At 58.8% G+C, this 45,100-nt stretch carries 51 protein-coding genes, 1 tRNA gene and 1 pseudogene; 28 read left to right on the plus strand and 25 right to left on the minus strand.

The genetic code is table 11. The annotated features are described in order from the left end of the window. Both AC2FNB_RS09720 and AC2FNB_RS09725 read left to right on the plus strand, forming a co-directional pair. Positions 1-188: pseudogene (locus tag AC2FNB_RS09720) on the plus strand (glycoside hydrolase); the annotation flags it as partial. A gap of 214 nt (positions 189-402) precedes the next feature. Then, positions 403-1,485, plus strand: a complete 1,083-nt coding sequence (locus tag AC2FNB_RS09725; RefSeq protein ID WP_496745967.1) for a Hint domain-containing protein — start codon at positions 403-405, stop codon at positions 1,483-1,485. Between the two features lie 99 nt (positions 1,486-1,584). On the opposite strand, the gene trmD is transcribed toward AC2FNB_RS09725, so the two are convergent. The 10 genes from trmD to AC2FNB_RS09775 all read right to left on the minus strand — a co-directional run bounded on the left by trmD (position 1,585) and on the right by AC2FNB_RS09775 (position 8,383). After that, positions 1,585-2,394, minus strand: a complete 810-nt coding sequence (trmD, locus tag AC2FNB_RS09730) for a tRNA (guanosine(37)-N1)-methyltransferase TrmD (protein ID WP_496745969.1) — start codon at positions 2,392-2,394, stop codon at positions 1,585-1,587. Positions 2,395-2,397: 3 nt separating this feature from the next. Continuing rightward, positions 2,398-2,901 carry a ribosome maturation factor RimM gene (gene rimM, locus AC2FNB_RS09735; protein WP_496745970.1) on the minus strand — a complete coding sequence of 168 codons (504 nt, stop codon included), beginning with the start codon at positions 2,899-2,901 and terminating at the stop codon, positions 2,398-2,400. Positions 2,902-3,047: 146 nt separating this feature from the next. Beyond that, positions 3,048-3,683, minus strand: a complete 636-nt coding sequence (bluB, locus tag AC2FNB_RS09740; protein WP_496745972.1) for a 5,6-dimethylbenzimidazole synthase — start codon at positions 3,681-3,683, stop codon at positions 3,048-3,050. An 11-nt stretch (positions 3,684-3,694) separates the two neighbouring features. Further along, positions 3,695-4,057: a 30S ribosomal protein S16 gene (gene rpsP, locus AC2FNB_RS09745; protein WP_480750681.1), complete on the minus strand. Its 363-nt coding sequence runs from the start codon at positions 4,055-4,057 to the stop codon at positions 3,695-3,697. 39 nt (positions 4,058-4,096) lie between these two features. Then, on the minus strand, positions 4,097-4,405 hold the full coding sequence (locus AC2FNB_RS09750) for a chorismate mutase (RefSeq protein ID WP_496745974.1): 309 nt from the start codon (positions 4,403-4,405) through the stop codon (positions 4,097-4,099). Beyond that, the gene (locus AC2FNB_RS09755) at positions 4,398-5,000 is read right to left on the minus strand and encodes a GNAT family N-acetyltransferase (protein WP_496745976.1); all 603 of its coding nucleotides are present in this window, start codon (positions 4,998-5,000) and stop codon (positions 4,398-4,400) included. The genes AC2FNB_RS09750 and AC2FNB_RS09755 overlap by 8 nt, the downstream gene beginning before the upstream one ends. Next, entirely contained in the window at positions 4,997-5,545 is a 549-nt protein-coding gene (locus AC2FNB_RS09760; protein WP_496745978.1) for a GNAT family N-acetyltransferase, read from the minus strand. The genes AC2FNB_RS09755 and AC2FNB_RS09760 overlap by 4 nt, the downstream gene beginning before the upstream one ends. Further along, entirely contained in the window at positions 5,542-6,150 is a 609-nt protein-coding gene (locus tag AC2FNB_RS09765) for a GNAT family N-acetyltransferase (RefSeq protein ID WP_496745980.1), read from the minus strand. The genes AC2FNB_RS09760 and AC2FNB_RS09765 overlap by 4 nt, the downstream gene beginning before the upstream one ends. Then, positions 6,150-7,658 carry a signal recognition particle protein gene (ffh, locus tag AC2FNB_RS09770; RefSeq protein WP_496745982.1) on the minus strand — a complete coding sequence of 503 codons (1,509 nt, stop codon included), beginning with the start codon at positions 7,656-7,658 and terminating at the stop codon, positions 6,150-6,152. The genes AC2FNB_RS09765 and ffh overlap by 1 nt, the downstream gene beginning before the upstream one ends. Positions 7,659-7,864: 206 nt before the next feature. Beyond that, positions 7,865-8,383, minus strand: a complete 519-nt coding sequence (locus AC2FNB_RS09775) for a hypothetical protein (protein WP_496745984.1) — start codon at positions 8,381-8,383, stop codon at positions 7,865-7,867. A gap of 95 nt (positions 8,384-8,478) precedes the next feature. Here AC2FNB_RS09775 and AC2FNB_RS09780 point away from each other — a divergent pair, with 95 nt between their 5' ends. Next, positions 8,479-9,009, plus strand: coding sequence for a prolyl-tRNA synthetase associated domain-containing protein (locus tag AC2FNB_RS09780; RefSeq protein ID WP_496745986.1), 531 nt, complete (start codon positions 8,479-8,481; stop codon positions 9,007-9,009). Between the two features lie 64 nt (positions 9,010-9,073). Here the strand turns inward: AC2FNB_RS09780 and AC2FNB_RS09785 are convergent, their stop codons facing one another. Then, positions 9,074-9,817 (minus strand): aspartate/glutamate racemase family protein, encoded by a 744-nt coding sequence (locus AC2FNB_RS09785; protein WP_496745988.1) that lies wholly within the window; start codon positions 9,815-9,817, stop codon positions 9,074-9,076. A 73-nt stretch (positions 9,818-9,890) separates the two neighbouring features. Beyond that, on the minus strand, positions 9,891-10,472 hold the full coding sequence (locus AC2FNB_RS09790; RefSeq protein ID WP_480750672.1) for an FMN-dependent NADH-azoreductase: 582 nt from the start codon (positions 10,470-10,472) through the stop codon (positions 9,891-9,893). 122 nt (positions 10,473-10,594) lie between these two features. On the opposite strand from AC2FNB_RS09790, the gene AC2FNB_RS09795 reads away from it, so the two are divergent. Both AC2FNB_RS09795 and AC2FNB_RS09800 read left to right on the plus strand, forming a co-directional pair. Beyond that, positions 10,595-11,473: a LysR family transcriptional regulator gene (locus AC2FNB_RS09795; RefSeq protein ID WP_496745990.1), complete on the plus strand. Its 879-nt coding sequence runs from the start codon at positions 10,595-10,597 to the stop codon at positions 11,471-11,473. Next, on the plus strand, positions 11,470-12,384 hold the full coding sequence (locus AC2FNB_RS09800; protein WP_496745992.1) for a DMT family transporter: 915 nt from the start codon (positions 11,470-11,472) through the stop codon (positions 12,382-12,384). The genes AC2FNB_RS09795 and AC2FNB_RS09800 overlap by 4 nt, the downstream gene beginning before the upstream one ends. A 345-nt stretch (positions 12,385-12,729) precedes the next feature. On the opposite strand, the gene AC2FNB_RS09805 is transcribed toward AC2FNB_RS09800, so the two are convergent. Next, positions 12,730-13,071: an ArsR/SmtB family transcription factor gene (locus AC2FNB_RS09805; protein WP_480750669.1), complete on the minus strand. Its 342-nt coding sequence runs from the start codon at positions 13,069-13,071 to the stop codon at positions 12,730-12,732. A gap of 231 nt (positions 13,072-13,302) precedes the next feature. Between AC2FNB_RS09805 and AC2FNB_RS09810 the strand changes: the two genes are divergently transcribed. From AC2FNB_RS09810 to AC2FNB_RS09840, 7 genes are all read left to right on the plus strand, one after another. Then, the gene (locus AC2FNB_RS09810) at positions 13,303-13,638 is read left to right on the plus strand and encodes an AtpZ/AtpI family protein (RefSeq protein ID WP_496745994.1); all 336 of its coding nucleotides are present in this window, start codon (positions 13,303-13,305) and stop codon (positions 13,636-13,638) included. A 2-nt stretch (positions 13,639-13,640) separates the two neighbouring features. Beyond that, on the plus strand, positions 13,641-14,429 hold the full coding sequence (locus AC2FNB_RS09815) for a F0F1 ATP synthase subunit A (RefSeq protein ID WP_480750667.1): 789 nt from the start codon (positions 13,641-13,643) through the stop codon (positions 14,427-14,429). 70 nt (positions 14,430-14,499) lie between these two features. Then, positions 14,500-14,724 carry a F0F1 ATP synthase subunit C gene (locus AC2FNB_RS09820; protein WP_005981269.1) on the plus strand — a complete coding sequence of 75 codons (225 nt, stop codon included), beginning with the start codon at positions 14,500-14,502 and terminating at the stop codon, positions 14,722-14,724. 86 nt (positions 14,725-14,810) lie between these two features. Continuing rightward, complete coding sequence (locus tag AC2FNB_RS09825; protein ID WP_480750666.1) at positions 14,811-15,362, plus strand: F0F1 ATP synthase subunit B'; 552 nt, start codon at positions 14,811-14,813, stop codon at positions 15,360-15,362. A gap of 5 nt (positions 15,363-15,367) precedes the next feature. Further along, complete coding sequence (locus AC2FNB_RS09830) at positions 15,368-15,928, plus strand: F0F1 ATP synthase subunit B (protein ID WP_496745996.1); 561 nt, start codon at positions 15,368-15,370, stop codon at positions 15,926-15,928. A 70-nt stretch (positions 15,929-15,998) separates the two neighbouring features. After that, positions 15,999-16,847, plus strand: a complete 849-nt coding sequence (locus tag AC2FNB_RS09835; protein ID WP_496745997.1) for a hypothetical protein — start codon at positions 15,999-16,001, stop codon at positions 16,845-16,847. Between the two features lie 2 nt (positions 16,848-16,849). Beyond that, a complete protein-coding gene (locus AC2FNB_RS09840; RefSeq protein ID WP_496745999.1) occupies positions 16,850-17,611 on the plus strand; it encodes a class I SAM-dependent methyltransferase in 762 nt (253 codons plus the stop codon). Between the two features lie 24 nt (positions 17,612-17,635). Here the strand turns inward: AC2FNB_RS09840 and AC2FNB_RS09845 are convergent, their stop codons facing one another. Next, positions 17,636-18,406: a FadR/GntR family transcriptional regulator gene (locus AC2FNB_RS09845; RefSeq protein WP_480750662.1), complete on the minus strand. Its 771-nt coding sequence runs from the start codon at positions 18,404-18,406 to the stop codon at positions 17,636-17,638. Positions 18,407-18,565: 159 nt separating this feature from the next. Here AC2FNB_RS09845 and AC2FNB_RS09850 point away from each other — a divergent pair, with 159 nt between their 5' ends. The 5 genes from AC2FNB_RS09850 (at position 18,566) to AC2FNB_RS09870 (ending at position 24,643) form a co-directional block, all read left to right on the plus strand. After that, positions 18,566-19,774, plus strand: coding sequence for an aminotransferase-like domain-containing protein (locus AC2FNB_RS09850; RefSeq protein ID WP_496746001.1), 1,209 nt, complete (start codon positions 18,566-18,568; stop codon positions 19,772-19,774). Between the two features lie 44 nt (positions 19,775-19,818). After that, positions 19,819-20,205: a hypothetical protein gene (locus AC2FNB_RS09855; protein ID WP_496746003.1), complete on the plus strand. Its 387-nt coding sequence runs from the start codon at positions 19,819-19,821 to the stop codon at positions 20,203-20,205. A gap of 139 nt (positions 20,206-20,344) precedes the next feature. After that, positions 20,345-23,800 (plus strand): chromosome segregation SMC family protein, encoded by a 3,456-nt coding sequence (locus AC2FNB_RS09860; RefSeq protein WP_496746005.1) that lies wholly within the window; start codon positions 20,345-20,347, stop codon positions 23,798-23,800. Between the two features lie 9 nt (positions 23,801-23,809). Beyond that, on the plus strand, positions 23,810-24,223 hold the full coding sequence (locus AC2FNB_RS09865; RefSeq protein ID WP_496746007.1) for a hypothetical protein: 414 nt from the start codon (positions 23,810-23,812) through the stop codon (positions 24,221-24,223). A 60-nt stretch (positions 24,224-24,283) separates the two neighbouring features. Beyond that, the gene (locus AC2FNB_RS09870; RefSeq protein ID WP_480750657.1) at positions 24,284-24,643 is read left to right on the plus strand and encodes a hypothetical protein; all 360 of its coding nucleotides are present in this window, start codon (positions 24,284-24,286) and stop codon (positions 24,641-24,643) included. 13 nt (positions 24,644-24,656) lie between these two features. On the opposite strand, the gene AC2FNB_RS09875 is transcribed toward AC2FNB_RS09870, so the two are convergent. The 3 genes from AC2FNB_RS09875 to AC2FNB_RS09885 are packed head-to-tail and all read right to left on the minus strand — an operon-like array spanning position 24,657 to position 27,777. Further along, a complete protein-coding gene (locus AC2FNB_RS09875; RefSeq protein ID WP_496746009.1) occupies positions 24,657-25,709 on the minus strand; it encodes an ABC transporter substrate-binding protein in 1,053 nt (350 codons plus the stop codon). Beyond that, positions 25,709-27,082: a sensor histidine kinase gene (locus AC2FNB_RS09880; RefSeq protein WP_496746011.1), complete on the minus strand. Its 1,374-nt coding sequence runs from the start codon at positions 27,080-27,082 to the stop codon at positions 25,709-25,711. The genes AC2FNB_RS09875 and AC2FNB_RS09880 overlap by 1 nt, the downstream gene beginning before the upstream one ends. Then, a complete protein-coding gene (locus AC2FNB_RS09885) occupies positions 27,079-27,777 on the minus strand; it encodes a response regulator (protein WP_480750654.1) in 699 nt (232 codons plus the stop codon). The genes AC2FNB_RS09880 and AC2FNB_RS09885 overlap by 4 nt, the downstream gene beginning before the upstream one ends. Before the next feature lie 113 nt (positions 27,778-27,890). On the opposite strand from AC2FNB_RS09885, the gene AC2FNB_RS09890 reads away from it, so the two are divergent. The 4 genes from AC2FNB_RS09890 to AC2FNB_RS09905 all read left to right on the plus strand — a co-directional run bounded on the left by AC2FNB_RS09890 (position 27,891) and on the right by AC2FNB_RS09905 (position 31,514). Then, positions 27,891-28,856 (plus strand): Bug family tripartite tricarboxylate transporter substrate binding protein, encoded by a 966-nt coding sequence (locus tag AC2FNB_RS09890; RefSeq protein WP_480750653.1) that lies wholly within the window; start codon positions 27,891-27,893, stop codon positions 28,854-28,856. 63 nt (positions 28,857-28,919) lie between these two features. Beyond that, positions 28,920-29,351, plus strand: coding sequence for a tripartite tricarboxylate transporter TctB family protein (locus AC2FNB_RS09895; RefSeq protein ID WP_480750652.1), 432 nt, complete (start codon positions 28,920-28,922; stop codon positions 29,349-29,351). Between the two features lie 15 nt (positions 29,352-29,366). After that, positions 29,367-30,905 (plus strand): tripartite tricarboxylate transporter permease, encoded by a 1,539-nt coding sequence (locus tag AC2FNB_RS09900; RefSeq protein ID WP_480750651.1) that lies wholly within the window; start codon positions 29,367-29,369, stop codon positions 30,903-30,905. Positions 30,906-31,127: 222 nt separating this feature from the next. Further along, the gene (locus AC2FNB_RS09905) at positions 31,128-31,514 is read left to right on the plus strand and encodes a metallopeptidase family protein (RefSeq protein WP_480750650.1); all 387 of its coding nucleotides are present in this window, start codon (positions 31,128-31,130) and stop codon (positions 31,512-31,514) included. Positions 31,515-31,652: 138 nt separating this feature from the next. Here the strand turns inward: AC2FNB_RS09905 and AC2FNB_RS09910 are convergent. Further along, positions 31,653-31,729: transfer RNA gene (locus tag AC2FNB_RS09910), tRNA-Pro, on the minus strand. A gap of 127 nt (positions 31,730-31,856) precedes the next feature. Between AC2FNB_RS09910 and AC2FNB_RS09915 the strand changes: the two genes are divergently transcribed. Beyond that, positions 31,857-33,449: a Na/Pi cotransporter family protein gene (locus AC2FNB_RS09915; RefSeq protein WP_496746014.1), complete on the plus strand. Its 1,593-nt coding sequence runs from the start codon at positions 31,857-31,859 to the stop codon at positions 33,447-33,449. Positions 33,450-33,452: 3 nt separating this feature from the next. Here AC2FNB_RS09915 and leuB read toward each other — a convergent pair whose 3' ends face one another. Then, positions 33,453-34,556, minus strand: coding sequence for a 3-isopropylmalate dehydrogenase (gene leuB / locus AC2FNB_RS09920; RefSeq protein ID WP_480750638.1), 1,104 nt, complete (start codon positions 34,554-34,556; stop codon positions 33,453-33,455). Between the two features lie 91 nt (positions 34,557-34,647). Here leuB and AC2FNB_RS09925 point away from each other — a divergent pair, with 91 nt between their 5' ends. Then, on the plus strand, positions 34,648-35,181 hold the full coding sequence (locus AC2FNB_RS09925) for a redoxin domain-containing protein (protein WP_496746017.1): 534 nt from the start codon (positions 34,648-34,650) through the stop codon (positions 35,179-35,181). Here the strand turns inward: AC2FNB_RS09925 and AC2FNB_RS09930 are convergent. Beyond that, positions 35,178-36,074, minus strand: a complete 897-nt coding sequence (locus AC2FNB_RS09930; RefSeq protein WP_496746019.1) for a LysR family transcriptional regulator — start codon at positions 36,072-36,074, stop codon at positions 35,178-35,180. The two genes, AC2FNB_RS09925 and AC2FNB_RS09930, sit on opposite strands and share 4 nt — an antisense overlap. Positions 36,075-36,161: 87 nt before the next feature. On the opposite strand from AC2FNB_RS09930, the gene AC2FNB_RS09935 reads away from it, so the two are divergent. Continuing rightward, a complete protein-coding gene (locus AC2FNB_RS09935; RefSeq protein WP_496746021.1) occupies positions 36,162-37,070 on the plus strand; it encodes a Rossmann-fold NAD(P)-binding domain-containing protein in 909 nt (302 codons plus the stop codon). Here AC2FNB_RS09935 and AC2FNB_RS09940 read toward each other — a convergent pair. From AC2FNB_RS09940 to leuC, 5 genes are all read right to left on the minus strand, one after another. Next, positions 37,020-38,087 (minus strand): endonuclease/exonuclease/phosphatase family protein, encoded by a 1,068-nt coding sequence (locus AC2FNB_RS09940; RefSeq protein WP_496746023.1) that lies wholly within the window; start codon positions 38,085-38,087, stop codon positions 37,020-37,022. The two genes, AC2FNB_RS09935 and AC2FNB_RS09940, sit on opposite strands and share 51 nt — an antisense overlap. Then, positions 38,084-38,917, minus strand: a complete 834-nt coding sequence (locus AC2FNB_RS09945; protein WP_480750633.1) for a hypothetical protein — start codon at positions 38,915-38,917, stop codon at positions 38,084-38,086. Before AC2FNB_RS09945 ends, AC2FNB_RS09940 begins: the two co-directional genes overlap by 4 nt. Before the next feature lie 313 nt (positions 38,918-39,230). After that, positions 39,231-39,836, minus strand: coding sequence for a 3-isopropylmalate dehydratase small subunit (gene leuD / locus AC2FNB_RS09950; RefSeq protein WP_496746025.1), 606 nt, complete (start codon positions 39,834-39,836; stop codon positions 39,231-39,233). A 41-nt stretch (positions 39,837-39,877) separates the two neighbouring features. After that, positions 39,878-40,420, minus strand: coding sequence for an HdeD family acid-resistance protein (locus AC2FNB_RS09955; RefSeq protein WP_496746027.1), 543 nt, complete (start codon positions 40,418-40,420; stop codon positions 39,878-39,880). A 38-nt stretch (positions 40,421-40,458) separates the two neighbouring features. After that, a complete protein-coding gene (leuC, locus tag AC2FNB_RS09960; protein WP_496746029.1) occupies positions 40,459-41,862 on the minus strand; it encodes a 3-isopropylmalate dehydratase large subunit in 1,404 nt (467 codons plus the stop codon). Positions 41,863-42,123: 261 nt separating this feature from the next. Here leuC and AC2FNB_RS09965 point away from each other — a divergent pair, with 261 nt between their 5' ends. The 4 genes from AC2FNB_RS09965 (at position 42,124) to AC2FNB_RS09980 (ending at position 45,001) form a co-directional block, all read left to right on the plus strand. Beyond that, the gene (locus AC2FNB_RS09965; protein ID WP_480750629.1) at positions 42,124-43,476 is read left to right on the plus strand and encodes a mechanosensitive ion channel family protein; all 1,353 of its coding nucleotides are present in this window, start codon (positions 42,124-42,126) and stop codon (positions 43,474-43,476) included. Positions 43,477-43,630: 154 nt separating this feature from the next. After that, the gene (rsfS, locus tag AC2FNB_RS09970) at positions 43,631-43,993 is read left to right on the plus strand and encodes a ribosome silencing factor (RefSeq protein WP_480750628.1); all 363 of its coding nucleotides are present in this window, start codon (positions 43,631-43,633) and stop codon (positions 43,991-43,993) included. Between the two features lie 44 nt (positions 43,994-44,037). Beyond that, the gene (gene rlmH / locus AC2FNB_RS09975) at positions 44,038-44,508 is read left to right on the plus strand and encodes a 23S rRNA (pseudouridine(1915)-N(3))-methyltransferase RlmH (RefSeq protein WP_496746031.1); all 471 of its coding nucleotides are present in this window, start codon (positions 44,038-44,040) and stop codon (positions 44,506-44,508) included. Between the two features lie 7 nt (positions 44,509-44,515). Next, positions 44,516-45,001, plus strand: coding sequence for a flavodoxin family protein (locus tag AC2FNB_RS09980; protein WP_496746033.1), 486 nt, complete (start codon positions 44,516-44,518; stop codon positions 44,999-45,001). Positions 45,002-45,100: the final 99 nt, after the last annotated feature.

Below are 45,100 nucleotides of genomic sequence, written 5' to 3' on the forward strand. Positions count from 1 at the left end.
ATGGAACGGATTTCTGGCTACGTTCCGTGGCTGGGCATCCGCGTCAGGTGTATCCCGGGGCATTCTGGAGGTTTTGGCAATATACCGGAACGGGTCTGGTTCCAGGTGTGAACGGAAAGGTCGATATCAACGTCTTTCGTAGCGGGCCCGAAGTCTGGTTGCGATGGAAGGCGGGAGAGATCGGATAGGGATTCGGGCAAGGCAATTGCATGTTCTGTTGTGCGCAATGCAAGCCGCAAATATGCCGGGGTAAGTCACTTTTTCACGACGGTGTCGAAGTTTCACGCTGACAGCCCTCGTAGAAGCTTGACATAGCTCCGTTTTCACAATGTTAACAAATACGCGTCGTCTTTTTGACACCGGTCGGGCAAAAGTTGACGCCAAGTAAAAGGGAAGGGCAACATGGCAGAAATCTACTGGGCGCGGACCGACAGCAACACGGCCAATAACGCTAACTTGAACCTAACGGGTGCTCCGGCCGTTCAGATCGAGTTTCTCGACCAAACGCTCGGCGGAGCTGATGGGGATTTCGTACTTGAGGGCGATGCCGTGACGCCTGACCCCGATACTGTGGTGTCGATTGGGGGGCAGGTTTACAGTTTCTCGCTGGACATGGTCGCAACGCTTCCCACATTGAACAATCAGGGGGCTGGTCAGGTTCCAGACCAGTTCGAGGGCGATCCGGTCTACACTATCGTCGTTTATGACTATCCGACTGCTGGCGAAACAACCCGTCTGACATTCCTGCCGGAAAGCGACGCGACGCAGGCCGAAATGGATGCTTTTGGCAATGGTGCCATCGAAGTTCAGAACACTGACCTAAATCCGCCTCCGACACCTCTGTGTTTTGCTGAAGGAACGAAGATTCTGACGCCTCGGGGAGAGGTATCGGTTGAGGAAATGCAGGTTGGGGATACTGTTCTGGTCGCAGACGGCGCCCCGATGGCCATCCGTTGGATTGGTGCAAGCCGTTATGAACTGTCGAACGCAGACCAAAACGTGGCCCCGATCAAGATCGAAACCGGCGCATTCGGAGCGGATCTTCCTTCGCGGCCGCTGATCCTGTCACCGCAACACAAGATTGCCGTTTCCGGAGCGGGGCTAGAGATGCATTTCGGTGTGGACGAAGCCCTTGCGCCTGCGTGTGGCTTTGTCGGCCATCCGGGCGTAACGGTTCTGGAAGGGCAAGAAAGCGTGACCTACTACCATATCCTGCTGGAAAAACACGCGCTGGTCTATGCTCACGGGGTCGCGTCGGAGAGCTTCTATCCGGGTGAAATGTCGATGACCCTGGTAAGCGCTATCCAAAAACTGCGCCTTTCACGCGTGTTGACCCGGATGGGCGTGCGTGGCGGGGAAGGATTCGGACCAACCGCGCGCGCATCGCTTACTAGGCGCGAAATCGAGCAGCTTGTCGCGACAGGATCAGTTCGTGTGTTGGGGTATGAAGAATACGACGCGCCAAGTGAAGCGTTGAGTGCATAGCAAACCGCAAAAATTTGCATCCGTGGTACTGACGAATAGCTCGGATATCAAAATCAAATGAGGGCAACACGAGGATGTTTGCCCTCATTTAGAACCGGATCAGTTTTTTGCTGGATTTTTCTCCCGTTGGTATGTCTCCCAAAGGTCCGGCCTGCGGGTCCGGGTAATTTCTTTCGACTGATCGTGTCGCCACTCGGCCACTTTACCATGGTGACCTGACATTAGCACGTCGGGGATGGGCCGATTCTTCCATTCGGCGGGGCGGGTGTATTGCGGGTGTTCCAACATGCCCGAAGAAAAGCTCTCTTCCTCCGCCGAAGCCTGATTGCCCAAAACGCCGGGGATCAGGCGAACAGTGGCGTCGATGAGAGCCTGCGCAGCGATTTCGCCACCGGTCATCACGAAATCCCCGAGACTGACTTCCTGAACGCCATAGTGTTCTAGAACGCGCTCGTCGACGCCTTCGAATCGACCGCACAGAAGGGTCACGCCTTCGCATCGTGCAAGGTTCTTCATCAATGGCTGGTCCATCCGTCGTCCGCGTGGGCTGAGATAGATCAGGGGCCAATTACCCCGAACGCCGTCCATCGCATGTTCGATTGCGGCACCCAGAACATCGGCGCGCAACACCATGCCCGCCCCGCCACCCGCTGGTGTATCGTCGACATTTCGATGCTTACCGATGCCGAACTGGCGCAGGTCGATAGTTTCGAGTTGCCACAGCCCTTCCTGCAGCGCCTTACCAGTCAGGCTTTCGCCGAGCACGCCGGGAAAGGCCGACGGGAACAGCGTGATGATCTTGGCCTTCCAGACACCGTGCAGATCGGGTGTCGGCTCGATAAGCTCACGGGGTTTCAGAGACGGGCGAATGGCCTTTCGGCCATGCGAACGGGCGGGAGCGTCGGTCATGTTTCAAAACAACCCCTCTGGCGGGTCGGCAATGATGCGGCCAGAAGTCAGATCCACAGTTGGAACCGCAGCCATTGTGAACGGTAAAAGTACGGTGTTTTTTAACTCCGGCCCCTGAATTTCTAGTAGGTCGGACGCACCGTGGTTCTGGACTGATTTGACCTTGCCCAGTACCGCCCCGCCTGTGTCGACCACTTCAAGCCCGATCAGATCCGCATGATAGAATTCGTCATCCGGCAACGAAGGCAATTGATCGCGGCGCGCGAACAGGCGCAAGCCCTTAAGTGCGTCGGCTTGTTCCTTGGTTTCGACCCCACCCAGACGGGCAGCGAAACCACTCTTGATCGGGCGAGTAATAATGAGGTGGTAACGCTCCGAGCCGCCTTCATCGGTCAGAGGGGAGTAGGTTTCGATATCCTCGGGATTGGCGCAGAAGCTCTTCAGGCGCACTTCGCCCCGCACCCCAAAAGAGCCCGCAACCGTGCCGACGCAAATCAGGTCGCTCATCTTTGCCCTCCTTCACATAGTCTGGACACAACACGCCCCCCGGCATCAAGGCATCTTTCCGCATGAGCATTGCGTTCGTACAATACTCCGACAACAAAGGCGATTGCCATGAACAGAACTAGTCGGATGGGCCTGAACATATGCTTCTACCGTGTTCGGACTGTCAGTTGCTGGTCACGTGCTTCCCAGCCTGCGGTTTCCAGTTCTGGCGTGTCGGATTCTTCGTGCGGCCAGCCCAAACAAAAATATCCGATAAGTCGCCAATTTTCCGGCACGTCCAGATCGCGGTTCAGCCGATCAGGGTCAAGGATCGAAACCCAACCCAGTCCCAGCCCTTCGGCCCGCAAGCTGAGCCAGAACAGGGTGATCGCCGCAACGACGGAATAGTGCCGCATCTCGGGCATCGTGGCCGCGCCCAGTCCCTGTCCCTTGTCAGTCGCATCATCACAGAATACCGCCAATTGAATTGGGGCGTCTTTCATGCCCGACAGTTTCAGCCGACTGTATGTCCGGGCACGTTCGCCGGAATAGCCAGACAGCGCTTCGGCGTTAGCGGTTTCGAAATTCTCAAGTGCAGCTCTGCGAGCCGCTTGGGTTTCGACGCGGATCACGCGCCAGGGTTCGCTCAATCCTACCGATGGGGCTAGCCGAAATGCGTCGAGGCAGTGCGCCAGCACTGCCTCGTCCACAGGATCGGTGCGGAACCGGCGCACGTCGCGCCGGAGCCGCAACAACAGGTCGAACTGCGTGCGGAAATCTGCGCTGAAGACCTGATCCTGCACGCGCGCCCTGCTTATTCTTCGGCCGGTGCGGCGGCTTCAGCGGCCTTCGCTGCTTTCTCTTCGGCACGCTCCTGAGCTTTCTTGCCCGGAGTGCCTTTTTTCGGATTGCTGCGTTCGGCCTTGTCTTTGGCGCCAGCGGCTTCGAGCATGCGCGCGATACGGTCGGTAGGCTGCGCGCCCTGATCCAGCCAGTATTGGACCCGCTCCATATCCATCTTCACGCGTTCTTCGCTGTCTTTCGGCAGCAGCGGGTTATAGGTGCCCAGCTTTTCGATGAAGCGGCCGTCGCGCGGCATGCGGCTGTCAGCCGCCACGATGCGATAGAAGGGGCGCTTTTTCGAGCCGCCACGGGCCAGACGAATTTTCATTGCCATTGTGTGTCTCCTTTGATGGCGTTGACGGGACGCATCCCGTTATTCCTGGTGTTTCTTGTGGTGTCTGATGACTTCCTGAATGATGAAATTCAAGAAAGCCTTGGCGAAATCGGGGTCCAGGTCGGCCGTTTTCGCCAGATCTTCTAGTCGTGCGATCTGTGCCTCTTCGCGGGCTGGATCGGACGGGGGAAGGTCGTGTTCTGCCTTGAGCTTGCCAACGGCCTGCGTGTGCTTGAACCGCTCGCCCAGCGTATAGACAAGTATCGCATCCAGGCGATCGATGCTTTCGCGGTGCTCTTTCAGCAGTTCTGCGGCGCGTGCTACGGGATCGGATATGGGTTCAGTCAAGGGCCCATCCTTTCGGTTTGAACAGTGGGTCGGCATAGTGTCCGATCTCCATCTCGATACCATGCGCCAGCTGCGAGCTGCGCAGCTTTTCCGGCGACGGATGGCGATAGACTGCGTCGCTGCCGTCGATCGTCGCTGCCTCGTGATCCTTTTGGGCCCCGAGCCGTTCCGCAAGACGGATCGAGTCGAGGTTTTTCGGATCGATATAGCTTACGGCGGTTTCCCAGCCGAGTATGTCATAGAAGTAGCGCCGCGCCGCGTGGGTGGCTTCAAGCGCATAGCCCTGACCCGCCGCATCCGGCCAGATCACCCAGGCGATCTCGGCCTCGGGCCAGCCCGCCGGTTTCCATCCGCCGGCCATGCCATAGGTCTTGTCGGTTTTTTTGTCGTGGATCATCCACATTCCATAGCCGCGAATCTGCCAATGGCCGATCTCGGCAGCATAGAGCATCCACGATTCATAAGGGTTCAGCGGTCCACCCATGAAGCGGGCGCGATAGCTGGTGAACGTGGCCTTGAAATTCGGGTAATCCTCGGGCTCGGGTCCGCGCAGAATCAGTCGTTTGGTTTCGAGGGTCGGGATGGAGTTGGTCACGCGTAGGCCTCCACGCCGCCATTCACCAGATCAGCCGGGGCGGGATGTCGCCAGATTTCCGTAGTGCCGAATTTTGGGTGTTCATAGTGGCAATCGAACTCTGCACCCAACCGTTTGGCGACAGCTTTGCTGGCCAAGTTTGCCGGATCGATCAGCGAAATTGCGGTTTCCCAGCCTAATACGTCATAAGCATAGCTGCGCGCGACCAGCGCGGCCTCGGTCGCATAGCCTTTGCCAGTGGCATGGCTCATCAGTGTCCAGCCGATTTCGGGCTCTGGCCAGCCTTCGGGAAACCAAAGACCGATCCGGCCTACGTAAGCGCCGGTGTCTTTTTCTTCGGCACCCCAGAAACCAAAACCGCGAATTGCCCAGTGGCCCAGCAACATGGCAATCGATCGCCAGGTTTCATCCTTGCGCAGTGGCCCGCCGACGAACCTTGCCGCGTCAGAGGCGAAAAACTCGGCTTCCGCTTCTAGATCGTCAACAGACGGCGCGCGCAGGATCAGGCGCTCGGTTGTCAGAGTGGGAATTTGAAGGTCGATCATGCGTATGCCTCCGTCCCGCCGTTGGAGTCACTCGGAGAATGGCGATACACATGAATGGGTTCGTCGAAGGCAGTTTCAGCTTGCGTGTCGCGCAATGCCCCGACACGGCGGGCCACTGCCGCAGAGCGGACATTGTCCGGGTCAACATAGCTGACCAAAGAGGGCAGATCGTGGATTTCCAGCGCAAAGCTGCGCGCGGCGGCAACGGCTTCTGACGCGACGCCCCGACCTTCGGCGGTGGCGGTCAGCATATAGCCCAGTTCATGCTCATGATCGCCAAACTCCATGGCGACCGAAACAAAACCCATGACGATTCTGGTGGTCTTGTCCTCTATCGTCCAAACGCCCGCGCCGCGCAGCATCCAACCTGCAACGTATTGTGTGAAATCCTGCCACGCGCCCTTGCGGTCAAACGGGCCGTCCATATAGCGCGCGCGGTTTGACACCAGAATTTCGGCATAATCCTCGAAATCCCGCAACTCGGGCGCGCGCAGGATCAGACGCGCGGTCTCGATGCGCGGCACCAAAGCACCCAACTGCGCAGCCAGCGCGGCTGCGGGGCCGGTGGCCGGAGCCTCCCAGGGATATGCCGATGGGGCGTTCATTACTTCTTCTTGCCAAACCCGCTCAGGCCCTGAGGAAGACCCATGCCGCCGCCCAGACCGGGCAGACCGCCGGGCATTTTGCCGCCCATCGCCTTGGCCGCCTGTTCCAGAGCCTTGGGGTCCATGCCGGCTGCCATGTCTTCGGGCGAGGGGCCGCCTTTGCCGAACATCCCTTTCATGGCCTGTTTCAGCATGCCGCCCTTACCCATCTTGCCCATCTTTTTCATCATGTCCGACATCTGCCGGTGCATCTTGAGCAGCTTGTTGAGGTCGCTGACCTCCATCCCCGAACCGGCTGCAATCCGTTTCTTGCGGCTGGCTTGCAGCAGTTGCGGGTTGGCGCGTTCGCGTTTGGTCATGGACTGGATCAAGGCGATCTGCTGGCGCAGGATCTTGTCGTCCAGACCCGCCTGATCCATTTGCTTGGCCATTTTTCCCATGCCCGGCATCATGCCCATCATGCCCTGCATGCCGCCCATCTGGATCATCTGTTCCAGCTGCATCTTCAGGTCGTTCATGTTGAACTGGCCTTTGACCATGCGCTTCATCATGCGCTCGGTCTGTTCCATCTCCATCGTTTCCTGGGCTTTTTCGACCAGGGCAACGATGTCGCCCATACCCAGAATACGTCCGGCGATCCGGTCCGGCTCGAAGGTCTCCAGCGCGTCCATTTTTTCGCCCAGACCGACGAAGCGAATGGGCTTGCCAGTCACCGCGCGCATCGACAGCGCCGCACCACCGCGTCCGTCCCCATCCATCCGGGTCAGGACCACGCCCGAGATGCCGACCTTGGCGTCGAATTCTTCGGCTACTTCAACGGCGACCTGACCGGTCAGGCCGTCAACCACCAGTAGGGTCTCGCGCGGGTCAACCACATTGCGGACCTGCTCGACCTCGTCCATCAGCACTTCGTCGATATGCAGACGACCGGCGGTATCCAACATATAGACGTCATAGCCGCCCAATGTGGCCTGCTGCTTGGCGCGCTTGGCGATGTCGACGGGTTTCTGGCCCGGTACAATCGGCAGCGTATCAACGCCGACCTGCGCGCCCAGAACCGCCAGCTGGTCCATCGCCGCCGGGCGATAAACGTCAAGCGAGGCCATCAGGACCTTCTTGCCCTCTTTCTCTTTCAGGCGCTTGGCCAGTTTACCGGTAGTGGTGGTCTTACCCGAACCCTGCAAACCGACCATCAGGATCGGGGCAGGCGGGTTGTCGATCTTCAGCTTGCCGGGGTCTTCCTCGCCACGCAGGGTATCGACCAGCGCGTCATGCACGATCTTGACGACCTGCTGACCGGGGGTGATCGACTTGGTCACCGCCTGACCGGTCGCCTGGTCCTGCACTTTCTTGACGAATTCACGCGCCACCGGCAGCGAGACGTCGGCCTCAAGCAGGGCAACGCGGACCTCGCGCAGGGCGGTCTTGACGTCTTCTTCGGACAGGGCACCCTGTTTGGTCAGCCGATCAAAGACGCCGGAAAGGCGTTCGGATAGATTTTCAAACATGCCTTCGGCCTCCTTAGCCGGTTTAGATGTGGCACTCTCTAGCTAGGTAGCGCCGGTTAAATACACAATTGCCCCCTCCCACCGAACTAAACGTGGGGGTAATGCCAAATGGCATTGCCCCCACGGGCGAAACTCGCTGGTGGGGGGCGATCCCTGAGTGACTCAAGGGACCGGAAGGTTTCACACTTCCGGATGTTTGCGCGGGCTTAAGCCGATTTACCGTCTGAGTCAACCTCCCGGGCGGGAAGCCAGTCATTGACGGCCGTGACAAGCCGGTGCGAGCCTTGTCCACTGGAAAACGTCTCGACAATTGGGTGCCTGCCCTTGCTCATACCGCCACGTAGAACCAGAACGGGGCGATAAACCGTCGTTGTTCCATTGTCGCGTTTGGCGGTGGTGCTTTCGATCTCTGCATGAGACAGGTTCGACAATATGTGCTCGACCGCTTCGTAACCAAAAACCGACTGGCGGCGGATGGTGATGCGGTTGCGGTGCCGGTCCAGTATCACCTGCACTCGCCGAACAAAGACGCAAAAGGCGGCAAACCCCAATCCACCCCCCATGACGGCAAACGCCAAGCCAAACCAGACGTTCTCGCCACCGGTGCTCATCAACAGAATACCGGGGCCGACGAAGGCCAGAATAAAGAAGATCAGCATGATGCCAATGAACCAGGGCGTGTCGGCAAGGATCAGTTGTTCGGGGGTATTCCGCGTGATTTTCATGACCAGAGGTTAACACCGGTTTGACCGCGTGGATCAAGCGGTTGCATCGCGCGACCTGTTGCGTCATGAGCATTTCGCGATTTCAGGAGGGTTTCATGGACGCATCATCAGCATTTCAGGACAGTCTTCCGCGCAGTTCCGATGCTTTGCTGGAACAGCTTGCGGTATGGGGACTCGGCTACAAGTTGCACAAGCATATTCCCCTGCGCACTGTTGACGAGTCGAAGGCCGTTGAAGATCAGTTCATGGTTCCGGACGAAAATCCCCTTCGGATCAAGAACCTTTATCTGCGCGACAAGAAGAAACGCAACTATTTGGTGACGCTGGAGCAAAACCGCGAAATCGACCTGAAGGCACTCGGAGCTGAGCTGGGCGTCGGTAACCTGTCCTTTGGCTCTGCTGATCGCCTGATGCAGAATTTGGGCATTCGGCCCGGAGCGGTCAGTCCGCTGGCGATGATCAACGGCGTTGAAAACGGGGTCAGCTTTTTCATGGACGCGGCTGCGAAAGAGGCTGAAGTTATTTATATGCATCCTCTGGTCAATGACCGTACGCTTGCCATGCCCCGAGATGATGTCATGGCGTTCTTTGAGCGGATCGGGTGTACCGTGAACTGGTTGACCTGACAGAACGTGCCTTGAGGAGCGCGCCTGCGACGGGAGTATCAATTAAAAGATGAAGGCTGGTCGCTCAATCGTCGGCCAGCGCCTCTTGGAGCGCTGATGCGACATGGGCGGCAGAGGGGTTGATGAACAAGTGCCCATCGGCTTGGAAGCTCGGGTCATCCAAGTTATCGGGAAAGGCCAGCGGCAATTCCGTGCAGGCCAACAGGATTGCAGTGCCCGGTTCGGCGTGGCGGTCGCAATATGCCAAAAGCCTGTCGCGGGCCGTCTTAGACGCGCCGCCATAGAAATCGCTGTCAATCATCGCCTGCATTTCGGCGATATCAGCATCGGACAGGGGCGCATTAGCCGAGATGTTTTCCCGCGAGAGCCTGTCCGCGTAACCTCTGGCCTGCATCGTGACGGAGGTTCCAAGAACCAGCGCGGTCTCGACCTTTGTGGCTGCAGTCGCTTTGGCAGTGGCGTCGAAGATGCTGAGGATCGGCATATCGACGCCCCGTCGAATGGCATGCAGCCGAGCGTGTGGTGTGTTTGAGGCAATGATAGCGAAATCACAACTCGCGTTTTGCAAAACCAGCATGGCGTTGCGAAAAACGGCATCGAAACCGGCCCAGCTTTCTTCATCGCCGGGCTGACCGCGCAGCGCACGGGTGTGGGCCTGAGTTACGGATTCGATGGTCATTGGCGGTACGGGAAGCGGCGAGCCATGCCCGAGTTTGGCAAAATGCCGACCTGCTCCTTCGGAAATGGCCCGGTAGTAGTCCACCGTCGAAGCCCAACCGACGCCGCCGAGAATGCCGATCTTTTTCATGAACCCGTCCAATCCGATTGATGAAACCAGAGTTCAGATTGGACGGTAAAGCCGACCTTGGCCAGCGGAGATATCAGGCCGCCAGTTTTGCAACCGCTTCCTGGGCGGATTTCAAAGCTATTTCTGGAGCAATCGCCATCTTGTCGGCGGCGATGATGTCGATGTCATTTATTCCGATGAACCCCAGAACGTGGCGGATATAACCGGTGGCGAAGTCGATTTCCGAGTCGACAGCGGTGCCACCGGAAGCGATGGCAAGAATGGCCCGCTTTCCGTCCAGAAGCCCGCGAGGGCCGGAGTCGCTGTAGGCAAAGGTAAGACCGGCGCGGGCGATCAGGTCTACCCATGCCTTGAAGGCGGCGGGGACCGAAAAATTGTAGATCGGCAAACCTATGACAATAGTGTCAGCGGCCTGCAATTCACTGACTAATTCATCCGAAAGGGACAGCAAGTCTTGCTGAGTTGCGCTGCGATCGTCTTTCGATGTGAAGTTGGCGTCGATCCAGTCTTCGGTCAGAAGCGGCAAAGGTGTCGCCAGATCGCGACGGATGATACGCTGGGCACCGAGGTGCTTGACGATACGGTTTGAAAGATCGCGTGTGGTTGAGCCGGTGCGGCGGGCCGAAGCGTCGATGTGGAGAATTGTGCGGGTCATTTCGTGATATCCAGTGGTTGGCGAATTCATGTGATACGCCTCATATGTTTGTTGCATCAGCGAACAAAACTCAGATATATTAACAGCTATTGTTGGAATTCGCACATTGGAAAGCACGTATCATGGACAATTGGGACGAAGTGCGCACCGCGTATCAGGTGGCTCGCATGGGAACCGTCAGCGGTGCGGCCGATGTGCTGGGTGTTCATCATGCCACGGTTATTCGCCACATAGACGCGATCGAGGCGCGATTGGGTGTCAAACTTTTTCAGCGGCACGCGCGTGGCTACACGCCGACCGAGGCCGGAGAAGACCTGTTACGGGTGGCGCAGGCAACCGAGGATCAGTTCAATCAACTGGCCGGCCGGATGAAGGGGCGCGGCGATGATGTTTCGGGTGAGTTGGTGGTCACGTCTTTGGCGTCGCTGGCGCCGTTGATCGTGCCGGTTCTTTCAGAGTTTAGGACTATGCATTCCGGCCTGATCGTGCGCTATCTTACCGGCGACAGGTTGTTTCGTTTGGAATATGGTGAGGCTCATGTTGCGATCCGTGCAGGGGCGGCCCCGGATCAGCCGGACAATGTCGTGCAACCCTTCATCCCGCAGGATGTCGGCCTTTATGCCAGCCAATCCTATTTGGGTCGCAATGGATTGCCAAGGGGTGTATCTGAATTTGCAGACCATTCTTTTGTCGGATACGACGATGAAAACAGTCGCGCGCCCTTTGCCATTTGGCTGCGCCAGAACGCGCCGAATGAGGCGATTGGTTTTCGGTGCACGAACAACTATTCGGCTCGTGAGGCAGTGCTGGCCGGGGCAGGCATCGGTTTCATGGCGCGATGGGATGCGGCCCGATATCCTGAGTTGGTCGAGGTCATGGAGCCTCTGCCCGAATGGTCAGGCAAACTTTGGTTGGTCACGCATGTCGATCTGCACCGGACGACAAAGGTTCAGGCGTTCCTGAAGTTTATCAAACAACGGGCCAAGGACTGGAAAACATGAGCCCCGAGACCCGCGGCCATCTGGCCATGCTGGCGTTTTCGGCGCTGGTCGCGGGCAGCTTTTCGTTGGGATCGATGATTGCAAACGAGATTTCGCCTGCCGCTCTGAATGCTGCGCGTTTTGTCATTGCCGCTGTCGTTATCGGAGTGGCGGCCGCAATGACGACCGGCCTTCCGATTGGTGCAGCCAAGGCCCCTTGGCGATATTTCGTTCTGGGCGGGTTGTTTGCGGCGTATTTCGTGCTGATGTTCGAGGGGCTGAAAACCGCGCCTCCTGTCAGTGCTGCGGCCGTGTTTACCCTGACTCCGATCCTGTCGGCACTCGCGGGCTGGATATTGTTGCGGCAGATTACCACAAGCTATATGGCAACGGCGCTCTTGATCGGTGCCATCGGCGCGCTTTGGGTCATCTTTCGTGCGGATTGGCTTGCATTCAAAGCTTTTGAGATCGGGCAGGGCGAAGTCATCTATTTCTGGGGCTGCGTGGCCCATGCGATCTATACCCCAATGGTGCGCAAGTTGAACCGGGGAGAGCCGCCGGTGGTGTTTACATTTGGTATGCTGCTGGCGGGATGCTGCCTTCTCACAGCATATGGTTGGTCGGATCTGCTTGCTACGGATTGGCTGGCTCTGCCTGCCATCGTGTGGATTGGCCTTTTCTATGTCGCCATCTGTGCCAGTGCGGTCACTTTCGTGCTGTTGCAATATGCGACGCTTCACCTGCCGTCGGCCAAGGTGATGGCTTATACATATCTAACGCCAAGCTGGGTGATCCTATGGGAAATTGCTTTGGGCAAAGGCGTTCCGGGGCCGCTAGTGCTGGTCGGAATCGCGCTGACCGTATTGGCTTTGCTGCTCTTGTTAAAAGGACGCACGTCGGTTCAGGCAGGCTCGATCAGTATTCCGGATTGAGGCTTGAATTTGTTGGAGGATATGGCAGCGTTGCGGTCATCATGCGAACAGGTAATCGGGGAAGGGCAAACATGAAGGCATATGGCATGACGCTGATATTGGGCGTCGTTGTGGCGTGTGGATCGACGAGCAAGCAGGAACAGTTGGCGCTGCAGGAAAGTTGTGAGGCGCTGGTCGCAGCAGAAAGCGTTACACGGCCAAGCGGTGTCGAGACTGTTTCGATTGACGCGGATTCAGCGGGAACCTCACTGACTGTGAGTGTTGCGGGATCCACGACGCTTTGGCGGTGTCGGGCGGACGCGTCCGGCGCCATAGTCTCGGTTGAGGCAATTCAAGGCGTATAGCCTAGCCCTGTTCGCCGGGCTGTTTGTCCAGTTCAGTTCTCAGAAAACGTTCAAATGCATCCAGATTCACTGGTTCGAATTGCCCGAACCCTTGCATCCAGACCGAAGCATCGCGCATTGCGTCCGGTTCCAGTTTGCACCATTTCACCCGCCCGCGTTTTTCCTGTGAGATCAGGCCGGCGCGGGTGAGGATCATCAGATGCTTCGAGATCGCGGCGAGCGACATTTCGAATGGCTCGGCCACGTCCGTCACGGCCATGTCGTCCTCTAGCAGCATCGCCAGAATGGCGCGCCGGGTGGGGTCGGCAAGGGCCGAGAATATGGTGTCGAGATCATCGTTCATGCTCTGGCAGAACCACATGCGTGTATTATCGTCAACCATTTGGTTGAATATGTGGAATCCAGGTATTTGGCGCTAACAGAGCGGCGGGCGTCAAAGGTCGACAGGTGCGATTTTTAAAAAAATCATTTAATAATAGTTTGTTATGACGATTCATCTGCCGCAATCAACAGCGTTGACTCTGCCCCGTCGCGCCCTTAGCACCATGTCCAAGACTGTGCGAAGGAAACGCCTGTGACCGAAGATGACCAAAAGCAGCGTATGGCGCAGCTTGAGGCCAAGATCGACGCGGCAAAAAAGGCCAAACAGCCCAAGCCTCGCGCGGACGCTGACATATCCGGCGGCGAACTTGCCTGGAGGATGGTCATCGAAATGGTATCCGGTCTCGGGATCGGATTTGGCATCGGATACGGGTTGGATAACCTGTTCGGGACAATCCCGATTTTTCTGGTGCTCTTCACATTGCTGGGCCTTGCCGCCGGGGTGAAAGTCATGCTCCGCAGCGCGCAAGAGGTTCAGGCGAAACAGAAAGCGGCCGATGCTGAGGCCGGCAAGGACGAGAGGGACTGAACGTGGCGACCGAGACCACCACAGCACACGGAGCCGAAGGCGCGGAACACGCCGCAGAAGGCAGCAGCCTGGTTTTCCACCCGATGGACCAGTTTATCGTCAAGCCGCTGTTTGGCGGCGACGCGATTGCCTGGTACACGCCGACCAACGTGACGTTGTGGATGTTCTTTGCGGTTTTGGCGATCATCGGCCTGCTGGTGCTGAGCACTTCCAAGCGCGGTATCGTCCCGACGCGGATGCAGTCGATTGCCGAACTGGCCTATGGCTTCATCTACAAGATGCTTGAGGATATTTGCGGCAAGGAAGGCGTCAAGTACTTCCCTTATGTCATGACACTGTTCATGTTTATCGTCACCGCGAACTTCCTGGGGCTGATCCCGACCTCTTTCACGACGACATCACATTTCGCTGTCACCATTCCGTTGGCACTATCGGTGTTCCTGACCGTGACTGTCCTGGGTTTCGTCAAGAACGGCGCAGGCTTTCTGAGCTTGTTCTGGGTGTCCAGCGCGCCATTGGCGCTGCGTCCGATCCTGGCGGTTATCGAGCTGATTTCGTACTTCGTGCGCCCTGTCAGTCACTCCATTCGTCTTGCCGGTAACGTCATGGCAGGCCACGCAGTGATCAAGGTGTTCGCAGGTTTTGCCGCTGTCGCTGTGATCTCGCCGGTCTCGATTTTGGCGATCACCGCAATGTACGGTCTCGAAATTCTGGTGGCCTTCATCCAGGCCTACGTATTCACCATTCTGACCTGTGTGTATCTCAAGGACGCTCTGCATCCGCATCATTGATCAGGGACTACCCTGAACACAGGAACGATAACCCAACATCGAAACTTCCAAATCGTAAGGAGAACTCATCATGGAAGGCGATCTCGCACACATCGGCGCAGGCCTGGCAGCAATCGGTTCCGGCGCAGCCGCAATCGGGGTGGGCAACGTTGCAGGCAACTTCCTGGCCGGCGCCCTGCGCAACCCTTCGGCAGCTGCTTCGCAGACTGCAACCCTGTTCATCGGTATCGCATTCGCAGAAGCGCTGGGGATCTTCGCATTCCTGGTCTCGCTGCTGCTGATGTTCGCCGTCTAATCTGCGGAACCTGATCCTTACGCGCAGGTGGGCCCAGGCCATAGCGGCCCACCTGTTGTAAAGACAACGTTCCGACGGAGGACAACATGGCGACTGAACCCATTGCCGAAGAAATTGTAGGCGCATGCGTGGATTCCCATGGCTCGGCCATCGGGATGCCGCAGCTCTGCTTTGACTGGTTCCCGAACCAGATCTTCTGGCTCGTCGTTACGCTGGTCGTCGTCTTTCTGGTCCTGTCGCGCGTGGCTCTGCCCCGTATTGCGGCAATTCTGGCCGAGCGGACGGGAACCATCACCAACGATCTCGCCGCAGCCGAAGACCTGAAGGCCAAGGCGGTCGAGGCTGAAGATGCCTATAACAAAGCGCTGGCCGATGCCCGGACTGAGGCACAGCGTATCGCTGCCGAGGCCCGTGCGGAAATCCAGGCCGATCTGGATGACGCCATCGCCAAGGCAGATGCGGAAATCGCAGCCAAGGCGGCTGAATCGGAAAAGGCGATCGCCGAAATCCGTGCCGGTGCGCTGGAGAGCATTCAGGTGGTTGCCAAGGATACGGCGGCCGAGCTTGTTGCCGCTCTGGGTGGTCAGGCCGATGCCGGCGCTATCGCTGGTGCCGTCGATACACGAGTGAAAGGATAAGAGTCATGCGCAACATTCTTGCCCTTATCCTGACTACAGGCGCAGCCAGCCCGGCCTTTGCTGCCACTGGCCCGTTCTTCTCACTGGGCAATACCGACTTCGTGGTGCTCATCGCGTTCCTTGTGTTCATTGCGGTCCTGTTCTACTTCAAGGTGCCTTCGATGATCGGTGGCGCATTGGATAACCGTGCCGCGGGCATCCAAGCGGAACTGGACGAAGCACGCGCACTGCGTGAAGAAGCCCAGACGTTGCTGGCCTCGTACGAGCGCAAGCAGCGTGAAGTGCAGGAAAAGGCCGACGCCATCGTCGCCGCAGCCAAGCAAGATGCTGTTCTGGCCGCTGAGCAGGCCAAGGTCGATCTTGAGAAGTCCATCGCCCGCCGTCTGGCTGCTGCGCGTGATCAGATCGCTTCCGCCGAGGCCTCGGCCATCAAGGAAGTGCGTGACCAGGCCGTTTCGGTAGCCGTGGCCGCAGCTGCCGAGGTTCTGGCCAAACAGATGACCGCCGCGCAGGCCAACAAGCTGATCGACGCGTCCATCGCGGACGTCGAGGCGAAGCTGCATTGATTGGAAACGGCCTTCGGGCCGTTTCTTTATTGCCAAATCTACCCGCATTGCTAGAGTTTGGCTGTCATAGATGTTGTCGCAATCTTTAAATATTATTGGCGTGGTACGAGACGGTGGTGATGCGCTGGTCAAAACGCTTGCCCGGATCGACGATTTGTGCGGACGACTGGATCAAAGCCGGATAGTAATCGCGACGAATGACAATTCCGATGGAACGGGAAAGGTTCTTGCAAGCTTTGCTAACCGCTTGCCGCAAGCCGAAATCCTCACACTTGATGGCTTGTCGAATGAAATACCGAACCGGGTGGAACGGATTACGTTTGCTCGAAATGCGGTTTTGGAGCGGTTGTTTTCTGTGCAACCTCTCTACGATGCGACGCTGATTCTCGACCTTGATGGACCCAACACGCACCTAAGCGCGGATTCTGTTCTGAGGGCGTTGGAGCGTGGAACGCCAAATTGGGATGGCGTGTTCGGGAACGCTTTACCGGCATATTATGATCTTTATGCTTTGCGATGCGCTGGTTGGTGTGAGGAAGACGTCTGGCAACGTATTCATTCTTCGAGAAAACCGTTGTTTCATCGCCGCCGGTGGCGGCAACAACTACTGAAGGATGTAATTTTCGGTCGCCAGTATCACATACCCATAGAGGCCCCGATGATCCCGGTTCAAAGTGCGTTCGCCGGATTGGGCCTCTATCGCACTAAGAGGCTTGAGGGGTTGAAATACGATTGTCGAGATGGTGACGGCCGTTTAGTTTGCGAACATGTCATGCTGCATCAGCTCATGTTGTCTCGCGGAGCGCGGCTTTATATCGATCCGGGATTGACGACAGTTGCACCCTCTGAACATCTGGGAGAGGGAAGCGGGGCGCCTCTTCCAGCCCATCTACCCATCGAAATGAATGGACAAGACTGAGCATGCCCAAATCTCCGCTGACAGGTCAGGAAGGATCATTTCTGTTCAATCAGAAGGTCATTGGGCGTCACGAGGCGAACTATTTTTTGGATAACAGCTGCGGTTACATCTGGGTCGAAGGCCCGCATTGGCTGGATGAGGCTTATAGCGATGCGATTGCCCTGACCGACACGGGGATTCTGGCACGCAATCTTGCAAACATCCGTATCGTGTCCACCGCCATGAGAGCCAATGGGCTGGATGAAGCCAGAGGAATTGATATTGGAGCCGGCTATGGGCTTCTTGTCCGCGGACTAAGGGACAACGGGTTGAATTTCCACTGGTTGGACCCGTATGCCGACAACTTGCTTGCACGCGGTTTTGAAGCCGATGGAGGGAAGTATCAAGTGGCGGCGGCGTTCGAAGTGCTCGAGCATTTGCCAAACCCGCTGGATTACCTTCGGGATGCGCGCAAGCAGTTTGGTTTCGATACGTTGTTTTTTTCGGCAACTTGTTTTGATCCGACCGCCATTCCTGAGACTGATTGGTGGTACTGGGCTTTTGAAACGGGCCAGCACATCAGTTTCTTTTCTGAACAGTGTCTGGATTTCATCGCCGACGAACTGGGGATGAAAAAAATTCGGATCAAAGGTGATGTCTACGCTTTCACGACATTACCTAGCCTCAAATGGCCGAATGGTTGGAAGCGGCGGAAGTTGGACCGCCAGTTCCGGAAGTCCAGTCTGGGAGAGCAGGACTACAACGAAATGAAAAAACGCGTTTAAAAGTAAGGGATTGTGTCCAGAGGGTTATGAAACCCCGGTCTCATGCTGTAAGCGCTGCCGCGCAATGGCTTCGTTCTGTTCGGCCTTCTGTTGGTCAGCAAGGCACTGCTCCACAAAACTGAGGTGCCGCTCGATTGCGCTACGTGCACCGTCTGGATCTCGCGCCTGCAGGGCGGCGTTTATGGCCCTGTGCTGGCCCAGGATTGCTTCTCGCGTTGTGCGCTGATGGAACATGATTTTTCGATTATAGAATACGCCCTGGCGCAGCAGATCGAACATTGACCGCATCATGTGCAGCATCACGACGTTGTGGCTGGCCTCGATGATGGCCATGTGAAACTGTGCGTCCAACTGAGCTTCATCGTCGCCCGCGCGGTGTTTGTGAGCGGCTTCCATCTTGTCCAGAATTGTCTGGATCACCTTCAGGTCGCTGTCCGATCCCAGCCGCGCGGCGCGCTCAGCGGCCAAGCCTTCCATATCCTTGCGAAAGGACAGATAGTCGAACACCGCCTCGTCGTGGGTGCCAAAAAGCCGGATGAGGGCAGGGGAAAACGCCGACCCCAGAACCTCGGCAACATAGATGCCCGAACCTGCTTTGGCGGCCAGCAGTCCCTGCTCCTGCAACTCGGCAATTGCATCGCGCAGCGACGGTCGCGACACACCAAGTCGCTCGGCAAGTTCGCGTTCCGAGGGCAGCCTCTCACCCGGGCGCAGAATCCCGCGGAGGATCAGCAATTCGATCTGACGGACGACAGCTGTAGACAGTTTTTCTGACTGGATTTTCTGGAAAGGCATGCAGAACTCGTTCGAATTGGTAAGAACACATGACCACGGGGCGTCAGATTTCGCAAGATCGGTCCTTTGCTGATCACGAGGATTGAAACATTAGGTCAGAGTTATTGACTTTATTTTCGGCCTTCCTAGGCTCTGCAATCGCATTGTCGGAGAAAAGCCATGTCATTGGACCAGATATTTGCAACCCGTGCGTCTCGCATGAAGGCGTCGGAAATCCGCGAGTTGCTCAAACTGCTGGACCAGCCGGGCATCATCTCTTTTGCTGGCGGTATTCCTGACCCGGCGCTTTTCCCTGCGGACGCCTTTGCCGAGGCGTTTGCCACGACCCTTGATCCTGCGCATCAGGCGCAGGCGCTACAATACTCAGTAAGCGAAGGATACCACCCGTTGAGGCGCTGGATCTCAGAAGAGATGGCCCGAATCGGGATCGTTTGCGACATCGACAACATCCTGATCACGTCAGGTTCGCAGCAGGCGCTCGACTATCTGGGTAAGCTGTTCCTGTCGCCGGGGGACACAGCGCTGGTTGGCTGGCCCACATATCTTGGGGCATTGGCCGCATTCAATGCCTACGAACCGCGTTTTGACCAATTGTCGATAAATGGCAATCGTCCCGCGTTGGATTATCAAGATGCCGCGCGTCAGGCGGGTGGGCAGGTCAAGGTCGCCTATCTCTCACCGGATTTTGCCAACCCGACCGGTGAAACCGTCGATCTTCGCGGACGCAAGGCGTTACTGGATTTGGCCGAAGAACTGGATTGCGCCGTGATCGAGGATGCAGCCTACCAGTCGCTGCGCTATGATGGCGAAGACGTACCACCGATGCTCGCCTTGGAAATTGAGCGGAAAGGGTCGATTGAAGACTGCCGCACTATCTATTGTGGCAGTTTTTCGAAAACCCTTGCTCCGGGTTTGCGCGTGGGCTGGGCAGTTGCGGCCAAGCCGGTCATATCGCAGATGGTATTTCTGAAACAGGCGGCCGATCTGCATTCTTCGACTATCAACCAGATGGCAATCGCCCACGTCGCGGAAAACTGCTTTGAAACGCACATTCCCAAGCTGCGTGCCGTCTATCAACGGCGGAGGGATGCAATGCTGGACGCTTTGGTGCGGCACATGCCAGACGGCGTGAAATGGACCCGTCCAGAGGGCGGCATGTTCATCTGGGTTACGTTACCGGCAGAGATGAATGGAGCAGATTTGTTGGCACGTTCGCTGGACACCGTCAAGGTCGCCTTTGTTCCCGGCCAGGCGTTTTTTGCCGACGGGTCCGGGGCCAACACCCTGCGGCTGAGTTTCTCCTGTTCGGACGAACCAACGATTCAGGAAGGCATCCGTCGGTTGAGTCAGGTCCTGTTGTCGGCATAGCTCGTTGGAAACATTCCGTTAACCAATAACTGCGACTGGTAGGCATGCTGCGTTGTCTGCCCTTCGTCCTCCTCGCCTCCTGCGCGACAGCCACCCCTCATTTCAAGGGCGTTTCGCCAACGCGTGTCGATATCGACGGCAGTTTATTCGACGTGCGGGTAAGGGGCAATCTGGCTGAGGCTGTTCGGGTCAACGGTCAATACGCACCCCGACTGGGGCCGATCCGCCAGCGCGCAGGGATGGCGATGGCCCAGGTTTCCGGATGCGAAGTTCTGGACGTTCTGGGCGATTCCGCCGTGACCACCGGAATTCTCGGATGCGACAGAGCTACAGGAGAGAAGCTGTTGCAGATTGCCAGGTCCACGCCCAACTACGATTGTATCGAAGTCGCCGGTCCCTATTACACAGATTTTGAGTGCTACCCTTACTAAGGTCCCTGAACTGGGGGAATCGGCAAGATATTGTGGATAACTGGCGCGATTGCGCCATATACAGCGTATCGGCGTTGACACAGGCCCCTTCCATTGCGCAGACTCGGACACCTACGGGAATCAAGGGACAGGTCCACCGTTGCGTTTCAACAAGCTCAGACTGACCGGCTTCAAAAGCTTCGTCGATCCGACCGATCTGATCATAGCGGACGGTTTGACAGGCGTGGTCGGCCCAAACGGCTGCGGCAAGTCCAACCTGCTTGAGGCACTGCGCTGGGTAATGGGTGAAAACCGTCCCAAGGCGATGCGCGGCGGCGGGATGGAGGACGTGATCTTTGCAGGTGCCGCCACCCGGCCCGCCCGCAATTTCGCCGAGGTGGCGCTGACAATCGACAATTCGGAACGTCTGGCCCCGTCGGGCTTCAATGACAGCGACCAGTTGGAAATTATCCGTCGCATCACCCGAGATGTCGGCAGTGCCTACAAAACCAACGGCAAGGACGTTCGGGCGCGTGACGTTCAGATGCTCTTTGCTGACGCCTCGACAGGTGCGCATTCGCCGGCGCTGGTCCGTCAGGGCCAGATTGCCGAACTGATCAACGCCAAGCCCAAGGCGCGACGTCGCATTCTGGAAGAGGCGGCGGGGATCTCGGGTCTCTATCAGCGCCGGCACGAGGCCGAGCTGAAGCTGAAAGGCACCGAAACCAACCTCACCCGCGTCGATGATGTGTTGGAACAACTGGGTGCGCAGTTGGCGCAATTGGCACGCCAGGCCCGACAGGCTGCGCGCTATCGCGAAATCGGAGAACAGCTGCGCCAGGCCGAAGGCATGCTGCTGTATCGCCGTTGGAAGGAAGCAGAGCTTGCCCGCCAAATGGCTGAGGACAAGCTGCGCGAACGTATTACCGAGGCGTCGAGGGCCGAGGCCGGGGCGCGGCAGGCCGAAGCGGCACGTGCAAAAGCCGACGAGGTTCTGCCACCACTGCGCGAGGAAGAGGCAATCGCTGCCGCCATCCTGCAGCGCCAGCAGGTTCAGCGCGATGCGCTTGCCGATCAGGAGACCCGCGCCCGTCAGACCATCGAAACCCTGACGGCCCGCATTCTGCAACTGGCCCGCGATATCGAGCGCGAGACCGGCTTGAATCGTGACGCGGGCGAAACCATAGAGCGGCTGGAATGGGAATCACGCGAACTCGCAAAAGCCGCCGAAGGTCATGGTGACAAGCTTGCCGAGGCTGCCGAAACCGCGCGCGAAGCGGCGGCGGTACTGCAGGAACGCGAAGATCACCTGTCTCAGGAAACCGAGGATATGGCCCGCCTCGTCGCCCGCCACCAATCGGCGCAGCGCCTAGTCGAAGACAGTCGCAAGACTTTGGCGCGTTCGGAGACCGAAGAAGAGAAGGCTCGTGCCGCGATGGACGACGCCCACGAAGCGCTAAGCCGCGCGGAGGAGGCGTACGGGGCGGCTCAGGAGGCCGAAGAAGAAGCCCGCGAAGCCGCCGAAGTGGCCGAAGAGGCGCTCGCTGCTGCCGATGAACTGCGCAGCGATACGCAAGCGCGCGAGGCAGATGCGCGCGCCAAGCGGTCAGAGGCCGAAGGTGAACTTGGCGCGATCCGCGCTGAAACCAGCGCATTGGCCAAGCTTGTGGCACGCGACACTGCCGAGGGCGGGCAGGTGATGGACCTTCTTCGTGTCGATCCTGGCTTTGAAAAAGCTTTGGGTGCGGCTTTGGCTGACGATTTGCGTGCTCCGGTGGTCGAAAGAGACGGCCCGTCCGGTTGGGTCAAGGTGCCCGGCTATGATGAAGACCAACATTTGCCGGATGGAGCGGAACCGTTGGCTTTGCATGTCTCGGGTCCCGACCGTCTGAGCCGACGTATTGCTCAGATCGGCATCGTCGAAACAGAACAGGGCGCGCGGCTGCAGCCCCTGCTGAAACCCGGGCAGCGACTGGTGTCGCAATCGGGGGATCTGTGGCGTTGGGACGGATTCCGTACCTGGGCCGAAGATGCGCCAAGTGCTGCCGCGATGCGCTTGGAACAGTTGAACCGTCTCGAAGCGCTGAAACAGGAACTGGCCCGCACCGAAGCACAGGCCGATGGTGCCCGAGCCGCCCATGACAGCCTGTCGCGCAAACTGGCCGAAGTGACCGAGGCAGACCGCCGCGCTCGCGAGGCGCGCCGCGCTGCCGATCAGCGTGTGGCCGAAACCGCCCGCTCGCTCAGCCGTGCTGAGGCGGATCGAAATCTTGCACAGGGCAAGCTGGAAACCCTGTCCTTGTCAGTGGACCGCCACAAGGAAGACGCCATGGCCGCCCGCGTGCAACTGCGCGAGGCCGAGGGCGCCTTGGCGAGTTTGGGCGATGTCAACAGCGCCCGCGCCCATGTCGAGGACATCAAGCAGACAGTCGAAGCCGCGCGGATCACGATGTTGACCCACCGTTCGACCCATGACGAATTGCGCCGCGAGGGCGAGGCGCGCACGCGCCGCTCTCAGGAAGTGGCGAAGGATCTGAGTGGCTGGCGGCATCGGCTTGAAACTGCAGGCAAGCGGATTGGGGAACTGACCGAGCGAAAGGCAGCCTCAGAAGAGGAGTTGTCCGAAGCCATGGCGCTGCCGGGAGAAATTGCAGAGGCCCGCGAAAATCTGAACGAACAGATCGAAGCCGCCGAGGCGCGACGGGCCGAAGCAGCTGATCGGTTGGCTGAGGCCGAAAACCAACAGCGCGCCGCCATTCTGGCTGAGCGTGAGGCGGAACGATTGGCCTCCGAAGTGCGCGAGGCACGGGCCGCCGCCGAAGCGCGTTGCGAGGCGGCGCGCGAAACAGTTCAGACCGCGGCGGAGCGGATCGCCGAGGATCAGCAACTGACCCCCAACCAGCTATTGAACCAGTTGGATGTCGATCCCGACCGGATGCCGTCGGCAGATGCGCTGGAGGCCGAGGTGAACCGCCACAAGCGTCAGCGTGATGCGATGGGCGCGGTAAACCTGCGAGCCGAGGAGGACGCTCGTGAGGTTCAGGAAGAATACGATACTCTGAATTCCGAGAAATCCGATCTGGAAGAGGCGGTAAAGGCCCTGCGCAGTGGCATCTCAAGCCTGAACCGTGAGGGGCGCGAGCGGTTGTTGACGGCGTTCGAGCAGGTGAACACCAACTTTGCTATGCTGTTCAAGCATCTGTTTAACGGCGGCGAGGCCAATCTGGTCATGGTCGAAAGCGACGATCCATTGGATGCCGGCCTGGAAATCATGTGTCAGCCGCCGGGCAAAAAACTTTCGACTCTCAGCCTTCTGTCGGGGGGCGAGCAGACGCTGACCGCAATGGCCCTGATCTTTGCCGTGTTCCTGGCCAACCCAGCCCCGATCTGCGTGCTTGACGAGGTGGACGCACCGTTGGACGATGCCAACGTGACCCGGTTCTGCGACCTTCTGGACGAAATGTGCCGCCAGACCGACACTCGTTTCTTGATCATTACCCACCACGCGGTGACGATGGCACGGATGGACAGGCTGTTTGGCGTGACTATGCAGGAACAGGGCGTCAGCCAGTTGGTCTCGGTCGACCTCAAGAAAGCCGAGGCGATGGTCGCCTAGACAATCAAAGTGGCAAAACGTCAAGATTTCTGCTATCATCTTAGTATGTTAGTTGTGCTTATGTTTTGTGTTCTGGCGATCATCTCCACGCCGTCGCAGGCGCAAGACATCCAATCTGCGCAGTTCTGGTCTATGGGCGGCGAAACTGCCTACCCGACCACTCCTCGTTTGTCTAAATCCCTGCTGCTTGACACTTCGACCAGACACGCACCAGTTCACCACGCGCATTCGCTGAGGGAACGGTTTGGCGATGGGATTTCAATTGGAATGGTTCAGTTCAAATGGCACGGCGCATTTTGCGTCAGCCTTCGAAAGGTGTTCAGCCGTTGTGATTTTCTGATCGAAAAAGATCAGCTGATGCTCTATTCGCGAGAAGGGACCGGCCAAATGCGCCTGCGGGTTCAGTTCAGCGTGCGGCCTTAAGTCGGTCTGCTCACCGCATCGTTACTCCCTGTCCAAGGCAATGTGCGCCAAAATCGCCCAATGAAAACTGTCGCCGTATTTTTCTTGTTGTCCGCGACCCCGGTCGCTGCAGCCGATTGGCATACCCGTCCTGGGGACGTCCCTCTCAGCCACGAAGAACTGAAAAATCTCCCTGGCCAAACGTTGACGTTCTATGATGATGGTCAATCCAAATACTCTGCCGGAGGTGCCTATTCCTATACTTATTCGCTGGCAAACGGCGGTGGGACTGCGTTTGGAACATATCGGATTGCAGAAGATGGCAGCGTCTGCACAGAGTTCCAAAATGGGTTCAACAGGTGTGATCTCTATGTTCGCAACGGTGGTCGTCTGATCCTGATAAACGAGAAAGGCGAGCGCTATCCGGTGCGATCCAAATAACATGCTCGGTCGATCAACGGGACAGTGCCTGTTGCCATCGTGACAGGAATTGGGCTGATTTCATCCGGTCCATAGCAACAAGGAGTGGTGGTCCAAGCTGTATCAATCGCGTTCTGGCGGTCGTTTCCTCTAACTCATCCGCGGAAAACGGCGCCATGGAGGGGGTCACCAGATGAGATTTTGTCATCATCAGTTGCCCTTCTGTGGACAGTATGTAATCCAAAAACGCTGTGGCGTGTGGGCTGGGCTGGCTTCCTGGCAGGATAGCAGCCCGTGACAGGATCAGCGTGTAGTCTTCCGGTGCGACGATGCCGAGTGTGGGGTCAGCGGTCGCAGCCTCGGCTGCGTATGACCCCAGAACGTTGTAGGCGACCAGATAATCACCGTTGCTCACGCCTGAAATGATCTCGGCCGAACAGCAGGTTGCGACGGCGCCGGATCTTGCAAAGGCTTCCAGCAACCCGCCAAAACTCGTCGCCTCTTGCGAATCCATGTAGGCAAATAGATATCCAAGCCCGGAGGATTCAATGTCATAAGTGGCGACTCGCCCGGCATAGGGCGATCCGTCCGGCCTCAGCAGATCTAGCAGATCGAAACGGGTGCGCGGGACCTCGTCCGGTGGCACCAGATCCCGATTATAGACCATTACCGCCGGTTCACGTGAAATGCCCCAGACCTGGTCACGCCAGCGCAGCGATTCTGGCAGGGAACGGGTTTCCGGAGACATCCAGGTTGCTGCGCAGTTGTCGTTGACCAGCTTCACAACCTGATGAACGCCGGAGCTGATCACAATATCGGCTCCCGCCGCTCCAATAGTGCAATCGCGTGCCGTCTGGGTGTAAAGTTCGTTTGATCCCCATTGTTCATATCGGATCGACAGATCCGGTCGTGTGGCAAGAAAATCGGTGATGGTTGGCGCAAAAATCGAAATGTCGGTTGTCGTGCGAAGGGTAAGGCTGATTACGGCATCAGGTGGGCCAAACATGCGAACGTCTTCTTGCGCGCCTGCCGGACTTGCCATGAAGCCGAAGCAAAGCAGGATCGTAAAGATGATACAGCGGATCATCAGGCCACCTTTCCGGGCAACACGATTGAGGCACGGAATCCTTGCGCACCCGCCTCCATCTCCAGCCGCCCGCCAAAAGCGTTGGCCACTGCTTGGGCAATCGACAGGCCAAGACCCGTACCGCGCGCGCTTCGGGTTGTGAATCTTTGACCATGAGCCTTGAGGATGTCAGCAGACGGGCCTGGACCGGAATCCTGCACCCAAAGGCAGACCGTCTTTCCGCTCTGATGAACGCCTATCGTCACCGGAGAGCGCCCGTGTGCCAGTGCGTTGCCAAGTAGATTCTTGGCCGCCTCGGTCAGGGACAGCGCGTCGGCCATGACAAACACAGGCGTTTCGCCGATCTCCAACCGGATTTCGGCTTGCGGTGCGAGTAGGCGGTAGTCGCCCTCCTCGAAGATATCAAGCGCAATGTCTCGCAGGTCGACTTGTTCGCGGCGGGCTGCATCACCACGATGGATGACCATGGCACGCGACAACATCTGATCCAGCAGGTGACTGAGGCGAACCGTTCCGTCATGAATCTGTTCCACGATTTGAGCGCGTTGGACCGCGTCGGTTTCGTCCGCGGCCAGATCAGCCTGAGCACGCAGAGCAGCAACCGGTGTGCGCAGCTGGTGGGCGGTGTCAGATATCAGGTTCTTCATTGTCGCGAACTGCTGATTCAATCGGCCCATGAAACCATTGATGGCCTGCACCATCGTGTCCACTTCACGCGGGACCGATGCGTCGATGCGGGTCAGGTCGCGGGGGTCTCGCGCCGTCAGACTGTTGGCAAGACGGTCGAGCGGGCGCAGCGACCGGCGCACGACAACAACCGCAAAGGCGAGCATGGCCAACCCGCCCACGGCGAGCCCGCCGAGCGCATTCCGTGTGATGTCGAATGCCAGTTCGTTGCGGGCAAGCATCGTTTGTCCGACGACAATTTCGATCTGCCCGGAAAAGCGGCGTTCGGCAAACCTTCTCGTCACCCTGATGAACCGAGCCGCCTCGCCGCTGATCTCAGCATCATACATAACCGTATCCGGCGCATTGTCGGGCGGAAGTGGAAGGCTGTCGTAACCCGTCAGCACTTGGCCATCCGGGCCGCGCAGCTGATAGGCGACGCGATCGTCGGACGCGAGGGCCAGAAGTTCAAATGCCGAAACCGGCAGATCGACGATGGGCAGGCCGTCAATAACCGAGACCGAGGCTGCAATGTCATTGGCGGCACCCATCAGCAACCTGTCATAGGCCTCTCGCGCCGCCGCACGGCCATAGGCAAAGGCCGCCATTGAAAGGACCACGCCCCCGATGATCAAGAGCCCGGTCAAACCGATTACCAAACGGGCCGATAGCGACAGGGACGGAGTGGTGCGGGCAGGTTTGGTCATGGAATCCGATCGCGCTCTTCCACAGCGTCAGTCGCGTCCAGTTTGTAGCCAAGCCCGCGCAGGGTTTGAATCTCGACATTGCCGCCAGCCAGCCGTTTGCGCAGGCGCGCCACGTAAAGCTCGATGGCGTTCACCCCTGGCGCCGCGTCATCAAAGGCGTAAAGCCCATCGATCAGCCGCTCTTTTGACAGAACCTGCCCGCGGTTCTTAACCAGAAGCCCCAGTAGTGAGAACTCACGCCGGGTCAGATCAAGGGGCCGACCGGCAAGCGTGGCGATGCCGGACGTCGCGTTATAGCTCAGCTCCCCCACAATCTGTTCGGCAGATCTGTCAGCCTGTTCGCGGCGCAGGATTGCGTGAAGCCGTGCTTCCAGTTCGCGATGATCAAAGGGTTTCACCAGATAATCGTCAGCTCCAAGGCTGAAGGCCGACAGCTTGTCATCGACAGAGAACTGCGCTGTCAGCATCAATACCGGGACGACCTGCCCGGCGCGCCGCATTTCGCTCAAGAGGTCTGTTCCGGCGCCGTCGGGCAGATTTATATCCAATATGACGGCATCATAGGATTGAACCTCGAAACAGGCCCGCGCATCGGCCAGGTTCGCCGCCAGATCACAGGCCATCCCCGAACGCGACAACCGCCGTTGGGTGGCCTCGGCCAAATCCTCGGAATCTTCGACCAGCAGAACCCGCATCCGCCCTCCTTCCTTTCGAAAAGGATGTGACAGGTTGGTGACAGCTTCAACCTGTATTGTGCTCGGGAACTTCGGCTGAGGAGATGAGCCGGAGACCACAGAGGAGAAATGTTATGGCATTAAATCTGGTTCGCGCGGCCATTGCGGCTGCGGGTCTTGGCCTTGCTACCGGCGCCGCGGCGCAGGAATGCATCGCGCCAGCCAACCCCGGCGGAGGATGGGATTTCACCTGCCGGCAAGTGGGCAAATCGCTTCAGGATCTCGGGCTGATCGACAAGACGATGCAGGTGGTCAATCTGGCTGGCGGCGGCGGCGGCGTGGCTTTTGCCGAGGTGGTCAACAAGCGTGGCGATGACAACGAGTTGATCGTTGCGGCCTCGTCGGCTACGGCAACCCGCCTGGCACAAGGGGCCTATCCCGGCAACACAATGGATCAGGTGCGCTGGCTGGCCTCGATCGGTGCCGATTACGGCGTGATCGCGGTGTCCAAGGACAGTCCAGTTCAGACGCTTCCCGAGCTGCTAGACCAGATCAAGGCGGACCCGACCAGTGTGTCGATTGCAGGCGGTTCAGCCGTGGGAGGCTGGGATCACCTGAAAGTACTGATCGCCGCAAACGCCTATGGGATCGACGATGTGCGCAGCGTGAAATACATTGCCTTTGACGGCGGTGGTGAGGCAGTGACACAGTTGCTTGCCGGTTCGGTTCAGGCCTTCACCGGTGATATCTCAGAGGCCAAGGGGTTCGTCGATTCAGGCGATATCCGCGTTATCGCGGTGCTAAGTCCTGAACGTTTGACAGGCGAATTCGCGGATTTCCCGACGGCGAAGGAACAGGGCATTGATGCAATTGGCGCCAACTGGCGTGGTTTCTATGCGCCCGGTGGCATGTCCGACGAGGCCTATGGAGAATGGGTCGAGAAGATCGGGACCCTCTACGCTTCGGACGAGTGGAAAGAGGTGATGGCAGCCAACGGTCTGGCCCCGCTTGACCTGCAAGGGGCCGATTTCCAAGCCTTCGTGTCCGACTCCGTGGTGCAGATCCAGCAGATCTCGCGCGACATCGGAATCATCAAATAACGCTTTAACCACGTGCCGTGGCGGGGCCGTGCCCTGCCGCGCACCCAATTCAGGGAGAACCGCATGAGCGATCGCATTTTCGGAGCCTTCGGCATTTGTCTGGCACTGTTCTATGCATGGGCGACGCTGCAGATTGAAGAAAGCTTTCTGTCGGACGCCGTCGGGCCGAAAACCTTTCCGCTCGCAATTGCCGTGATCCTGGGCCTGTCCTCGCTTGCCATTTTACTGCGCCCCGATGCCGAGCCGGAGTGGCCAAGCCTCGCGCGGCTGGCCGAGATCTTTGCCGCTGTTGTGGTGATGGTTCTCTATGCAGAATTGCTTGGCTCTCTGGGCTTTGTCATCGCCACTGCATTGGCTGCCACCTACCTGACCTGGCGGCTTGGAACCGGGCCACTGCAGGCGGTTCTGGTCGGCGTTTTGACCTCGGTCGGCATTTACGTCGTATTCAAACTCATTCTTGGACTGTCGCTTGCACGCGGTCCGCTCGGATTCTGAGAAAGGGATACTCTGATGGACATTCTTGCCTCGCTCGGCGACGGCTTTGCCACCGCACTTTCCCTCCAGAACCTCGCGCTTGCCCTGCTTGGCACGTTTCTGGGGACTATGATGGGCGCTTTGCCGGGGCTTGGCCCCTCGAACGGCGTCGCCATCCTCATTCCCTTGGCTTTCACGCTTGGGCTAGGGGCTACGCCTTCGCTGATCCTGCTCACCTCGGTCTACTACGGGGCCATGTATGGAGGCCGGATTTCCTCGATCCTTCTCAATATACCCGGAGATGAGCCAGCGATGATGACGTGCCTGGACGGCCATCCGATGGCGTTGAAGGGACAGGCGGGCGAAGCGCTTTCGTTATCTGGTGTGGCAAGCTTTGTCGGCGCATTTCTGGCCACCTGGGGCCTCATCCTGCTGGCGCCGCAACTGGTCAAGTTTGCCCTGCTCTTCGGCCCCGCCGAATATTTCGCGCTGTTCGTACTGGCCTTCGCGACGCTAGGAGGCGTGTCGTCAACCAATCAGGCGAAATCTGCCTTTGCCGCGATGCTAGGGCTTGGTCTTGCCGTGATCGGGGTAGATACCCAGACTGGCGTGCCGCGGCTGACTTTCGGCGAGGTGCATCTCTATGATGGCCTCGACTTTCTTGTTGCCATCGTCGGGCTGTTCGCCTTGTCAGAGGTCTTTATCTTCCTCGAACATCGCCACGGCGAGGCCGACGCCGATAGAAAAAAAGTTCAGGTGGGTCGATTGACGCCCTCGTGGAGCATGTTGAAATCGACCTTTGCCACTATGCTGCGGGCATCCGGTCTGGGGTTTATCGCGGGCGTTTTGCCGGGTGCGGGGGCATCGCTTGGGTCTTTCATCTCCTACTCGATGGAAAAGCGGTTGGTCGACCGGAAAAACAGCTTCGGCACAGGCGACCCGCGAGGGGTGGCCGCGCCCGAAGCGGGAAACAATGCCGCCGCCGGTGGCGCGCTGGTGCCCATGCTGGCGTTGGGTGTGCCGGGATCTGGTACCACGGCGGTGTTGCTAGCCGTTCTTCTTTCGCTCAATATCACGCCTGGCCCGTTGCTGTTCTCACAGAACCCGGATGTTGTCTGGGGGCTGATCGCCGCACTTTTCATTGCAAACTTTATGCTTCTGGCCATGAACATACCAATGGTCGGGCTGTTTACCCGCGTACTCATGGTGCCACCGCGTATTCTGATGCCGATCGTGGCGATGGTTAGTTTCGTTGGTATCTACGGAATCTCGGGTTCATCATTCGACTTGTTGGTCATGATTGGCTTTGGTGTGATGGGCTGGGTCTTGCGTAAGCTTGATGTGCCGCTGGTGCCGGTGATTCTGGGGACGCTGCTGGGCAACACGATGGAAAACAACTTGCGTCGCGCGGTTACGATCTCGAACGGGGACTACTGGACGCTGGTCGACAGCGGATTGTCGATTGCCCTGTGGGCGGTTGCTATCGCAGGTTTCATCTTGCCGCTTTTCGTGGGTCGCATCGTCAAGGCCCGTATGCACGCCCGCCGCGATACCGAAGGATCGACGGCGGATTGAGAAGGTGCCGAGTCTCCGTTTTAAAATGCCAAGCCGTTGTAAAGGTCTGTGCTGCGATGGCCAACCTTGTTGGTGGCACCTGGTCATGATCCCTTGGGCAGCAGCCAGATGGGTTATTGAACGACGGCCAAAACCCAAGCAGAGCGGCCAACTACGGCGCTTGGTTTTGCCACATTGTGTTTCATGCTTCACTGTGCCGCTCCCAGATGCCATATCCGTGGCATGCAAAACGACCTCGACCACTTTGAGAAGATCGCCCGTGATACCATCGCCTCGCTGCCAATGGCGTTCCGTCCCGCAGCCGAGGCCGTCATCCTGCGCATCTCCGATTGGCCGACGCCCGACATTTTGAATGAACTGAGTATCGCTGACCCCCTTGAGTTGACTGGGCTCTACGAGGGGATACCGATGACCGAGAAATCGTTTTCCGATGTGGCGCTACCAGCAGATTCCGTCTGGCTCTTCCGTCAACCCATTCTGACTGAGTGGCGTGAGCGTGGTGACGTCGAACTGGACGAGTTGATCGCCCATGTCGTAATTCACGAGTTCGCCCATCATTTCGGCTGGTCCGATGAGGACATTGCCGCAATCGACCAATGGTGGGCTTAAACGCAATCTGGTCTCGATTACAGCATATGCTTGGAAAACCGTCTCAAAAGGCTCCTTGACGCCGATGACGGTCAAAAAAAAAGGGGCAGTTTAACAAACCGGAAAACAAAAAAGGCCCAGTCAGAGGCCTTGTTTTATTGGTCGGAGTGAGAGGATTCGAACCTCCGGCCCCTGCCTCCCGAAGACAGTGCTCTACCAGGCTGAGCTACACTCCGACCGTGGCGGGTGATCTATACTCGCGGGCATACAGTTGCAAGAGGGATTCTGATAGTAGCTCGGGAAATTGCCTCTCTTGCCGGAAGGCGGCAATTGTCAGACGGTAGGCTCAATCGAGGGTCTGGCATGAACGGGAATTTATTCTATCTGGTTGGTGGCGTTGGCATGTTCCTTGTGGGCATGGAAATCATGACCAACGCCTTGCGCGAGGTTGCTGGCAGTCGTTTGCGCCGCATTCTTACGACGTTTACCACCACACCTTTGCGCGGCGTGCTGACGGGGGCGACGACGACTGCTGTTGTGCAATCCTCTAGCGCGACGACGGTCATGACAGTCGGTTTCGTGGGGGCCGGCTTGCTGACGATGCCCGAAGCTATGGGCGTGATCTACGGCGCCAATATCGGCACGACCGCGACCGGCTGGCTGGTCTCCGTTCTGGGCTTCAAGCTCAAACTGGGCAACGTGGCCTTGGCCTTGCTGTTCCCGGCCGCGCTGGTCGATTTGCTGGCACATGGGCCGGTGGCCCGGTTCGGGCGGGTGTTGTCCGGCCTGTGCCTGCTGCTCGTCGGGTTGGAACTGATGCAGACGGGAATGGGCGATCTGACCGAGACCGTGACGCCTGCCATGCTGCCGGGTGCAACCTTTCTGGGGTTGCTGACGCTGGTGGGAGCAGGTGCAGCCATCACCATTCTCATGCAATCCTCAAGCGCCGCGATGGCCTTGTCGCTGGTGATGCTGTCGGCGGGGGCGATTTCGATGATCCAGGCGGCCAGCCTTGTCATCGGCATGAACATCGGCACCACGTTCACCGCCCTGCTTGCCTCTCTGGGTGGATCGGTTCCGATGCGGCAAACGGCGATTGCCAACCTGATCTTCAACATTGCGACATCCGTGATCGCGTTTCCGTTATTGTTCCTGTTCCGTACGAATCTGGAGCATATCGCGGCGTCAACCGACGAAATGACCTCGCTCCTGGTTTTCCACACCGGGTTCAATCTGGCCGGAACAGCGTTGTTCCTACCGATAACACGCCAGTTTTCTGGTCTGGTTGCGCGCATTCTGCCCGACAAGCGGGAGCGTCTGATCGACCTTGACGAACGGCTGCTCAGCGATCCGGGTACCGCCATTCTCGCGGCGCAGACAGCCGTTTCGTCCATTGCGGCGCGGTTGTTCACTGCAATCGGATCGGCTCTGCAGCCCGAACCGGATTTGCGCCCTCTCGCGGCTCTTGGCGTATGCGCTGACGCGTTGGAGGAGTTGAGGAAATACCTTGCCGCCATTCGTCTCACCGAAGGGCGAGCGGCCGAAGAAGAAGCCTTTGCCGCCTTGCTTCATCAAATTGATCATCTGGACCGTCTGTTGCGCCGGGCCGGACAGAGAGGCCGGATGGAAACGCTGTTGTCGGACCGCCTGTTGCGCAGACCCGGCTTGGCTGCAGGCGTGGCGCTGTCGCTGGCGGCCGGCGATCTGGCGTCTCCGACGGTCGCGGTCCGCCTGCTGCGCTTGCAAGCGCTTGTCCAGCGTCGGGCCAAGCGCCACCGCCGCGCGATGATGCTGGGGGAACATGCAGGGCTTTATTCTCTGGAAGAAGTCTTTGCGCATACCGACGCGATGCGCTGGCTTGACAGGATACTGCATCATGCCGAGCGGGTGGCGCACTACCAGCCGCACAGCCCGGTCGCAGAGCCTGCGGCAGAAACATCCGCCGCAGGCCAGTAGAAATTACAGGCTGTTGTCCAACGCGGCGATGATGGCAGCGCCCATTTCCGTGGTCGACACCGGTTTGACGCCTTCATCGGCCAGCAGGTCGCCGGTGCGAACACCATCGGCTAGCACCTTTTCAACCGCCGCTTCCAGACGGTCAGCCTCGGCCCCATTATCAAAACTGTAGCGCAGCGCCATGGCGAAGCTCAGGATACAGGCGATGGGGTTGGCCTTACCCTGACCTGCGATGTCAGGGGCCGAGCCGTGTACGGGCTCGTAAAGCGCCTTGGGGCGGCCATTGGCCATGGGGGCGCCCAGCGACGCCGAGGGCAGCATGCCCAGGCTGCCGGTCAGCATCGCGGCGCAATCGGACAGGATGTCACCGAACAGGTTGTCGGTCAGGATCACGTCAAACTGTTTCGGCGCGCGCACCAGCTGCATGGCGCCGTTGTCGGCGTACATGTGGCTCAATTCGACCTCTGGATAATCTTTGGCCACGCGGGTCACCACCTCGCGCCACAGAATGCCCGATTCCATCACGTTGGCCTTCTCCATAGAGCAGACCTTCTTGTTGCGGCGCATTGCCAGTTCGAAGGCCGAGCGGGCAACACGTTCGATCTCGCTTTCGGTGTAGCGCTGAGTATTGATGCCCACGCGCTCGTTGCCTTCCTCGAAGATGCCACGCGGTTCTCCGAAATAGACGCCTGAGGTCAGTTCGCGCACGATCATGATGTCGAGACCCGCGACGATGTCCTTTTTCAGCGACGAGAAATCGGCCAGCGCGTCAAAGCACTGGGCGGGGCGCAGGTTGGAATAGAGATCCATTTCCTTGCGCAAACGCAACAGCCCGCGTTCGGGCTTCACACTGAAATCCAGGTCGTCATATTTCGGCCCGCCTACGGCACCCAACAGCACAGCATCCACGTCCTGCGCCTTGGCCATGGTCTCGTCCGCCAGCGGCTTGCCGTGCACATCATAGGCTGCACCGCCCACCAGGTCTTCGCTCACGTCAAAGTGAAGACCGCGGTTTGTACCAAACCAGTCGATGATTTTGCGCACTTCGGCCATAACTTCCGGGCCAATTCCGTCTCCGGGCAGGATGAGGAGCGAAGGGTTGGGCATGAACGGTCTCCTTGCGTTTCGTTGCCATCGCCCTAGCGTGTGCGCGGCAACGGGTCAATGAGACGATCCGGCCAAAACACGAGGAAAATACATGCTGATACCGGGAAATGCGGTCCCTGAACTGAAAATCGAAACCGTGGCGCACGGAAGCTTCGACTTGGACCGGGACAAAGGGAAAAACGGAACGCTGGTGATTCAATATCGAGGCGTGCACTGTCCGATCTGCGTCCGGCAGATGGGCGAGCTGGAGGCAGCGCTGGATGACTTTGCCGAACTTGGTGTCGAAGTCATCATGCTCAGCACGGATACGGCGGAACGCGCGGCGCAAACCGTCGAAAAGGCCGGAACCTCTCGCTTGCGCGTCGGGCACGGTCTGCCGCTTGCGGCGGCGCGGGATGATTGGGGGCTGTATATGTCGAAAGGCCGTGAAGGCACCGCCGAGGCGCCCTATTTCGCCGAACCCGGCCATTTCTATGTCGCCCCGGATCGCTCTTTGTATTTTGCCTGGCAGCAATCGACACCGTTTGGTCGTCCGTCCGTGGCGGATATCAAGGGTGGCATCAAATACGCGCTGGATAACAACTATCCACCACGCGGAACTCATACTGGCCCGCTTCCGGCCTAACGGTTCAACCCAAGCAAACCCTCCGCCAACAGGTTCCATACACGGCGAATGCGGGGGGTTTGCCGCATGGCTTGCGGCGCGGCCAGCCAGACCTGCAGAGGTGGGATGGGCAGATCGAACGGCAGCTCTTGCACTGTCGGATCGGCCTGTCCCACAGAGCGCTGCGTAAAGCCGATGCCGCATCCGGCGCGCACCAGTTCCCAATAAGCGCTGTGGTTGTCGCACCGCACGACGAACATCCCGCGCGTGGCAGGCCATCCCATTTCTCGCATCGTGGTGATGATCGCCTCGTCCGCGTCCAGCCCGACGAGATCATGGTCCATCAGATCTTCGATTTTCTCAGGCATTCCTGCGCGGTTCAGATAGGATTTGGCGGCAAATGCGGCCAGTTCGATATCCGTGATGTGCTGTGCCACAATGTCGAGTTGCCGGGGCGGGTACATGCGAACGGCGATATCCGCCTCGCGAAACAACAGGTTTTCGGTGGCGTCGGTCGGCACCAATTCCAACTGAATTTCGGGCTCCAACTCTCGGATGCGGGCAAGGATTGGCGGAAGGTTGTGGTGGGAAGCATAGACCGAGGCTGTGATCCTGACCGTACCTGCAAGGCTCTTGGCTTCGCCTGCGGTGATCAGTGAAATCTCCTGCATGGCATCGCGCATGCGGATTGCCATGGGTAACAGTTGCGCGCCAGTATCGCTCAGCCTCAGACCACGGGTGTGCCGGTGGAACAGCGACACGCCCAGGGATTGCTCCAGAGCCTGAATCTGACGGCCCAGAGTTGGTTGGCTGCTGTTCAGATTTCGGGCTGCGGCAGACAGGGAACCGGTTTCGACGACAGCCAGAAAGCTTTGAATCAGGGACCAGTCAGCGGAAATGAGCGATTTATCCATTCAGAAATGAATACATGATCTGCGTTTTTCTGCAATTCAATAACGTAATCGAATGGGTATCTTGCCCCCGAGAAGAGGAGAATACTCATGACACAGACAGTACTTGTTCTCGGGGCCTCGGGACGGTTTGGCCGAAATGCTGTATTGGCGTTTGCAAAGGCTGGCTGGACCGTGCGCGGATTTGACCGAAAGTCAGACGACTTGCTGATTGCAGCACAAGGTGCGGATGTGATCGTAAACGCCTGGAACCCGCCCTATACAGAGTGGGCCAAGCAGGTTGTCCCCCTTCATGCAAAGGTGATCGAGGCTGCGAAACTCAGCGGTTCGACGGTGATTGTGCCGGGAAATGTATATGTCTTCGGTGCAGATACGCCGGGGCCGTGGTCGGGCGCGACACCACACCTGGCGACCAATCCACTGGGACGAATTCGCAGACATATGGAAGAGGCCTATCGCGCCTCGACCGTGCGTACGATCCTGTTGCGGGCAGGGGATTTCATCGACACCGAAGCTTCGGGCAACTGGTTCGATCAGGTCATGATCAAGCCTTTGGCAAAGGGCAAATTCGTCTATCCCGGCGATCCGGACATACCGCACGCCTGGGCCTATCTGCCCGATCTTGCCCGTGCAGCCGTTGCCTTGGCGGAAATCCGAGGTGAATTGCCGCGGTTCGCGGAGGTGCCTTTTGCAGGGTTCACAGTGACCGGGCGAGACATTGCCGAGGGGTTGTCGCGGGTTCTGAGGCGACCGGTTTCGGTAAAGGAAATGTCGTGGTGGCCGCTTGAACTGGCGCAGCCGTTCTGGCCAATGGCGCGGCACCTGATCGAGATGCGGTACTTGTGGAACACGCCGAATTGTCTGGATTGTACGCATTTTGAGACCCTAGTTGGCCCATTTGTACAAACCGATTTCACGACCGCGCTGGCATCGGCGGTCCCGGCGGGACTACTCGGCCAAGAGATCCACCCAGACCAGCCGGTGACGGCTGGCGCGTGACGCGGCCTCATGCCCGTCCACATCGGGGGCGGGCCAATACACCCCGGCATCTGCCACCGACCAGTCCGAGGATGGCAAGACGTAATCGACGCGAAAGCGACCGATCCCGGGCCAGTCCACTGTGTCATGTGCGTCAGGCGAGCGGTGGTTCTGGTTTCCGGCACGCGCAGCACCGGCGCTTTGTGGAGCGGGGTCTTGCAGGCGTGGGTCGGACAGCAGGGTGCGGACGGTCTGGGTGCGACCATCGCTGTCGTGCGGGTCAAGATTTGCATCACCGGCGAGGACGAATTTCGTAGCATGGGCAGGGCCAAGCGCGCCGTCCAGATAGGCTTGCCACAGCCGGATTTCGTCACGGTTGCGAAGGCCGTTGCGATCTTCGGGGCCGTCGAAGACCGGCGGTGAGGCATGGAAGGTCATCAGATGAAACCGACCCGCTGGCGCATCGATTGGAATCGCCCAATGCGCGGTGGAAGACAGGCGTTGTTGCGCCTGCGCCTCTGCCGTGGGGAAGGGACCCGAAGCCGTCTGCGGCAGTTGCGCGCCGGGCAGGTCGCGCCACAGGAGGTTGGTGAATTCAACGACCGCCTCGTTTATGATCGGGTAACGGGACAGGACGGCCAGACCGCCTTGCCCGGAAAACTCGCCCCAACCCTGCGCGTCACCGGGGCCAAAGGTGCGCCCATCGCCGTCAAGGTCGAGCGCGGTTTCGATGCCGGAATTGGGTTGGCTGGAATAGCGGTGGGGATAGTCGATACCTGCCTTGCTGAGCAGGTCTGCCAGGGCGTTCAGGGCCAAACCGTCATGGTCCCAGTCGATACCTTGCAGGGCAATCACATCCGGCGCGACGGTTGAAATCACCGTGACAACATCCGTGACTTGCGGGTCGCTTCGTTGAATGTCGCGCAGCAACAGGCCAGGGCCCTTGCGGCTGAGTTCGGTGTTGTAGGTTGCGATACGCAAAACATCTGCCTGTGCCAGCGTTGGCAACAGCAGAAGCGGCAGAAAGGCCCGGATCATGCGGTCTGGGCGGCCTCGGCGGTGGAATAGGCGCGGCGGCGTTTTTCCTCGATCAGGCCGGCGATTCGCATCATGGCCATGCCTCGCATGATGATGCTGGCGGGCAGAAAGGCCCAGGCGCTCATGGTCCAGATCAGGGTTTGCGGATTGCCCAGCGAAATCGGGTCGATGACATCGGATGCCAGCTTGATCACTGCCGGAATAAGGAAGGGCAGCAGCACGCCCACCGTGACGTTGAGCCGACCGTCGCGTTGCAACCGGGTAACGACATCGCCGCCGGTTGTCGGGTCGAAAAGAGGAAGGTTCACCCAAACGTTGAAGGCCCCGTTGCCCAGGGGCCAGCCGCGAAAGCGCAGCGCGTAGGCAAAGGTGGCCACGGTGACCAGCGCGGCGATATAGGCGATTCCCGCCGACATCCGCACCAGATTGACCAGACCGGAACTGGCATCCGGCGGCAGCATCAAGACCACCAGACGCACGGGCGAATAGGGGAAATCGACGACATTCGAGATCAGTATGCCGACACCGGCAAACAAGGTGGTCAATCCTGTGGGCGCGTAGACGTGTTTGCAGACCAATGTCAGGAAGGTGACCATCGACATCAGGCCGACGAACCGCAGCCGGTTCAAAGGCGGCGCATCACGGAATTCGATGAAGCTGGGAAAGGCGGAGTTGTATTCGGCAAACGTCAGTACAAATGCGAGAATCGCGAGGAACACCACGATCTCTGTCGCATTCGAAGCTGAACCAGGCAGGTACAACGCAGGTGTGAGCACCAAAAGCGCCACAAGCAACCCACGTATCGCCGCCCCTGTTGTGCGTGCAAACACTATCCGAATCCCTTCAAACTGGACAGGCCGGTTCTTTGCCGCACCCTTGTTCCAACTTGTGCCCGCTTTGCAAAGCGGATGCCTCTTATAGGCATATTTGTGCCGACAACAGACATCCCTCTCAAGACACTAGGGCAACAAACACATGATTTGAGGCAAAAAGATGGCAAGAGTGGTGCCGCAATGCATCAATGGTGACTCAAATTCGACGTGTGTTCATAATTTTGCACTACATTTTGTGGTTGTGTAAAATTCGGCCCCAAATGAACAAAGGCCGCGCAGGGCGGCCTTTGTGGTTAACGTAGGGTCAGTCTTACACCCAGGGACGGGATTGGGCCGCTTCTGATTCGAATTTTGCGATATGTTCCGCCTTTTTCATCGTCAGCCCGATGTCATCCAGCCCGTTCAGAAGGCAGTGTTTCCGGTGCGGATCGATGTCAAACTTGATGACCGCGCCGTCAGACGTGGTGATTTCCTGAGTTTCCAGATCGATCGTCATTCGCGCGTTCTCGCCCTTGTGCGCGTCCTGCATCAGAACCTCATGCTGGTCGGGGGTGACCACGATCGGCAGGATACCGTTCTTGAAGCAGTTGTTGAAAAAGATGTCGGCGAAGCTGGTCGAGATGACCGACTTGATGCCGAAATCCTTGATCGCCCACGGTGCGTGTTCGCGCGATGATCCGCAGCCGAAGTTGTCGCCCGCGACCAGAATTTCAGCCTCGCGATAGGCAGGTTTGTTCAGCACGAAATCGGGCTTTTCGCTGCCGTCATCGTTATAGCGCATCTCGTCGAAGAGGACGACGCCAAGGCCCGACCGTTTGATGGTTTTCAGGTGGACCTTGGGAATGATCATATCGGTGTCGATGTTGATCAAAGGCATTGGGGCGGCCACCCCGTGGACTTTTTCGAACTTTTCCATTTTTTCACTCCTGCGGGAGAGGGCCAGCCCCGTTCCCCGCGCTATCCTTGTTTGATTTGGTTTCCGGCGCCCTTGAAGAACAGCGCCATGAAGATCAGGCCGAACCCGTTGAACAGCATCTCGATGCCCAGAAGGATGCCGAGCAGTTTCAGCAGCCAGGTGGGATCCTCCGCCGCGTAGTTCCAGATGATGGCGGCGAGAACCATCGACAGAACGCCCGAGATCAGTGTGGGCCAGAAAAACTGTGTTCCGCGCATCTGGAACGACAGGATGATGCGGGCGATACCGCCGGCCATGAACAGGATCAGAACCAGCATGGCCAGCGAAATGACGCCCTGCAGCGGATGAGACAGGAATGACCAGCCCAGAAACAGCATGATCGCGCCCATGATGATGGACAGGATCTTGGCACCGGTGCCTTCGACGGTGAAGCCGCCGATGACCTGAAGCCCGCCGCCGATGAGCAGCAGGATTCCGGTGAGCGTCGCGATGGCCACGGATGCCACGACAGGCGCGCCCAGGACGATGACCCCGAACACGATGAACAGTATTCCCAAAAGGAACAGTTTCAGCCAGTCACTCATTTCAGTCTCTCCCTCAAAAATTCAATTATGAGGGTAGCTTACATCAACTCGCGCACGTCTGTCAGCCGTCCTGTGATTGCCGCTGCGGCAGCCATTGCCGGGCTCAGCAGGTGGGTGCGCCCGCCGCGGCCCTGACGGCCCTCGAAGTTGCGGTTCGAGGTGGCGGCGCAGCGTTCGCCGGGGCTGAGCTGATCGGGGTTCATGGCAAGGCACATCGAGCACCCGGCCAGACGCCACTCGAACCCGGCTTCCTTGAAGATATCCGCCAGACCTTCTTCCTCGGCCTGGGCGCGGACAAGGCCCGAGCCGGGCACGACCATGGCACGCATACCGTCCTTGATCTTCTTGCCCTTGAGGATCGCGGCCGCGGCGCGCAGGTCTTCGATGCGGCCGTTGGTGCAGGAGCCGATGAAGACGGTGTCGATTTCGATATCGCTCAGCTTCTGGCCAGCGGTCAGCCCCATGTATTCGATCGAACGGCGGGCCGCGTCGATCTTGCCGCCGGTGAAATCCTCGGGGTTTGGCACGGTTGCGGTGATCGGCAGCACGTCTTCGGGCGAGGTGCCCCAGGTCACGACGGGTGCGATGTCCTCGCCCTTGAGGGTGATGACCTTGTCGAAATGCGCGTCGTCGTCGGAGTAGAGCGTTTTCCACCAGTTCAGCGCGGCTTCCCACTGCGCGCCCTTGGGGGCGTGGGGGCGGCCCTTGACGTATTCAAAGGTGGTCTCGTCCGGCGCGATCAGGCCAGCGCGGGCACCGCCTTCGATCGCCATGTTGCAGACGGTCATGCGACCTTCCATCGACAGATCGCGGATTGCTTCGCCGCAATACTCGATGACATAGCCGGTACCCCCGGCGGTGCCGGTCTCACCGATCACGGCCAGAGTGATATCCTTGGCGGTCACGCCCGGCTGCAACTTGCCGGTGATTTCCACCTTCATGTTCTTGGACTTCTTCTGGATCAGAGTCTGGGTGGCCAGAACGTGTTCGACCTCGGACGTGCCGATGCCATGGGCCAGCGCGCCGAATGCACCGTGGGTCGCTGTGTGGCTGTCGCCGCAAACCACGGTCATGCCGGGCAGGGTCCAGCCCTGCTCAGGGCCGACGATGTGCACGATGCCCTGACGGACGTCATTCACCGGGTAATAGTGAATGCCGAAATCCTTGGCGTTCTTGTCCAGCGCTTCGACCTGGATGCGCGATTCCGGGTTTTCGATCCCGTTCACGCGGTCCGGCGTGGTGGGCACGTTGTGGTCCGGTACGGCGATGGTTTTATCCGGTGCGTGCACCTTGCGGCCCGCCATGCGCAGCCCTTCGAAGGCCTGCGGGCTGGTGACCTCGTGCACGAGGTGGCGGTCGATATAGAGAAGGCAGGTGCCATCGTCGGCTTCGTGCGCGACATGGGCATCCCAGATCTTGTCATAGAGTGTCTTGGGGGACATCGGTCCTCTCCCGTTTTTTGAGAATAGCTGGCAAATGGTGGCTGGACGCCGATTATAGGCGCGCCAGAACCGTGCGGGCAGCCCCGAAAAACCGTTCACGCAACCGCGCGCGGTCCTGAAGATACGGGTTCGGAGCCGGGTAGTGTCTCATGTGCACCAGATATAACGGGGCACAGTGGCAATCAAGGTTGATCTTGGCATCACGACGGGCCTTGCGCTTGGCCGCCCGGCCCGGCCATGCTGAGGGCAGGAGGTACGCGAATGGACCCAGACCTGTTGCCGACCACGTTCACGGACGTGATCAACGCGTTCACGACGCAAGGCGCGAAACTTGTCGATCTGTTCCTGACCCCCGGTTGGCGGCAATACCAGATGCTGATTCTGCTGGTTCTGCTGGCGATCGCCTATTGCCTGAAGGTACTGACAAAAAACCGCTGGGATGCGTGGGCACGCACCCGCGAGGGTTGGCCGAAATGGCGGCTGCGCGTGCTGGTGCAGATCATGCGCCGTCTGACGCTGGCCTATTTCGCGTTGTTGTCCTGGGCGGTCTATCTGGTGATGCAGCAGGCGACGTGGCCATCGCGGAGTTACATCATCGGGGTTTTCGCGACCCTTGCGACGGCGTGGCTGATCATCGGTTTTCTGGCGCGGCTGGTTCGGAACCGAACACTGAGGCAGATCTTCAAGTGGTCCATGTGGGTTTATGCGACACTGGTCGCACTGAATCTGACTGATGATGTGGCCGGGTTCCTGGATGGCGTCGCCATTTCTATCGGCGATCTGCACATTTCCATATTGGGTATTCTAAAGGCAACGCTGCTGATCGGTGTCCTTTTGGTGCTGACGCGACTGGTTACTCAGGCAGCCGCGCGCGGGCTTGAGCAGAATGACGACCTTACACCGTCAATGCAGGTGCTTTTGACCAAGGCGATTCAAGTGGCGCTTTATGGGTTGGTCCTGATGGTTGCGATCAGGACTCTCGGGTTCGACCTGACCGGCATAGCCCTGCTATCTGGTGCTGTGGGTGTCGGCATCGGCTTTGGGTTGCAGAAAGTGGTGTCGAACCTGATCTCGGGCATCATCATCCTGATGGATCGCTCGATCAAGCCGGGCGATGTCATCTCGTTGGGCGACACCTTTGGCTGGATCAATGCGTTGGGCGCGCGATATGTGTCGGTGGTGACGCGGGATGGCCGCGAGTATCTGATACCGAACGAGGATCTGATCACAAACCAGGTGGTGAACTGGTCGCATTCGGATCGGTTCGTACGGTTGGACCTGAATTTTGGCACCGCCTATGATGACGATCCGCATCAGGTGCGCGCGGTGGCAATCAAGGCGGTCAAATCCGTTCGTCGGGTGCTGTCCGGGCCGGGGCATGAGCCGGTCTGTCACATAACCGGGTTCGGTGACAGCAGTGTCGATTACATCCTGCGGTTCTGGATCAGCGATCCGACGGCCGGCCTGACCAACATACGGGGCAACGTGTTTCTGGCGCTTTGGGACGCGTTCAAGGCCGAAGGCATCTCGATTCCGTTCCCGCAGCGAGAGGTTCGCCTGCTCAACGATGACGCCGGAAAAGAGACGGTTTCGCAACAACTTGCTGAAGAGTGAGCGCCCGTGACGCCGGGTTTCATTGAAATGACAAAATTTGGTTGCTAAATTCAACTTACCCCCGCGCCGGGGGGTTGGCCGGTGCTTTTCAAAGGAGGACTATGTCCTGTCTCTCAGTACACAGGCGGGTTTGCCCGCCGATAACGGGGCCGCAATGATGGCCCACTCTCAGCTTACCAGCGAAAAGCTGCTTGAGCGCATCCTTTCCTCACTATCCGATGACAAGGCCGAAGACGTTGTGCAGATCGATCTGCGCGGCAAGTCGTCGGTAGCGGATTACATGGTGATCGCGTCCGGACGTTCGACACGTCAGGTCTCGGCCATGGCGGAAAAGCTGATGGACCGCATCAAGCAGGAGTTCGGATTCACCTGCAAGGTCGAAGGCAAGGATGCCGGCGACTGGGCGCTGATCGATACGGGCGACGTGGTCGTTCATATCTTCCGCCCCGAAGTGCGGGAATTTTATCAGCTGGAAAAGATGTGGCTGCCGCAGGGTAGCAGCGCCTCGGCGAACTGAGGCGCTATCCCGGCCTGCGATTTCGGGCCGGAAGCGAGAGTTGAATGCGCGTTAGCATCTGCGCGGTCGGCCGATTGCGGGCCGGACCGGAGAAATCCCTGATTGACGATTATCTGACCCGGTTCGACCGGACGGGGCGGGCGCTGGGTCTGGGCCCGGCATGTGTGATCGAGGTCGAGGACAAGAAGAACGCGGGCATGGGCGCCGAGGCGGTCTTGCTGCGCAAGGCGCTGCCCAAGGGCGCGGTGATCTGCACATTGGACGAGCGTGGCAGGACGCTTTCGTCGCCCGATTTCGCGGACAAGTTGGCCGGGTGGCGTGATGCCGGGCGGCAGGATCTGGCGCTGATCATCGGCGGGGCCGACGGAATCGACGCGGACTTGCGGGCCGAGGCGGATTTCTCGATATCCTTTGGCGCGATGGTCTGGCCGCACATGCTGGTGCGGGTGATGCTGGCCGAACAGCTGTACCGGGCGGCCACGATACTGGCCGGAAGCCCCTATCACCGGGTATGACGGGGTCATGGCACAGCTTTTGATCGTCTACCATTCACGCACGGGCGGCAGCCGGCAGATGGCCGAGGCCGCCGGGGCGGGTGCGCGCGGCGAGGCGCAGGTGGTGCTGAAACCCGCCGATCAGGCGGGGCCGGATGATTTGCTGGCGGCAGACGGTTATGTCTTTTGTTGCCCCGAAAACCTGGCGGCGATATCGGGCGTGATGAAGGATTTCTTTGACCGCTGCTATTACCCGGTTCTGGGCCGGATCGAGGGGCGACCCTATGCGCAGATGGTCTGCGCCGGGTCAGATGGCGAAAATGCGGTGCGCCAGGTCGCCCGGATCGCGCAGGGCTGGCGTCTGAAGGAGGTTCAGCCCGCCATGATCGTGTGTACTCACGCGCAGACCCCCGAACAGATACTGGCGGAAAAGGTCATTCCCGAAGCCGAACTGGAACAGTGCCGCGAGCTTGGCATGGCGCTGGGCGCGGGGCTGAGCATGGGGGCGTTCTGACGTTCAGTCGAGGCTCAGGGTATAGGTCTGGCCGCTCCACCCGTCGACGAGGCAACGGGACTGGATCCGAACCTCGGTGACACCCGCAGGGATCGAAAC

It is taken from the genome of Ruegeria sp. BHSB058 (assembly GCF_059613285.1).

Coding starts and splice junctions, on each gene's coding strand:
- AC2FNB_RS09725 (WP_496745967.1), top strand. CDS start 403: ATGGCAGAAATCTACTGGGCGCGGACCGACAGCAACACGGCCAATAAC.
- trmD (WP_496745969.1), bottom strand. CDS start 2,394: ATGACCGACGCTCCCGCCCGTTCGCATGGCCGAAAGGCCATTCGCCCG.
- rimM (WP_496745970.1), bottom strand. CDS start 2,901: ATGAGCGACCTGATTTGCGTCGGCACGGTTGCGGGCTCTTTTGGGGTG.
- rpsP (WP_480750681.1), bottom strand. CDS start 4,057: ATGGCAATGAAAATTCGTCTGGCCCGTGGCGGCTCGAAAAAGCGCCCC.
- AC2FNB_RS09760 (WP_496745978.1), bottom strand. CDS start 5,545: ATGATCGACCTTCAAATTCCCACTCTGACAACCGAGCGCCTGATCCTG.
- AC2FNB_RS09765 (WP_496745980.1), bottom strand. CDS start 6,150: ATGAACGCCCCATCGGCATATCCCTGGGAGGCTCCGGCCACCGGCCCC.
- ffh (WP_496745982.1), bottom strand. CDS start 7,658: ATGTTTGAAAATCTATCCGAACGCCTTTCCGGCGTCTTTGATCGGCTG.
- AC2FNB_RS09775 (WP_496745984.1), bottom strand. CDS start 8,383: ATGAAAATCACGCGGAATACCCCCGAACAACTGATCCTTGCCGACACG.
- AC2FNB_RS09780 (WP_496745986.1), top strand. CDS start 8,479: ATGGACGCATCATCAGCATTTCAGGACAGTCTTCCGCGCAGTTCCGAT.
- AC2FNB_RS09785 (WP_496745988.1), bottom strand. CDS start 9,817: ATGAAAAAGATCGGCATTCTCGGCGGCGTCGGTTGGGCTTCGACGGTG.
- AC2FNB_RS09790 (WP_480750672.1), bottom strand. CDS start 10,472: ATGACCCGCACAATTCTCCACATCGACGCTTCGGCCCGCCGCACCGGC.
- AC2FNB_RS09795 (WP_496745990.1), top strand. CDS start 10,595: ATGGACAATTGGGACGAAGTGCGCACCGCGTATCAGGTGGCTCGCATG.
- AC2FNB_RS09800 (WP_496745992.1), top strand. CDS start 11,470: ATGAGCCCCGAGACCCGCGGCCATCTGGCCATGCTGGCGTTTTCGGCG.
- AC2FNB_RS09805 (WP_480750669.1), bottom strand. CDS start 13,071: ATGAACGATGATCTCGACACCATATTCTCGGCCCTTGCCGACCCCACC.
- AC2FNB_RS09820 (WP_005981269.1), top strand. CDS start 14,500: ATGGAAGGCGATCTCGCACACATCGGCGCAGGCCTGGCAGCAATCGGT.
- AC2FNB_RS09825 (WP_480750666.1), top strand. CDS start 14,811: ATGGCGACTGAACCCATTGCCGAAGAAATTGTAGGCGCATGCGTGGAT.
- AC2FNB_RS09830 (WP_496745996.1), top strand. CDS start 15,368: ATGCGCAACATTCTTGCCCTTATCCTGACTACAGGCGCAGCCAGCCCG.
- AC2FNB_RS09835 (WP_496745997.1), top strand. CDS start 15,999: ATGTTGTCGCAATCTTTAAATATTATTGGCGTGGTACGAGACGGTGGT.
- AC2FNB_RS09840 (WP_496745999.1), top strand. CDS start 16,850: ATGCCCAAATCTCCGCTGACAGGTCAGGAAGGATCATTTCTGTTCAAT.
- AC2FNB_RS09845 (WP_480750662.1), bottom strand. CDS start 18,406: ATGCCTTTCCAGAAAATCCAGTCAGAAAAACTGTCTACAGCTGTCGTC.
- AC2FNB_RS09850 (WP_496746001.1), top strand. CDS start 18,566: ATGTCATTGGACCAGATATTTGCAACCCGTGCGTCTCGCATGAAGGCG.
- AC2FNB_RS09855 (WP_496746003.1), top strand. CDS start 19,819: ATGCTGCGTTGTCTGCCCTTCGTCCTCCTCGCCTCCTGCGCGACAGCC.
- AC2FNB_RS09870 (WP_480750657.1), top strand. CDS start 24,284: ATGAAAACTGTCGCCGTATTTTTCTTGTTGTCCGCGACCCCGGTCGCT.
- AC2FNB_RS09875 (WP_496746009.1), bottom strand. CDS start 25,709: ATGATCCGCTGTATCATCTTTACGATCCTGCTTTGCTTCGGCTTCATG.
- AC2FNB_RS09880 (WP_496746011.1), bottom strand. CDS start 27,082: ATGACCAAACCTGCCCGCACCACTCCGTCCCTGTCGCTATCGGCCCGT.
- AC2FNB_RS09885 (WP_480750654.1), bottom strand. CDS start 27,777: ATGCGGGTTCTGCTGGTCGAAGATTCCGAGGATTTGGCCGAGGCCACC.
- AC2FNB_RS09890 (WP_480750653.1), top strand. CDS start 27,891: ATGGCATTAAATCTGGTTCGCGCGGCCATTGCGGCTGCGGGTCTTGGC.
- AC2FNB_RS09895 (WP_480750652.1), top strand. CDS start 28,920: ATGAGCGATCGCATTTTCGGAGCCTTCGGCATTTGTCTGGCACTGTTC.
- AC2FNB_RS09900 (WP_480750651.1), top strand. CDS start 29,367: ATGGACATTCTTGCCTCGCTCGGCGACGGCTTTGCCACCGCACTTTCC.
- AC2FNB_RS09905 (WP_480750650.1), top strand. CDS start 31,128: ATGCAAAACGACCTCGACCACTTTGAGAAGATCGCCCGTGATACCATC.
- AC2FNB_RS09915 (WP_496746014.1), top strand. CDS start 31,857: ATGAACGGGAATTTATTCTATCTGGTTGGTGGCGTTGGCATGTTCCTT.
- leuB (WP_480750638.1), bottom strand. CDS start 34,556: ATGCCCAACCCTTCGCTCCTCATCCTGCCCGGAGACGGAATTGGCCCG.
- AC2FNB_RS09925 (WP_496746017.1), top strand. CDS start 34,648: ATGCTGATACCGGGAAATGCGGTCCCTGAACTGAAAATCGAAACCGTG.
- AC2FNB_RS09930 (WP_496746019.1), bottom strand. CDS start 36,074: ATGGATAAATCGCTCATTTCCGCTGACTGGTCCCTGATTCAAAGCTTT.
- AC2FNB_RS09935 (WP_496746021.1), top strand. CDS start 36,162: ATGACACAGACAGTACTTGTTCTCGGGGCCTCGGGACGGTTTGGCCGA.
- AC2FNB_RS09940 (WP_496746023.1), bottom strand. CDS start 38,087: ATGATCCGGGCCTTTCTGCCGCTTCTGCTGTTGCCAACGCTGGCACAG.
- leuD (WP_496746025.1), bottom strand. CDS start 39,836: ATGGAAAAGTTCGAAAAAGTCCACGGGGTGGCCGCCCCAATGCCTTTG.
- AC2FNB_RS09955 (WP_496746027.1), bottom strand. CDS start 40,420: ATGAGTGACTGGCTGAAACTGTTCCTTTTGGGAATACTGTTCATCGTG.
- leuC (WP_496746029.1), bottom strand. CDS start 41,862: ATGTCCCCCAAGACACTCTATGACAAGATCTGGGATGCCCATGTCGCG.
- AC2FNB_RS09965 (WP_480750629.1), top strand. CDS start 42,124: ATGGACCCAGACCTGTTGCCGACCACGTTCACGGACGTGATCAACGCG.
- rsfS (WP_480750628.1), top strand. CDS start 43,631: ATGATGGCCCACTCTCAGCTTACCAGCGAAAAGCTGCTTGAGCGCATC.
- rlmH (WP_496746031.1), top strand. CDS start 44,038: ATGCGCGTTAGCATCTGCGCGGTCGGCCGATTGCGGGCCGGACCGGAG.
- AC2FNB_RS09980 (WP_496746033.1), top strand. CDS start 44,516: ATGGCACAGCTTTTGATCGTCTACCATTCACGCACGGGCGGCAGCCGG.